The organism is Cribrihabitans marinus (assembly GCF_900109035.1).
Lineage (GTDB): Bacteria > Pseudomonadota > Alphaproteobacteria > Rhodobacterales > Rhodobacteraceae > Cribrihabitans > Cribrihabitans marinus.
Window position 1 is genome coordinate 274,357 of sequence record NZ_FNYD01000003.1, and the last position, 57,671, is coordinate 332,027.

Below are 57,671 nucleotides of genomic sequence, written 5' to 3' on the forward strand. Positions count from 1 at the left end.
GCCCCAGCCCGCCCTCGTCCTCGTGCGCCCGCAGATGGGCGAGAATATCGGCGCGGCGGCGCGGGCGATGTGGAATTTCGGCCTGGACCGGATGCGCATCGTCGCCCCGCGCGACGGCTGGCCCAACCCCGCGGCGGTGGCGATGTCGAGCGGCGCCGGGCGACTGCTGGACGAGGCGCGGCTGAGCGATAAGCTCGCCGATGCGGTCGGCGATTGCAGCTATGTCTATGCCACCACCGCCCGGGGACGCGGGCTGACGAAGCCGGTGCTGAGCCCCGAGCGTGCGATGGCCGATGCCGCCGCGCGGATCGCGGCCGGAGAGAAGGTCGCGGTGCTGTTCGGCCCCGAGCGCGCGGGGCTGGAGAACGAGGATGTCGCGCGGGCCAACGCGATCATCTCGGTGCCGGTGAACCCCGAGTTCGCCTCGCTGAACCTGGCGCAATGCGTGCTGCTGGTCAGCTATGAATGGATGCGCGCGGCGGGTGAGGTGGTGCACGAGGCCGATGTTCCGGCCAAGGGCGACTGGGCCAGCGCGATCGAGATCGAGAAGCTGGCCACCCATTACGAGGACCGCCTGGGCGAGGCCGGGTTCTTCTACCCGCCCGAGAAGGCCGAAGGCATGAAGATCAACCTGCGCAATCTCTGGAGCCGTATGCGGCTGACCCGCGCCGACGTGCAGATGCTTCACGGCGTGATGCGGCAGATGGTGCGCTGGAAGGAACGCGACGGCAGCTGATACTGGACCTTGCCGGCGGCGGGCCCTAGCTTGCCGGCGAAGAATGGATGAGGACGGCATGAGCGGCAAGCGCAGCATCTTCGAGGAGGTCACCGAAGACACCCCCAAGGCCACGGCGCAGCCCGGCCTGATCGACCGTGGGCGCGGCGGTGCGCGGCGGGCGATCCGGGCCTGGCTGATGGTCCTGTTCGCCCTGGTCGTGGTGATGATCGCGGTGGGTGGCCTGACCCGGCTGACCGACAGCGGGCTGAGCATCACCGAATGGCGCCCGGTGACCGGAGCGATCCCGCCGACGAGCGCGGCCGACTGGGAGGCGGAGTTCGACAAGTATCGCCAGATCGACCAGTGGCGGATCCAGAACCAGTGGATGGAGCTGGCGGATTTCAAGGAGATCTACTGGTGGGAATGGGGCCACCGCCAACTGGGCCGGGTGATCGGCCTGGTCTGGGCGCTGGGGTTCCTGGGCTTCCTGGCCGCGCGGCAGATCCCGGCGGGCTGGACCGGGCGGCTGCTGCTGCCGGGACTGCTGGGCGGGTTGCAGGGCGCCGTGGGCTGGTGGATGGTCGCCTCGGGCGTGACCCAGGGCGAGGGCATGACCTCGGTCGCCAGCTACCGTCTGGCGGTGCATCTGGGCCTGGCCTTCGTGATCCTGGGCTTTCTTGGCTGGTATGTCCTCCTGCTGGGCCGAACCGAGCGTGACCTGATGCAGGCGCGCCGCGCGAAGGAGGCCAAGCTCTTCTCGCTCGGCACGGGGCTGATGCATTTCGCCTTCCTGCAGATCCTTCTGGGCGCGCTGGTGGCCGGCATCGACGCCGGGCGCAGCTTTACCGACTGGCCGCTGATGGGCGGTCAGATCCTGCCGCCGGATGCCCTGATCCTGGAACCGGCCTGGCGCAATTTCTTCGAGAATCCCGGGCTGGTTCAGTGGATCCACCGCGTGTCGGGGTATCTGTTGCTGATCTTCGGCATCGTGGCCTGGATGCGCGGCCGGCACAGCGCCCATGCCCGCACGCGCTTTGCCTTCAATGCGGTGTTCGCGGCCCTGTCGCTGCAGATCCTTGTGGGCATCGCCACCGTGATCTATGCCGCGCCGTGGCAGGTGGCCATTGTGCACCAGCTGATCGCGGTGCTGCTGTGGTCGCTGATCCTGCGGGCGCGCTTCCTGTCGGCCTACCCGGTTTCCACTTCTCTCAGGGACGTACCCAAATGACCGCATTCGACGACTTGATGGCGTTCCAGCGCGAGACCTCGGCGCTGGGACAGATCGCCGGCCGGCTGGGCTGGGACCAGGAAACGGTGATGCCGCGCGGTGCCGCGGCCCAGCGCAGCGAGGAGATGGCGGCGATCGAAGGCGTCCTGCACGCCCGTCGCTCCGATCCGCGGGTGGGCGAATGGCTGGCCGCGGCCGAGCCACCGGACGAGGCCGGTGCCGCGCAGCTGCGCGAGATCCGCCGCGCCTTCGAGCGGGCGCAAAAGGTGCCCGGCGCGCTGGCCGCGCAGATCGCCCGGACCACGTCGCGCGCGCAGGGGCTGTGGGCACAGGCCCGCGCCGACGAGGATGTGGCCGCCTTCCTGCCGGTGCTGGAGGAGGTCGTCGCGCTCAAGCGCGAGGAGGGGGCGGCGCTGGCGGCGGGCGGGTCGGTCTATGACGCGCTGGTCGAGGATTACGAGCCGCACACCACCGGCGACGACATCGCCGCGATCTTCGACGCGATGCGTCCCCGGCTGGTCGCGCTGCGGGCGGCGGTTCTGGACCGGCCGCAGCCGGCCGGCCTGACCGGCACCTATGACGAGGGCGCGCAGATGAAGCTGTCGCGCAAGATCGCCAAGGTCTTCGGCTACGACATGACGCGCGGGCGGGTGGACAAGGCGGTGCATCCGTTCAGCTCGGGCAGCGGCGCGGATGTGCGCATCACCACGCGCACCAACCCGTCCGATCCGTTCAACTGCCTCTATTCGACCATCCACGAGGTCGGCCACGCGGCCTATGAGCAGGGCGTCGATGCCGGGTTCGCGCTGAGCGCGCTGGGGCAGGGCGTGTCGATGGGCGTGCATGAAAGCCAGAGCCGGATCTACGAGAACCAGCTGGGCCGCTCGCGCGCCTTCACCGGCTGGCTGCTGGGCGAGATGCGCGCGGCGTTCGGCGATATCGGTATTGCCGATCCGGATGCCTTCTATGCAGCGGTGAACCGGGTGCATAACGGGTATATCCGCACCGAGGCGGACGAGCTGCAATACAACCTGCACATCATGCTGCGCTTTGACCTGGAGCGCGCGCTGATGGCCGGCGATCTGCAGGTCGCCGACCTGGAGACCGCGTGGAACGACCGGTTCGCCACCGATTTCGGGTATCCGGTGGACAAGCCCTCGAACGGGCTGCTGCAGGACGTGCACTGGTCGGTGGGCCTGTTCGGCTATTTCCCCACCTATGCGCTGGGCAATGTCTATGCCGGCTGCCTGCACGAGGCGCTGCGCAAGGCGGTTCCCGATCTCGACGCGCAGCTGGCGCAGGGCGATACCTCGGCCGCAACGCGCTGGCTGCGCGATGTCGTGCAGCGTCACGGCAGCCTCTACCTGCCGCGCGAGGTGATCGAACGGGCCAGCGGGCAGGTGCCGTCCGAGGGGCCGATCCTGAACTACCTCGAAGCGAAGTTCGGGGCGCTCTACGGTCTTTGATCGCTGCAAGGTCTTCTCTCAACGCATTGTCATTGCGATAGAAAAACGGATCCGACGCTTGATGCCGGTTCGCGGCGCGCGGCGGATTCCCGCCTGCCGTCCGAGACTTCCGGGGCCCTTATGGAACCGTCCGCATCGGGCGGCAGTTGTTGTGCCGTCACCCCGCTGGGGATCACAGGAACGGAGAATCGAGATGAAACGCCTGATGTATACGACGGCACTGCTGTGCGGCACTGCCCTGGCCGGTGCGGCCGCGGCCGAGACGATGGTCAAGGAAATCGAGGTCGAGGCAGACCTGTCTACCATCGAGAACTTCGAGGCTTCCAAGGTCTGGAGCACACTGCCCTCGGATCTGGAATCGAACATCGCCGAGCGGCTGTCCGACCGGTTGGGCGATGAAGGCGCCAAGATCGGCATCGACATCGACGAAGTGTCGCTGGCCAACGGCTTCGAGCAGGCGTCCGGCATCGCCAATTCGCAGCTCAAGGGTACGATCATCATCGAAATGCCCGTGGCCGGTCAGGACATGACCTATGACCTGACCGTGAACGCCGAACAGGCAAAGCTGCAATACCCGGACGGGACGGAGGAAACCGACCTGACCGTCGGCAGCGAGGTCTTCTACAACGCGATGATCGACGCCTTCGCCGACAATGTCGCATCGAAATTCAAGGAGGACATGTAACCATGAGGATCATTCTCGCACTCGTCGCCCTGACCGGTCTTGCGGCCTGCGAGACGGCCGAAGGGTTCGGACAGGACGTCTCGACCCTGGGCAATGAAATCACCGAGGAATCGCGCGAGGCGCAATGACCGCCTGAGCGGCCTGACACGCGGGACGCCCGGCCCATCTGGGGGCCGGGCGTTTTCATTCGTGCCGGTCAGGTCGACAAGGTCAGCCCTCGTCAGGCTCCTCGTCGCCCTGGTCGGCAATCCAGGCGACGCTGACGACCTCTTCGCCCTTGCCGGTGTTGAACACCTTGACGCCGCCGGCCGAGCGCGACCGGAACGAGATCCCCTCGACGGGAACCCGGATCGACTGCCCCTTGGAGGTGGCCAGCATGATCTGGTCGTCGGTCTCGACCGGGAAGGAAGCCACCAGCGTTCCGCCGCGCATCGCCTTGTCGATGGCCGCGACGCCCATGCCGCCGCGCCCCCGGACCGGGTAGTCGTGGCTGGAACTGAGCTTGCCCGTGCCCTTGGCGGTGATCGTCAGGATCAGGTTCTCGGCCGCCGACATCTCGGCATAGCGTTCCTGGCTGATCGTCGACATCGCGTCGCCCTCTTCCTCGTCGGGCATCTCGGCATCGTCGGCCAGACCCGCAACCGCGCGGCGCATCTTGAGATAGGCGGCGCGCTCGTCCGGGGTGGCCTCGAAATGCCGGATCACCGACATCGACACCACCCGGTCGCCGTTCTGCAGGCGGATGCCGCGCACGCCGGTCGACTCGCGCGAGTTGAAGACCCGCAGATCGGTGCTGCGGAAGCGGATGGCGCGGCCCGAGTCGGTGACCAGCATCACGTCGTCATCCTCGGAGCAGATCCGCGCATTCACCAGTTCGACATCCTCGGGCAGTTTCATCGCGATCTTGCCGTTGCGCCGGACATTGGTGAAATCCGACAGCCGGTTGCGGCGCACGTCGCCGGCCGAGGTGGCAAAGACCACCTGCAATTCGTCCCAGTGATCCTCGTCGCGGTCGATGGGCATGATGGCCGCGATCGACACGCCGGTCGGGATCGGCAGGATGTTAACGATGGCCTTGCCCTTGGACGTGCGCCCGCCTTGCGGCAGACGCCAGGTCTTGAGCTTGTAGACCATCCCGTCGGTGGTGAAGAACAGAAGCTGCGTATGGGTGTTGGCCACGAAGAGGGTCGTGACCACGTCCTCTTCCTTGGTGGCCATGCCCGACAGGCCCTTGCCGCCGCGTTTCTGCGCGCGGAAATCGACCAGCGGCGTGCGCTTGATGTAGCCGCCCGAGGTCACGGTCACAACCATGTCCTCGCGCTCGATCAGGTCCTCGTCCTCCATGTCGCCGGACCAGTCGACGATCTCGGTGCGGCGCGGCACGGCGAACTGCTCGCGCACCTCGCTCAACTCGTCGGAGATGATGCCCATGATGCGCTCGCGCGAGCCGAGGATCTCCAGGTATTCCTTGATCTTGCCGGCCAGCGATTCCAGCTCGTCGGTGACTTCCTTGACGCCGATCTGGGTCAGGCGCTGAAGCCGCAGGTCGAGGATGGCGCGGGCCTGCGCTTCGGACAGGTTATAGGTGCCGTCCTCGTTCATCGTGTGGGTCGGGTCGTCGATCAGCCGGATATAGTCGGCGATCTCGGACGCGGGCCAGCGCCGCGTCATCAGCTTTTCCCGCGCTTCCGCGGCATCGGCCGAGGCCCGGATGGTGGCAACCACCTCGTCCACGTTCGAGACAGCGACCGCCAGGCCGCACAGGATGTGGCTGCGCTCGCGCGCCTTGCGCAGGTCGAAGGCCGTGCGCCGCGCGACCACATCCTCGCGGAAATCGATGAAGGCGGTGAGAAAGCCGCGCAGGGTCAGCTGCTCGGGCCGGCCGCCATTGAGCGCCAGCATGTTGCAGCCGAACGAGGTCTGCATCGGCGTGAAGCGGAACAGCTGGTTCAGCACCACCTCGGCGGTGGCGTCGCGTTTCAGCTCGACCACCACCCGCACGCCGTTGCGGTCGGATTCGTCCTGCACATGGGCCACGCCTTCGATCCGCTTCTCGCGGACCTGCTCGGCGATCTTCTCGATCATCGAGGCCTTGTTCACCTGATAGGGGATCTCGTCGACGATGATGGCATAGCGGTCCTTGCGCAGCTCCTCGATCCGGGTCCGGGCGCGGATGATGACGCTGCCGCGGCCCTCCAGATAGGCCTTGCGCGCGCCCGACCGGCCCAGCATCACGCCGCCGGTGGGAAAGTCGGGGCCGGGCACATACTGGATCAGCTGTTCGCTGGTCAGGTCCGGATCCTCGATCAGCGCCAGCGTGGCGTCGCAGATTTCGCCCAGATTGTGCGGCGGGATGTTGGTGGCCATGCCGACGGCGATGCCGCCGGCGCCGTTGACCAGCATGTTGGGAAACCGCGCGGGCAGGACCGTGGGTTCGCGGTCCTTGCCGTCATAGTTGTCCTGGAAATCGACCGTTTCCTTTTCGATATCCGCCAGGATCGCGCCCGCCGGCTTGTCCATGCGCACCTCGGTATAGCGCATGGCCGCCGGGTTATCGCCGTCCATCGAGCCGAAATTGCCCTGGCCGTCGAGCAGGGGCAGCGACATCGAGAAATCCTGCGCCATCCGCACCAGCGCGTCATAGATCGCGCTGTCGCCGTGGGGGTGATATTTACCCATCACGTCGCCGACCGGGCGGGCCGATTTGCGATAGGATTTGTCGTGGGTGTTTCCGGTCTCGTGCATCGCGTAGAGGATGCGCCGATGCACCGGTTTCAACCCGTCCCGCAGATCGGGAATCGCACGGCTGACGATGACCGACATCGCATAGTCGAGATAGGACGTGCGCATCTCGGATTCGATGGAGACCGACGGCCCGTCATAAATGGGTCGTTCCGGCCCGGAATTGTTCTCGTTTTCAGGGGTTTCCGGTGTATCGCTCAACTTGGCCGCCCGTTTCTTGTGCAGGGTCTATATATTGTAGCGGTACCTTATCAGACCGCGCATATAAGGTGCAAGCGGAGTGCGCCGTTGCGGAAAATCTGCACTTCACGTCTTGCTAACGCATTGTTTCGAGGGTGATTAACCTTTTCCGTGCTAGCATGATCCGACCAACGCCTGTACCGGAGGTCGAGATGGAGCGATCCGAAACCGAATTGATGCTCAAGGGCTATGGCCTGACGACGGCCGAATTCTATTACCGCATGCCCGACCATATTCATGTTCTCAATACATTCATCTGGCAGGAATACGACCTTGCCCCGGACCACCCGAAACTGTTCGAGTTCGTCGAGTTCTGGCAACGCGAGATCGAGGGCCCTCTGCACTCGGTCCGCTTCACGCACCGCAAGATGATCTCGCCCGGAGAGTGGCGGAACTCGGTGGGTGAGTTCTACCTCAACTAGGCGGGCCTAGCCGGCCCGCCAGGCATAGACCGAACAACCTGTCGAGCCCGTTGCGGTATAGCTCTGGCCATCCGCGGCCATGCGGCCGCGCCATTTCACCGTCACGCCGGGGAAATAGTCGGTGCCGGTGATCTCGCGGCTATTGAGATAGACATCGCTGTTGGCGCGCTGGCCCAACGAATCCGCCAGCCGCCCGTGATAGGCGTTGGCCCCGGATTTCCGGAAGGTCACAGTGCCCGTCACCTTCACCACCAGCACGCAGTTCGCGCGGTATTTCCAGCTGCCGCTCAGGGTCAGGCCACCGGCCGCCGGTGCGGTCGCACTGGCCGATTGCGGGGCCTGCCGCGGGGCCGGCTTGCAGACGTTCCGTCCCGCCGCCTCGATCGCGCGCAGGGCGTCGACGCTGCCTAGGCCGTCCGGGTTCAGGCTCGCGCCGCTTGCGTCGATGAACCGGGCAAAGGCGCTGCGGGTGCGTGGCCCGATCACGCCATCGGCCCCGCCGGCAGAGCATCCGGCGGCGTTCAGCGCGGCCTGGGTCGCCCGGATCGTCGCCTTGGTTCCCTGCTGCCGGCGCTCTTCCTCGATGACTTCGGCATAGGGCACCGAGACCGCTGCCGGCTCGGCCGGAACCTCGTCCACCTGCGTGGCGCGCTTGGCCGGGGCGGCGGCCTCGGTGGACAGCCCCTCGCGCAGCTGCACGGCGACCTGATAGCTGTATTCGTCGGCGCGGTCCTCGTAGCGGTCGAGAAAGCCGTCCAGGGCGTCCACGGTTCCGATGCTGCGGGCCAGTTCCAGATCGGCGCGGATCGGATCGACCTCGGCCGCCTGCGCGGGCGCGGCGGTGGCCGGGGCCTTGGCGGCGGCCGGGATGAAGTAGAATTCGCCCAGCAACTCGTCGTAATAGGCCGGAACCTGGGTGTGGCTCACGGTGCGGGCCAGGTCGCGCACCTCGACCCGCAGGTCGGCGACCAGCGCGCGCAGCTCCAGACCCGGCTCGGATAGGCGCGGCAGCAGCGCGCGGGTGAAGACCGAGTTCTGCGCCGGATCCTCCTCGTGCAGCCCGTCCAGCGCCAGCTGCCCGGCCCCGGCCGAGAAGATCACGAAGGTGCCCTGCGGCGCGCTGATCCGCCCCAGCCCGCGGGTGCGCCCGATGCTGCGCCCGGCGACCGTCTCGAACGGGTTGTTGCGGCAGGCGTCGACGATGGTGATGGCGGTGCGGGCGCCGGTGGAGCGCACCCGGTCCAGCAGCGCCGAGAGGGCGATGGATTCGGATTTCACGAAATCGCTTTCGCCGGAGTCGGGGGCCACGATGTCGGTGGGCAACAGGTAGTTCTCGCCGTCGATCTCGACCCCGTGGCCGGCGAAGAAGACGAAGGCGGTGTCGCCGGGCTCCAGCCGGGCGGTGAATTCCGAGATGCGCCGGTTCATCATGCGGCGGTCAACGTCGATCCCCTCAAGGGTCTCGAACCCCATGCCGCGCAGCTTCGAGGCGATGGCGCGGGCGTCGGCGACGGCCTTGTCCAGCCTGGGCACGTGGTCATAGCTGTCATTGCCGATGACCAGCGCAAGCCGTTCCTGCGCCAGGGCGGGCAGGGCGGTGAGAATGAACAGGGCGGCGGCAAACATGCGCATCGAACTCTCCTTCATCGGTCGCGCCGCGCGAGTCCGACGCGGATCGGGCGGCCTTTGTCCCGATTTCTAGCGCATTCGCGCGGCGCTGTCCGTGAACTTGCTTACAGAGGTGGTGGGATCCGCCGGCTGCGGGCTCAGAGGGCAACTCTTGCCGTGGCGCCGCACGGGTCGTACAATTCCAGGCGGAGGAGGTGCGGAAAATGCCGAAATCCGATATCCCCGACTATCGCTCCGGCAAAAGCAAGGTTCTCAGGGAAATTGCCGACCGCAAGAAACGGTATGCCGACGCTCTGACCGAGATCGAGGATGGCATCGTCCGCTGTGACGAGATCATCGCGCATATCGACCAGAGCTGGGCCGAAATCCAGGGCTATTTCAAGGCGATGGAAGACAGCCACGTGCGGCTGTCGGCCTATGCGAAGAACATGATCGCCATCCGCGACAAGGCGGCAGTGGATTTCCTGCGCAAACCTGACGCCAAGATCCTGCAAAAGGCGTTCAAGTCGATCACCGCCCTGGAGAAGCAGCTGTTCGGCGAGATCGACAACTACAACGCGATCAGCGCCCAGCGGAAACTGATCGACACGCCGTATGACCAACTCACCGACAAGATCGTCAAGCTGCCCTGACAGGAGGACGTCTCATGCCCGATCTCGTGAAGAAGCCAAACGCGCGGTCCCAGCTTCTGGACAACGCGATCGAGGTGCCGGATGTGGCGGCGACGGCCTCCGAGGTGCTCTCCAAGGTGCAGAAGAACCGCAAGGCGGCGGACAGCTGGAAACGCCAGCATCAGAAGTCCCTGGCCAAGCTGAAATCCTACAAGAAGGAATTGGACGCCGCGCACAAGGACGTGGCCGGCACCAAGGCCCGCGACGAACGCCTGGCCAAGAAATGGACCGGGCTGGCCGACAAGATCATTCGCCTTCAGGCCGCCGCGAAATCGGGCAAGGGCGGCAAGGATCCCGAAAAGGAGATACGGGCGCTGCACACCCAGGCCGTGGCGGCCTATGACGAGATGGCGTCCCAGTTCGAAGCGCTGGCAAAGAAATACGAGAAGCTGTCGCGCAAGCTGCAGCGCGGGCTGAACAACCTTCCCTACTGATCCGGCTCCGGGCCGCACAAAAACCGGCACGGTGGTTGCGCTAACATTGGACAATGCTGGCTGGCTTGCAGTATGGACGGGTCATGGTGTTTCGCGTCATTCCCGTCGACCCGTTCGACCTGGTGATCTTCGGCGGGTCGGGCGACCTGGCGCGGCGCAAGATCCTGCCGGCGCTGTTCCGCAGGTTCCGCGCCGGACAGATGCCGCGCGGGGCGCGCATTGTCGGGGCCGGGCGGCGCGACCTGGGCCGGGACGGCTATCGCGCGGTGGTGGTCGAGGCGTTGCGGGACCATGCGGGCGAGGCGGCGCAGGACAAGGCTGCGCTTGGCGAGTTCCTTGACGCGGTGGATTACGCGACGCTCGATGCCGCCGGCACGCGCGGCTGGGACGGGTTGGCGGCACGGCTCGGCCCCGACCGGGTGCGGGCGTTCTATTTCTCGGTCGGCCCCGACCTCTTCGGCCCGCTGGCCGAGCGGATCCGGCGGCATGACCTGGCCGGGCCGGAGACGCGGGTCGTGGTCGAAAAACCCTTCGGCCGCGACCTGGCGACGGCGCGGGCGCTCAACGCGACGCTGGCGGCCTATTTCGAAGAGGGGCAGATCTATCGCATCGACCATTACCTGGGCAAGGAGACGGTGCAGAACCTGATGGCCGTGCGCTTCGGCAACATGCTGTTCGAGCCGCTGTGGAACAGCCAGTATGTCGATCACATCCAGATCACCGTGGCCGAGACCGTGGGCGTCGGCGGGCGCGGCGAATATTACGATCATGCCGGGGCCATGCGCGACATGATGCAGAATCACCTGATGCAGCTGCTCTGCCTGATCGCGATGGAACCGCCGGCCAAGTTCGACCCCGACGCGGTGCGCGACGAGAAGCTCAAGGTGATCCGCGCGCTGGACCCGGTTCTGCCGCACCATATCGTGCGCGGCCAGTATGACGCCGCAACCGGCGCGCCCGGCTATCGCGAGGAGGCCGGCGATCCGCGCTCGACCACCGAGAGCTATGTGGCGCTGCGTGCGCATGTCAGCAACTGGCGGTGGGCGGGCACGCCATTCTACCTGCGCACGGGCAAGCGGCTGGTGGCGCGCTCGTCGGTCATCAACGTGATGTTCAAGGACGCGCCGCATTCGATCTTCGGCGCCGAGGCGGGACGCCATGCCAACGTGCTGTCGATCCGGCTTCAGCCGAACGAGGGCATCACCCTCAAGGTCACGATCAAGGAGCCGGGGCCGGGCGGGATGCGGCTGGTGGACGTGCCGCTGGACATGAGCTTTGCCGAGGCGCTGGGGCCCGACAGCCACGAGGCCACGGATGCCTATGAGCGACTGATCATGGACGTGATCCGGGGCAACCAGACCCTGTTCATGCGCGATGACGAGGTCGAGGCCGCCTGGGCCTGGACCGACCCGGTAATCGCCGGCTGGCAGGGGCGCGGCGATGTCCCCAAGCCCTATGAGAGTTTCAGCACCGGACCGGGCGACGCCGAGCTGCTGATGAAACGCGACGGTCGCCGCTGGCAGGGAATCAAGCCATGAAGATTATCGAGTATGCCGACCGCGAGATGATGGCCATCGACGTGGCCAACGTGCTGGCCGGAGAGATCGAGGCCACGCTGCTGACCCATGACACCGCCTCGCTTGCGGTGCCGGGGGGAACCACGCCGGGGCCGGTCTTCGACGGGCTGTGCGCCGCCGACCTGGAATGGGACCGGGTGCATGTGCTGCCCACCGACGAACGTTGCGTGCCCGAGGATCACGAGCGCTCGAACGCGCGGCTCATCAAGGAGCGGCTGCTGGTCAACCGGGCCTCGAACGCGCGGTTCATGCCGCTCTACTATCCGGTGGACGACCCCGAGGAATGCCGGCCCGAGATCCAGACCATGCTGTCGCCGGAACTGCCCCTGTCGGTGCTGCTGCTGGGAATGGGCGACGACATGCACACCGCCTCGCTCTTTGCCGGTATGCCGGGGCTGGATGCTGCGCTGGGCGACGGTGCGCCGATCCTGGCTGTGGCGCGGCCCGAGACACAGCCCGAGGCGCGCATCACCCTGACCGCCCGGATCCTCGACGGGGCGATGTCGAAACACCTGCTGATCCAGGGCCAGTCTAAGCGCGACGCGCTGGAGCGCGCGCGCGGACTGCCGCCCGAGGAAGCCCCCATTGCCGCCGTGCTCGACGATTTGACCGTGCACTGGGCGGAATAGGAGAGACGCCATGTTCGAGACCCTCACACGGCTGCGGGACGCAGTGCGCGACCGCCGCATCACCGATCTTTTCGCCAAAGATCCCGACCGCGCCGCCCGGTTCACTTTGCAGACCGGCGACATGCGGCTGGACTGTTCCAAGACGCAGCTCGACGACGAGATCCGCGCGGCCCTGGTTGCCCTGTGTGACGCCTCGGACCTGGCCGGGCGGCGCGCGGCGATGTTCTCGGGGCAGGCGATCAACGAGACCGAGGGCCGGGCCGTGCTGCACACGGCGCTGCGCAATCTCGATGGCGGGCCGGTGACGGTCGAGGGGCGTGATGTCATGCCCGGCGTGCTGGACACGCTGGACCGGATGCGCCGCTTCAGCGACGGGCTGCGCGAGGGACGGATCGCCGGTGCCGGCGGGCCGATCACGGATGTCGTCAATATCGGCATCGGCGGCTCGGACCTGGGGCCGGCGATGGCGGTGCTGGCGCTGGCGCCCTGGCATGACGGGCCGCGCTGTCACTTCGTTTCGAACGTTGACGGGGCGCATATCGCCGACACGCTGCGCGGGCTCGACCCGACGCGGACGCTGGTGATCGTGGCCTCCAAGACCTTCACCACCATCGAGACGATGACCAATGCGCGCACCGCGCGGGCCTGGATGTCCGAGGGCGGCGGCGATCCGGCCCGGCAATTCGCCGCCCTCTCGACCGCGCAGGACAAGACAGGCGCCTTCGGCATTCCCGCCGATCACGTGTTCGGCTTCGACGACTGGGTCGGCGGGCGCTACTCGATGTGGGGGCCGATCGGCCTGTCGCTGATGATCGCCGTCGGGCCGCGGGCCTTCGACGCCTTCCTGCGCGGCGGGCAGGCGATGGACACCCATTTCCAAGCGGCGGAGTGGCACGAGAACATGCCGGTCATGCTGGCGCTTGTGGGGATCTGGCACCACCAGGTCTGTGGTTATCCCACCCGCGCGGTGCTGCCCTATGACCAGCGCCTGCTGCGCCTGCCGGCCTATTTCCAGCAGCTCGAGATGGAATCGAACGGCAAGCGCGTGGCGATGGACGGGCACACGCTCGAAATCGTATCGGGTCCGGTGGTCTGGGGCGAGCCCGGCACCAACGGGCAGCACGCCTTCTACCAGCTGATCCACCAGGGCACCACGCCCGTGCCCTGCGAATTCATGCTGGCCGCCGAGGGGCACGAGCCCGACCTGGCCCATCACCACCGCCTTCTGGTCGCCAATTGCCTGGCCCAGTCCGAGGCGCTGATGCGCGGCCGGTCGCTGGACGAGGCGCGCAAGAAGCTGCGCGGTGCGTTCCAGGGCGACGAGCTGGAGCGCCAGGCGCGGCACCGGGTGTTTCCGGGCAACCGCCCCTCGACAACGCTGGTCTATCCCAAGCTCACGCCCTTCGTGCTGGGCCAGATCATCGCGCTCTATGAACACCGGGTGTTCGTCGAGGGGGTGATCCTGGGCATCAATTCCTATGACCAGTGGGGCGTCGAGCTGGGCAAGGAGCTGGCGACATCGCTGGGTCCGGTCGTCGACGGCGAGCGCGATGCCTCGGACAAGGACGGCTCGACCGCGGCGCTGGTGGATTACGTGCTGCGCAACCGTGGCTAGGCGGGCTGCGCCCCGTCGCGCTCGCGGAACTCGGCCACAAGCGCCTCGGGCAGCGGATAGCGCCCGGACCCGTCGGGCAGGAGCGTGACCATCACGCCCGTCATCCTGGCCCGAAGGCTGCCGCCGGACCACAGCTGGTGCTCCATCACGAAGGAGGTGGTGCGATAGCCGGTCACCCGCACGGTGACGACGTAATCCTCGTCCATCACCATCTCCTGGACATAGTGGATATCGGCGTTGCGGATGACCATGCGCGGGGCCGGGCGACCCTCGTAATGATGCGCGCAGAGCTGCTTGAAATACGCCACCCGCACGGTTTCGAACCACTCCAGGTAGGCCTTGTTGTTGACGTGGTTGAGCGCGTCCAGCTCGGCAAAGCGGACGCGGTCGGCCACGGCAAAAGGCTGCGGGTGGTCCAGCCCCAGCTGGCGTTGCTGGGCGTCGGTGAGCGGAGTGTGATAGGGCAGGGTCATGGCCGGTCTGCTACGCCGCGCCGGGGCGGGCCGCAACCGGATTGTTGTCAAGCCACCCCAAGATCGCCAGAGTGGTCTTCGGAGCAGGCGCTAAAGCGCCGTGAGACATCGCAAATGGTGCGCATCGCAGGGCGGCCGCGCCGGACCGGAAGGGAGACGCCCGATGCTGGGTCAGATGATGGCGCAACCGCTGCTGATCTCGTCGTTGATCCGCCATGCGGCGCAATACCACGGCCAGACCGGGCTCTGGTCGGTCGAGACCGATGGCTCGACAACCGAGACGACCTGGGGCGGGGTGGCGGCCAATTCGGCCCGTGTGGCCTCGGCTCTGACCGCGCTGGACCTGCCGCCACAGGCGCGCATCGCCACGATCGCCTGGAACAACCGCCGGCACCTTGAGCTCTATTTCGGCGTCTCGGGGGCCGGGTTCGTCCTGCACACCGTCAACCCGCGGCTCTTCCCCGAGCAGCTGGTCTATATCCTCAACCATGCCGAAGACCGGGTGCTGTTCATCGACGCGACCTTCGTGCCGCTGGTCGCCGCCCTGCGCGACCAGTTCGAGACCGTCGAGCATGTGGTCCTGATGGGCCCCGCCGATACCGAAGCCGCGGCCCAGATCCCTGGGCTGAAATCCTATGACGACCTCATCTCGGGCGGCGATCCGGGATTCGACTGGCCGGAGTTCGACGAGAACACCGCCTCGAGCCTGTGTTACACATCGGGCACGACCGGCAATCCCAAGGGCGTGCTTTATTCGCACCGCACGACGCTTCTGCACAGTTTTGCGTCGAACACCCGCGACGTGATCGGCTATTCGGCGCGCGACGTGGTGCTGCCGGTGGTGCCGATGTTCCACGTCAATGCCTGGGGCTCGCCCTATGCCTGCGCGATGGCGGGCGCGCAGATGGTGCTGCCCGGCCCGGACCTGAGCGGCGCGGCGCTGACCGGGCTGATCGGGCGCTACGAGGTGACCCTGGCGATGGGCGTGCCGACGATCTGGCAGGGCCTTTTGCATCACGCGCGCAGCGCCGAGGTGCGGCTGGACAGCCTGCAGCGCACGGTGATCGGCGGCTCGGCCTGTCCGCCCTCGATGATCGCCGAGTTCCGCGACCGGCATGGCGTCGAGACGATCCATGCCTGGGGGATGACTGAAATGAGCCCGCTGGGCACAACCAACACGCCGCTGGCCAAGCATGCCGCGCTGGACGAGGAGGCGCGCCACCGCCTGCGCGAGAGCCAGGGCAGGCCGCCCTTCGGCGTGGAGATGAAGATCGTCGGGGATGACGGCGCCGAGCTGCCCGCCGACGGTGCCACCCAGGGCGACCTGCTGGTGCGCGGGCTCTGGGTGCTCGACAGCTATTTCCATCGGCAGGACGAGGAGATGCTGCGCGACGGCTGGTTCCCGACCGGCGATGTGGCGACGCTGGATCCCGATGGCTACATGACGATCCGCGACCGGTCCAAGGACATCATCAAGTCGGGCGGCGAATGGATCAGCTCGGTCGAGCTGGAGAATATCGCCGTGGGGCATCCGCAGCTGGCCGATGCGGCGGTGGTCGGCGTGCCGCATCGGAAATGGGATGAGCGCCCGGTCCTGGTGGCCGTGCCCGAGGATGGCGAGACCCCGGCCGAGGCCGAGCTGCTGGCCTTCTTCGAGGACCGGATCGCGCATTGGCAGATCCCCGACCGGGTGGTGTTCATCGACACCCTGCCGCGCAATGCCACCGGCAAGGTGCTCAAGCGGTCGCTGCGCGAGCAGTTCCGCGACCTGCTTCAGCCGGCCGGCTGAGCCGGACGCCGAGAGCGGATGGCAGCGGACAGCGATATCGCCCGGGCGGCCGAGGCCGTTGCAAGCGGGCAGGGCGGCCGCAACCCGGCGGTGCATCTTCTGTCGCTGAGCATGACCAAGGTGGCCGATGGGCTGATCCAGCCCAAGCTGGTGCTGACCTGGCTGCTGACCGCGCTGGGCGCACCCGGCTACCTGATCGGGGCGCTTGTGCCGGTGCGCGAGGCCGGGGCGCTGCTGCCGCAGGTGGCGCTGGCGGGACGGATCCAGGCCAGCGACCGGCGCCGGGTCTACTGGTCGCTTGGCGCGTTCTTCCAGGGCGTTGCGGCCTTTGCCATCGCGGTCGCGGTCCTGACCCTTGAGGGCGCGGCCGCCGGATGGGCGGTGCTGGCGGCGCTCGGCTGCCTGGCGGTCGCGCGCTCGGCCTGTTCGGTCAGCTACAAGGACGTTCTGGCCCGCACCGTCGAGACCGGGCTGCGCGGACGCCTCACCGGGGCGGCGGCCACGATCTCGGCGGCGCTGGTCTTTGCCTATGCCGCGCTTCTTGGCCTGGGCGTGATCCCGCGCGAGCCGGGCGTTCTGGCCGTTGCCATCGCCGGCGCCGGCCTGTTGTGGCTGGTGGCCTCGATGCTGTTTCTCACGCTGGACGAGCCACGGCGCCCGGACGGGGCGCCGGACGAGATGTCCGGGCTGTCCTTGTCGGAAATGGTCGCCCCGCTGCGCGAGGATCGCGAGTTCCGCCACTATATCGCGGTTCGGGCACTGTTCATCTCCACCGCACTGGCGCCGACCTTCCTGGTCATGCTGACCGGACAGGGCGATGGCGACACGCTGGGCAACCTGGGCACGATGATGGTCGCCGCCTCGCTGGCGGCGATCCTGTCGGGCTTTGTCTGGGGGTGGCTGTCGGACCGGTCCAGCCGCAAGGTGCTGATCCTGGCCGGGTCGATCTCGGCCGTGGCGCTGGCTGCGGCGGCGGGCTGGGCCCTGGTCCAGGACGGCCCCATAGGCTCGGTCGCCGCCGCCGGGGTCATCTTCGTCGCGCAGTTGGGCTATGAGGGTGTCCGGGCCGGCCGCAAGCTGCACCTGACCGACATGGACACCGGCGACCGCAAGGTGGCCTATACCGCGGTTTCCAACACGATGATCGGCGTACTTCTGATGGCGGGCGGCCTGTTCGGGCTGGCTGCCGACCTGATCGGCCCCGCGCTCGTGCTTGCCATGCTGGCCGGGCTCAGCGCCCTGGGCGCGGTCGCGGCAGTGACCCTGTCCGAGGTTCAGCGGGACGCGGACGGATAGATCGATCGGGGAGGGACTGGAGCGGGTGAAGGGAATCGAACCCTCGTCTTAAGCTTGGGAAGCTCCTGCTCTACCATTGAGCTACACCCGCAACGACAGACTGGATATCCGACGACACGGGCCTGTTCAACAGCAATTGTCGTGCCGGCCGCGGTCCGGTCAGAAACTCATGCCGATCCCGACGGAATACCCGTCATAGCCGTCGCCGAAGGCATAGGACACCATCAGGCGGGCCCGCGAGAGATAGGCGATGCCGGTATTCCGCGTGCCGATTTCCAGCCCCGCGCCGACGCGGCCCAGCCAATCGAGATCGACCGCGTCCCCCTGGTCTCCGGGAAGCACGGACAGGCTGGCCTGATAGACGGATCTGACCGGCGAATCCCACGTCTGCACGTGGCCCAGCGGCATCCGGAGCCGGCCCCAGGCGGTCACGGCCGAGGCCTGTGCGGTCGGGTTGAAATCCGGTGAGCTGTCCAGGGTCACGAACCGCATGTCGGTGTAGCGCAGCGAGAAGTCGATCTCGCGGGCCTCGGTATAGTCCTTGTGCACCAGCATCAGCGATCCGCCATATCCGCCCGCGATGATCTCGCCGCTGGTCAGGAACTCGGAGGTGCCGCCCGGATCCCCCGCCGGGGCCGCCATGCCAAGCTGGGCGTCGGCCGAGATCCGGCCCAGCGACAGGTTCAGCACGGGCCGGACCAACCACGTATCGTTGATCGGGACATCCCAACCCACACCGAAGGTGGAACTGACGGCCGTCCACCGGGCGTCGATGTCCCTGTCCCGGGCGGCGCTGTCGAGCAGGAACTCGGGCGCGTAGCGCTGATAGCCGGCAAAGCCTTCCAGGTAGAGCGGCAGGCCCTCGGCCGGGTTCAGCCCGCCGCCGATCTGTCCCGACCGCAAGGTGGCGCGCGCATCCTCGACCTGGGAGAAGGTCAGGAAGGTGGTCGAGGGGTTGGGGATGGCCACCAGCCCATAGGTGGCCAGTGCCCTCTGGGCCAGCGCCCGACCGTCCTCCTGCGCGGTGGCAGGGGCGGTTGGGCACAGCGCCGCGCCAAAGAGCAGAACGCGCAACCTGCTGTGCGATCCCAGCGCATGCCCGACTTGAAGAAGCGCCGAGAACCGCCCCCGGGGCGGAGGTCTGAACCCGGCAATCAATCGGAAAAAACCCGTCACGCGCATGATCTCGCCATGCGGGAAGCCTACGTTTCCGAGATGATCATGTCAAAAGTCAGCGTGTTTCCGCTTGGATCGGCGCCTTTGGTCATGACGACCGCGTCTACAGGGCGACGCGCGGCTGGCCCCCCGGACCTGACCGAGACCGTCGCCCGGATGGTGCGGCTCCTGCCGGGTCAGGGCTGGCTGGAGGCCGACCGCGCCGCAGGGTCTGCGCCCGCGTTCTGAGATACGGGCGGGCTCAGTCTTCGTTGGGTCGTTCCGCGCGGATCATCGCGTCGCCCGACGCGGTCAGCGCGATGCGAGTGCCCTCGTCGAACCGGACCCCGTCGATCAGTTGCAGGGCGTTGACGATCTGGCTCTCCAGGTTCATCGCGGCCACCCCGCAGACCTTCTCGGTCAGCTCGGCATCCCCGAACTCGACCGCGCCATTTTCGCCATAGCTGGCCTCGACCCCGAACCGGTTGCACCCGGCGAAACCGCCCAGGCCCTCTGGGTCGAAAACCAGAGTCGGAATCGCGCCATAGGGGATCTCGGCATCCGCAACTTCGGTGATGATCCACTTTCCCGACAGTTGTGCGGCAAGTTCTTCACCCGTCATCTCATCCATCCCGTTCTTGCCCAGGTTGCCGGCCACGGCGAGGGACACCGGCAGAAAAGCCGCCAAAATCAGCAGGATCCGAAGTCTGGCCATGGCTGCTCGCCTCTCGTTCCAACGAAAACGCATCCCGCGCGCCCGAACATAATGCGCCCATGTGGTGCCGAAAGGCAACGCCAAGCTGGACGGATGGGGTGTGATGGAGTCATGATTGAAGGCAATATTAGCCTCTGCGGAGGCACCATTTGCATTTTTGGACATACTGGAGAGTGACATGCCGCTGGACTCCGCTCGCAAGGATGAATTGAAAGCCCATCTGACTCTGGCCAAGAAGAAGGAGCTCGCCTTCGGGTTGTGCCTTGGCAAGAAGCCCGAGGGCACGGTGATCGTCTGCCACAAGAGCAAGAAGCCCGAGGCGATGATCCGCGACGCCCGCAAGATGGGCGAGACGCCCAAGGTGACCTGCGGCATGATGAAGGTCGAGGGCAAGGAACTGCATCTGACCTGCTTTGCCGACCCGCTTCCGAACCTGGCCAAGCGAACCCGCGACATGCTCAAGGCGGCGGGGATGAAATACAAGGTCAAGGTGTTCGACAAGGATGGCGGCGCGCTGGAATCCGACGGCGAGGACGAGGACGAAGACACCGGTGCCGAAACCCAGGGCGCCGGCGGGCCCGAGACGACCGAGGATCCGGTGGTCGCCGAATGGGAAGAGGCCCGTGACGAGATGGCCGCCCGGATGAAGTCGGCCGCCGAGCTGCCCGGCGGCGAAGATCTGGACAAGCTCTGGCAGATGGCACAGGGCCGCGGCGACAAGGATCCCCGCGCCGGGCTGATGGCGCTGGAGGAACTGGACCGCCGCCTGGTCGAGGCCGAGGAGAATGCCAAGCAGGCCCAGAGCGACCAGAAGAAGTGGGAGGCTTCGGTCGCCAAGATCGAACCCCTGGTCAAGGAGGTGGAAGCCATCAAGTCGCCGCCCGCCGCCAAGGCCGCCGTGGTCTGGAAATTCGCCAATGACAAGGTTAATGCCGACGTGCCGGACTATGCCGCCGGGTTCAAGGCGCTGTCGATGCTGGTCAAGCTGATCCAGGAGGCCAAGGCCGGTGCTGCCGAAATGGCGGATGCCGAGGTCGAGGAAGAAGCGACCGAGGGCGTCGAGGCCGGGCCGGGCGGTGGCAGCGGATCGACGGGAAAGACCGCCGCGCCGGATGGCGACGGCGAGAGCGGCGACACCGCGACAAAGGCGCCGGAGCCGTCCGCGCCCGAGCCGGTGGACGAGGCCGAGGCCGTCGAGACGACTGCCGAGGCGCCGGGCGCGCCGACCGATCCGGGGGCGGATGCGGGCGACAAGGAAAAGCTCGATCACGCGGATGCACAGCTGAAATACATCGACGAGTTGATCAAGCATTACATGGCGATCATCTCCGGCTCGGCCGAGACCGAGCCGGCGGCCTGGACAAAGGCCAAGTCCAAGGTTGATGCCATCCTCAAGCCGATGCGCGCCGACGAGACCAAGATCGACGTCAAGAAGATCAACGCGTCCCTGAAGGTGCTGGGCAAGCTCGCCTCCGAGATCATGGCGCTGAGCCAGCAGAAGGAGGAGTGGAAGAAGACGCTCGACATCGCAAACGTGATGCTGGTCCCGATCAAGCGCCACAAGCGCAAGGCGGCGGCCGAGATCGCGCCCAAGATCGCCGCGCTGGACGCGATCGTTGCCAAGGCGGTTGCCAAGGCCGACAAGCAGGACTTCAAGGGTGCCCACAAGGCGATCGACGGGTTCGGCAAGAAATGCGACGCGGTCGAGAAGCTGGCCGACGATTTCGCGCATTACTCTTCCGTCCACGGTCAGCGCCAGGGCGATGTGACCACGCATACCGCGTCGATGAGCGGCGAGAAGCCGGTCGAGAAGATCCAGAAGGCGATGAAGAAGCTGCTGGCCCGCGCCGAGAAGCTGGCCACTAAGGACAAGTTTGCGGACGCGGTCAAGAAGCTGGACGAGATCCCGCCGCTGGTCGACCAGTTCCGGCGGATGGAAAGGACGGTCCGCTCCTACAAATGGTGGGAAAACACCCTGAAGAACACCTTCGCCACGATCGACGCGCGTCCCGCCGACGAGCGCAAGCCGTTCCAGAAGAAGATCGACGCCTGGAAGAAGCAGTATTCCGACGGCAAGGTCTCGAAGACCAAGGATCACCGCAAGTCGCTGGCCAAATTCCAGGAGCTTGGTCGGATCGTCTATTCCAAGCCGCCGAATGTCGCGGCGGGCACGGCTGCGGTGCCGTCCTTTCTTGAAAAGGAGATGGATGCGAACAAGGCCTACATGGCCGCGCTCAAGGATTTCGACGTCCAGCACAAGGCGTTCGAGAAGCACAAGGGCCGAGCCGGAATCGAAGAGGAATTCCAGGCGATGGACGGCGACCTGACCCAGGCCAAGGCCGAGGCTGTGGCGAACAAGTTCAGCACCGCCACGGCGATCCTGGAACGGACGCGTTCGGACTGGCCGGCCTACAAGACTGCCGCCGACGAGTGCGAAGCCTATGTCACCAAGCGCGACGACGTGGCCAAGCTCATCGCCGAGCTCAAGAAGAAGCCGGCCGCGGCGGATCCGCTGGCGCAGGCCGAGGCGATGATGGCCGAGGCCGTGAAGCAGTCGCAGAACAAGGAGTTCAAGACCGCAAAGGCCACCGTCGAGGAGGCCGAGAAGCGCGCCAACGCCGCCAAGGCCGCGGCCGACGCCAAGGACGACCTGGACAAGCTCAAGGATGATGGCGCCCTGGGCAAGATCGCGGTGGATATCGACAAGGCGATCAAGGTCTATGACGACATGCGCGCCAATGTCGCCGGCAAGGACACCACCGGCAGTTTCGCGGGCGAGCTGACCCGCGCCGATGCCGAGGCGCAGAAGGCGCGCGACGAAAAGACCAATACGCCACCCGATTATGCCGAGGCGCGCAAGGCGCTGGATGCGGGGATCGCGATCCTCGAGGCGACGCTGCCCAAGGCGATGGCCGCCGGTCCCTGTGCAACACACCTGGCCGAGGCCAAGGCCCTGACGGCGGGGCTGGTCGCCACCGACAATGCCAATGACAACTGCATCAAGCCGCAGCTGGACAAGGCCAACAAGCTGATCTCGGATGCCGAGACGCTGGCCAAGACGCCCACCTTCGATTTCAAGGGCGCCGAGGACAAGCTGGTGCGCGCCCGGGCCATCGCCGAGAAAGCCACGGTCGACGTGACGCTGTGGAACCAGATCAAGACCGACAAGGCGGCAATCGCAACCGCCAAGACGAACATCTCGGGTGTTGCCGGGGCGACGGCGCTGATGGGGCCGACGATCAAGCGGCTGGATGATGCGGTCACGGCGGTCGACAACAAGGTCGCGGCCGAGGATTTCAAGGCCGCCTCGAAGCTGGCGGCCGACGCCAAGACCGCGGCGGCCAACACCGCCAAGGACCTCAAGTCGGTCAAGACCATCATCAAGGAATACAAGAAACGCTATACCGACGAGATCGCCAAGGTCACGGGGGCCGACAAGGACAAGTGGAAGAGCCAGCTGGACGAGTTGGCCAGCCGCAAGAAGAAGTATGAAGACGCGCTGGCGGCCGGCAATTACGACGCCGCCCGCAAGACCGTCTATACGCTGGGCTGGTCCATCGACACGGCCAAGCGCATCAAGGCCGAACACGCCAAGTACGAGACCGCGCGCGCCGCGGCAGAGATGAAGGTGCGCGCCGTTCCGCTGGTCGACAACGACGACATCAAGGCCGAGGCGGCGGCGCTCAAGAAGCGTTACGACGAGGGCGTGGCGCTGTCGGATGACGAAAAGAACCTGCCGGCCGAGAAGATCATGCTGGCCCTGCCGGCCGACTGTGACGCGCTGATCGACAAGGCGCGCAAATGGTCGGCCTATGACACCTCGCTGAAGGCGGCGCAGACCAAGATCACCGAGATGGAGGGCCACAAGCAGGCCGCGGCCATCCTGCCGATGATCAACGCCCTGCGCGGCAAGCTGACCGGCGCAGTCTCGCTTGCGGGCAAGGGCGACTATGACGGCGCCAAGGCCAGCCTCGACACCATCCCGGGCGAGGCCGACAAGGCGCTTGCCACCGCCAACGAGGCCGGCGCGGTCGCCGACGAGGCGGCCGACCTCGGGGACGAGGCGCCCGACGAGAAGCTGCTGAAGAAGGCCGAGGCGCTCTATGCGAAGCTGGAATCCGACAAGGATGCGGCGGCGGCCAAGGACGACCTCAAGATCGCGCGCGAACAGCTCGATACCGCCGGCTCCAAGGTGGCGACGCCCAAGGGTGCGCAGGAGGCGCTGAAACAGGCGATGGAGGCCTGCACGCGGGCCGAGGTCTCGATCAGTCGCCAGCAGATGGTGAACACGGCCATCGCCGAGACGCGGACCGAGCTTGCCACGCTCACCAGCCATGCGGAAAAGGACTATATCAAGCCCGAGACCGACGCCATCGACGCCGAGCTGAAGTCGATCGAGAAGGACATGGCGTCCAGCGGCCCAGATGTGGTGGGCAACCGGATCCGCACCCAGAACGAGCGGTGCGCGGCGGCCAAGGTGCTGGCCGACAAGCATGCCGAATATGTCGCGCTGCGGGACAAGCCCGAGGTCAAGCCGCGGCTCAAGGTGCTGGAGGAGCACGATCACCGCTACGCGATCAAGCCCTCGATCGACACGTTCCGCAAGAAGCTCGACGAGGCCAAGCAGAAGGTCGATGGCAAGGATCCCGAAGGCGCGATCCTGCGCCTGCAGGAGGGCCAGACCATCGCCCAGGCGGCCTGGGTGCTGGCCGAGATGCGGGCCAACAACCCGCCGACGCCGGCCGAAGTGGCCAAGCTGCTCGAGGGGCCGGGCGGGGACGACCAGCTGGACGCGATGATCGACCAGCTGGAGCCGGATGCGCAGCGCAAGGTGATCGAGGTCGCCTTCGAGGCACGGTTCGGCGTCAAGCTGGAGACCTATACCGCCTCGGACGCCAAGGACAAGCCGACCACGCAGATCGTGCCCGGTTCGGGCGGGGTGCAGGATGCCAAGGAGCTCAAGCGCTTCTACGACATCATGGTCAAGCTGCCCAAGGAGCATGTCGTCGACAATGACAGCATGCGGACCTTCACCCACAGGACCGACGGCAGCGGCAGCTATTACAGCGGCACCGAGAAGAACGTGGTGATGCGCGAAGGCGACGAGGCGCTCAGCGGATCCTACGGGTTCGGCCGCGACTTCGAGGTCGGCGGTGCGGATCCCGAATGCGAGCCGGCCAATGACGAGGAGGTGACATACTTCTCGTGGAACACGCTGCACGAGGTCGGCCATGCGGTCGACGACAAGAACGGGTTCATGGACAAGAACGGCAGCGGTGCCGCCTATGGCGGCTGGACCATGCACATGCGCGACACCCATACGATCGCCAAGGCCGTCGCGCCGCATTTCAAGTATGACGAGACCTATATCGGTCAGATCCTGTCGCGCAACGCCAGCCCGCCGGTCCCGCCCAAGCCCGAGACCGAGAAATGCTCGGACGAGGAATGGGACAGCCGGCGCGTGGCCTTCGAGGCCTGGGCCAAGCTGACCGAGACCGGCAACAAGCCCTGGACGGCCAATGCCACGGCCGAGAAGCTGGCCATCGGCGGCATGGTCTACCAGGAAAGCTATGGCAACAAGTGGACCAGCTATCAGCTGGCCGCGCGCAAGAAGGGCATGACCGGATACCAGTTCCGCGCGCCCGCCGAATGGTTCGCCGAGCTCTACGCGGCCTACCACTCGGGCAAGCTGAAGCCGGCGCATCCGGCGGTGTCCTGGTTGGAAAAGCTCTGATCGGCAGACCGGAAAGGAAACGACATGTCGCTATTTCATCCCGTCAACCTGGTCTGCCCGGCCTGCAACGCGGTATTCACAATGCCGGCCGTCGGCAGCGTGAATGCCGACCGCCGCCCGGACCTGCGCGACGATATCCTGAACGACAGTTTCCAGGATACGGTGTGCGAGGCCTGCGAGGCCGAATTCCGCCTGCAGCCCGAATTCAACTATCTCGACGTGGGCCGCGGCCAGTGGATCGCCGCCATGCCGGCCGGCCGGATGCCCGACTACCTGGAGGTCGAGGACCAGGTGTCGGAGGTGTTCGAGACCTCCTATGGCAGCAAGGCGCCGAAAGCCGCGCAGGAGATCGGCGACGGGCTGACCGTGCGCCTGACCTTCGGCTGGCCGGCGGTGCGCGAGAAGATCCTGACCAGGGAGGCCGGCATCGACGACGTGGCGCTGGAGATCCTCAAGCTGGACATGCTGCGCAACATGGAGAACGCGCGGATCGGCCCCGGCAACGAGTTGCGGCTGGTGGGCGACATGGGCGCGGACCTGGCCTTTGCCTGGATCGCGTCGGACAGCGAGGAATCCACGGGCGACGAGTTTCTGGTCGCACGCTACGCCTATGATACCATCGCTTCCGATCCCGAACCCTATGCCGCGCTGCGCGAGGACCTGACGGACGGGCCTTTCGTGGACATGCAGAAGCTCTATGTCGGGCGCGGGCGCGGCGCGCCGCCGCTGCCCGAGACCGATGTGGATGCGATTCTGGAAGAGGCCGACGAGGAATAGGGCACCGGCTTCCGGCCGGGTCAGGTCACGGTTGGCGCCGTGCCGGTCCAGCGCTTGTAGGCGCGGGTGAAGTTCGACGGGTCGGAATAGCCCAGTGCCAGCGCGACGCTGCCGACCCGCATGTCCGGTGAGGCCAGCAACTCCGCCGCCTTGACGCGCCGGATCCGGTCCAGGATGTCGCTGAAGCTCGTGCCTTCCTGCGACAGGGTGCGCTGCAGCGACCGGGTCGACAGGCCGAGCCGCTGCGCCACCGTTTCCACCCCGCAGCGGCCGGCCAGGAGTTCCAGTTGAATGCAGTCCTCGACCGCCGTGACCGCATGGAACGGCCGCACCCCGGCATGGGCAACCACATCCGACCGCGTGAGAGGCCGCGCGTCATGCGCAGCGGGGCCAACCGGCCGCGCGCGGTCCAGCACGGCCGAGGACACCGGGATCATGAGATACGGGCAGGCGAACCGAACCTCCGCACCGATCGCCTGCGCCAGGGCGCCGGCGCCCGGGTCGCCGGCATAGGGCAGGCCGACCCAGCCCGGGCGCCACGCCGCGCCGGCGAAGCGACGGACGATCTTGAGCATCGACGGCACAACGTGGTCAATATGCGCCCGCGGATCCACATTGGCAAAGCGCTGCACGCGGTAGCCGAAGATCCAGCGCCCCCGGAGGCGGGTCAGCAGCACCTCCGAGCCGGATTGGTGCAGGCCGACGCCCCATGAGAGCCTGCGGATCGCGCTCCGCAAGGTGCCGGCCTCCATCGCATGTTCGATCCAGAGCCCGTATGCGCTCGGGTTCATGGCCTGGCCGACCCGCAGCCCCAGCAGCCGGTCGCCCGCGATCTCGGCGCCCTGCGCGAACAGCCCGACCATCGCCTCGAGAGGCAGACGCATGCGGCGGTCATGGATCAGCGCCTCGGGCAGACCCGCGCGCCGGAAGGTCCGGCCCACGGCCGGTGCGCCGGAGGCGTCGGCGAGGATCTCGGGCAGGGGGCCGAAACCCGTCGCCGTGGTCATGGGAAGGACGGTCTGAGTCATGACTAGACTATAGTTGGCGCGAAATGACCGACAATACCATTTTGAGATTAAAGCGTTTCTTGGGATACTTCGCCGGCACGGACCGGTGCGCGACATTTCCGCGAACCGGCCGAAACAGCAGGGAGCCAATTCATGCGACTGAACATCTTGATGTCCGTCGCGTCCTGTGCCTCGCTCGCGATTGCGGGCGCGAGCTATGCACAGGACGCCTCGGGCGGGGAGAAACCCAACATCCTGGTGATCTGGGGTGACGACGTCGGTCAATCCAACATCTCGGCCTACACGATGGGCCTGATGGGATACCGCACCCCCAATATCGACCGCATCGCCGACGAGGGCATGATCTTTACCGATTACTACGGCGAGCAATCCTGCACCGCCGGCCGTTCGTCCTTCATCATGGGACAGTCGGTGTTCCGCACCGGGCTCAGCAAGGTGGGCCTGCCGGGCGCCGAGGAGGGGATGCAGGTCGAGGATCCGACCATCGCCGGGCTGCTCAAGGCCGAAGGCTATGCCACCGGCCAGTTCGGCAAGAACCACCTGGGCGACCGGGACGAGCATCTGCCGACCAATCACGGGTTCGACGAGTTCTTCGGCAATCTCTATCACCTGAACGCCGAGGAAGAGCCCGAGAACGAGGACTACCCCGGCGATCTGCTGCTGCCGGACGGCAGCACGTTCCGCGAGAGCTTCGGCCCGCGAGGTGTGATCAAGTCGTCGGCCGATGGCCAGATCGAGGATACCGGCCCGCTGACCAAGAAGCGCATGGAAACCGTGGATGACGAGACGGTTGCCGCGGCGCTGGACTTCATCGACCGCAAGGAAGCCGAGGGCACGCCCTGGTTCGTCTGGTGGTCGGGCACCCGGATGCACTTCCGCACCCATGTCAAGGACGAGTTGCGGGGCATCTCGGGCCAGGACGAATACGCCGACGGCATGGTCGAGCACGACATGCATATCGGCCAGTTCCTCGAAAAGCTCGATGAGATGGGTATCGCCGACAACACGATTGTATTCTATTCCACCGACAACGGTCCGCACATGAACACCTGGCCGGATGCCGGCATGACGCCGTTCTGGGGCGAGAAGAACACCCAGTGGGAAGGCGCATGGCGGGTGCCCGCCATGGTGCGCTGGCCCGGCAATATCCCTGAGGGCGCGGTGACCAACGAGATCGTGCACCACATGGACTGGCTGCCCACATTCCTGGCCGCGGCCGGAAATGAAACCGTCAAGGAGGATCTGCTGGACGGGATCACCGTGGCCGAAGTCGGCGGCGGCCGCGACTATCGCGTGCATCTGGACGGCTACAACATCCTTCCGCTGCTGACCGGCGAGACCGAGGAAAGCCCGCGCAGGGAGATCTTCTATTTCACCGATGACGGAGACCTGGCCGCGTTGCGCTATGGCGACTGGAAGATCACCTTCCTTGAGCAGAAGGCCTGGGCCACGTTCCGTGCCTGGATCGAGCCGCTGACACCCCTGCGGACGCCGCTGATCTTCAACCTGCGCCGCGATCCCTATGAACGCGCCTACAGGACCTCCAACACCTATTATGACTGGATGCTGGACCGGGCCTATATGCTGGTGCCCGCGCAGGCCTATGTCGGGCAGTTCCTGGAGACGTTCAAGGAATACCCGCCGCGGCAGGAAGCGGCATCCTTCAGCCTCGACAAGGTGATGGAGAAGCTGTCGTCGCCGCCGGGCACACCGTAGGCGCCGGCACTCTTGCAAGACATGGCCGGATCCGCCCGAGGGCGGGCCCGGCACACGGCCCTTCCTGTTTGAAGACCGCCCTGGGCCCGGTCGCAAGCCCCGGACCCGTGCACGGCACAGCCGGTTCCTGGATGAAAGGTTTCACATGCGTCTTCTTTTGTCATCTGCGGCCATCGCCTGCCTGTCCCTGCCGCTCCTGGCCGACCCGCTGCCGTCGTGGAACGCCACCGACACCAAGGCGCGCATCATCTCTTTCGTCGACGCGGTCACGGACCCCGACTCGCCCGACTACGTAAGGCCGGCCGACCGGATCGCCACGTTCGACAATGACGGCACGCTCTGGGGTGAGCAGCCGGTCTATTTCCAGGTGATCTATGCCGTGGACCAGGTCGCCAGGATGGCCGAGGCCGACCTGTCGATCCTGGACTCGGACGCGATGAAGGCCGCCGCCGCGGGCGACATGGCCGCACTCGTGGCCACCGGCAAGGAGGGTCTTGTGGAGGTCGTGACCGCGGCCCATTCCGGCATGAGCGTGTCGGAGTTCAAGGCCGATGTCGCCGCCTGGCTCGACACAGCGCGGCATCCCGACACCGGGCGGCCCTATGACGAGATGCTCTATCAGCCGATGCTGGAATTGCTGCGCTATCTGCGCGACGAGGGGTTTTCCACCTATATCGTCTCGGGCGGCGGCATCGACTTCATCCGCGTCTTCTCGGAAGCCGCCTATAACATCCCGCCCAACCAGGTCGTCGGCAGCTCGCTGGCCGGGGAATACAAGACCGATGGCGACGGGCCGCGGATCATGAAGATGCCCTCGCTGTTCTTCATCGACGACAAGGAGGGCAAGCCGGTGGCGATCAACCATCACATCGGCAAGCGCCCGATCCTGGCGGGCGGCAATTCGGACGGCGATTTCCAGATGCTGGAATGGACCACTTCCGGCGACGGCGCGCGGCTGGCGCTGATCGTTCATCACACCGATGCCGAGCGCGAATACGCCTATGACCGCGACAGCCATATCGGCGGGCTGGAGCGTGGCCTGGACGAGGCCGAGGCCCGTGGCTGGCTGCTGATCGACATGGCCGCGGACTGGGCGCGTGTCTGGCCGGAGTGACCCGGCGACACACGCCCCGAAGCAAGCAAGCAAAGGACTGAACCGCATGGACGCATCCGCCCAGGACACCCGCGCGGCCATCGACACGCTGCGCGACCGCATGGGCCAGGCCATCATCGGGCAGCGCGACGTGATCGAGCGGCTGCTGATCGGTCTTCTGGCCAATGGCAACCTGCTGGTCGAGGGCCTGCCGGGGCTGGCCAAGACCCGCGCGATCAAGGCGCTGGCCCGGAACCTGGAATGCGATTTCTCGCGCATCCAGTTCACCCCCGACCTGTTGCCCTCGGACGTCACCGGAACCGAGGTCTACTACCAGTCCGGCGAGGGGTCGGAGTTCCGTTTCGAGCCCGGGCCGATCTTTGCCAACATCGTCCTGGCCGACGAGATCAACCGCGCGCCGGCCAAGGTGCAGGCGGCGCTCCTGGAGGCGATGGAGGAGCGGCAGGTCACGGTTTCTGGCACCACGCACAGGATGGACCCGCTGTTCATGGTGATGGCGACCCAGAACCCGATCGAGCAGGAAGGCACCTATCCGCTGCCCGAGGCGCAGATGGACCGGTTCCTGATGCATGTGAACATCACCTATCCCCCGGTCGAGGACGAGGTCGAGGTGATCCGCCTGGTGCGCGCGGAAGAGACCGCCGCGCAGGCCTGGCCGGGCACGGCGCCGGCCGACACCCCGGCGCCGGTTTCGCAAGCGGCGGTGTTCGCCGCCCGGCGCGAGATCGCCGGCCTGCATGTCTCGCCCGAGATCGAACGCTACATGGCCGACCTCGTCAGCGCCACACGGATGCCGGAGGGGTTCGGCGACGACCTCAAGCGCTGGATCGAGGTCGGCGCCTCGCCGCGCGCCTCGCTGGCGCTGGATCGCTGCGGGCGGACCCATGCCTGGCTGAACGGCCGCGACTATGTCGATCCCGAGGATGTGCGCGCCATCGCGCCGGATGTGCTGCGTCACCGGCTGGGCCTGAGCTACGAGGCGCAGGGCGAGGCGGTCACACCGGATGCCGTGGTGGCCGAGATCCTGCGCCAGGTCGCCTTGCCCTGAGGAGCCGCCCATGCGCGACCGCGCTGCCAGAACCCGGACCGGCACCCTGCCAGGCCTGCCAGAGGCGGGTCCGGATCCGCGCGTGCGGGTCGATCTGGCGCATCTGCGGGGTCTGGAGGGGCGGGCGCGCGCGCTCAGCTTCCTGCCGCGGCAACCGGCGCGCTCGGTCCTGAACGGGCGGCACGCCTCGCGGCTGCGGGGGCGGGGGCTGAATTTCGAGGAGTTGCGCGACTATCTGCCCGGCGACGACATTCGCGCCATCGACTGGAAGGTCACGGCGCGCACCGGCACGCCGCATGTGCGGGTGATGACCGAAGAGCGGGACCGGCCCGCCCTGATCGTCGTGGACCAGCGCATGAGCATGTTCTTCGGCTCGGTCCTGAACATGAAATCGGTCACCGCCGCCGAGGCCGCGGCACTGGCCGCATTCCGCATCCTCGACCAGGGCGACCGGGTCGGCGGGCTGGTGATCGGTGAGGAGGTGCTGGCCGAGATCCGCCCGCAGCGCAGCCGTGCCGCGCTGCACCGGTTCCTCGCCACGCTGGTCCGGGCCAACGGGTTGCTGCGCGCCGATGCGCCCGATGTCGCGCCCATTGGCCTCGACCGCGTCCTGCGCGCGGTCGCCCGAATCGCGCCGCGCGACCACCTGGTGATCGTGCTGAGCGATTTCGACGGGATCGGGCCGGGCACCGACCGGATCGTGTCGGGCCTGGCGCGGCGCAACGACCTGGTGCTGGTGCCGGTGACCGACCCGATGGCCGGCGCGGTGCCCGCGGATCTGCGCATGGTGGTGTCCGACGGCAGCTTGCAGGCCGAGATCGACACGGGCGATGCGGCTGTCCGGCGCGACCTTTCGGCCTTTGCCCAGGGACGGCTGGCAGAGGTGCTGGACTGGCAGCGCCGCTTCGGCGTGCCGGTGCTGCCGCTGTCGGCGGGCGAGGAGACGCTGCCGCAACTGCGCCGCCTGATGGGGCTGGGCCCGCGATGAGCGGCGCGGCGGCCCAGACGACGGCGGACGAGGGCGCCGCCATGCCCGAGAACCTGGTCGACCTGATCGGGGCGCTGATCGATCCGCCGGAGCCCGCGCCGGTGCCGCTGACGCCGCAGACCGGGGGCTGGCTCGTGCTGGCGCTGCTGGTCGTCGTGCTGGCCGGTTGGCTGGTCCACCGTTGGATCGCCCGCCGCCGGGCCAATGCCTATCGGCGGGATGCGTTGGCACGTGTCGAGACGGCGCAGACCGCGGCCGAGATCGCCACGATCCTGCGCCGCGCCGCCCTTGCCGCCTATCCGCGCGGCGAGGTGGCGGGGCTGACCGGATCCGCATGGCTAACCTTTCTCGAGCGCACCGGGCGCGAGGGATTTCCCGCCGCTGCGGGGGCCGAACTGCGGTCCGCACCCTATCGGGCCGAGACCGCCGCGCCCTCGACGGCGCTCCGGGACGCGGCCGCCGCCTGGCTGCGCGGCCATTCCCGAACCGCCGGGGAGGGCGCGCGATGATCTCGCTGGCATCCCCCTGGCTTCTCCTGCTGCTGCCGCTTCCGCTTCTGGTCTGGCGCTTCGTGCCGCCGCATCGCGAGCGGCAGGCGGCGCTGCGCTTTCCCTTCTTCCGGCGCGTGACCGAGGTGGCGGGTGTCACGCCACGGCCCGGCGCGGTGGTGCGCATCCGACCGCGCGTGGCCACCATCGCGGCCATGCTGTGCTGGGGGCTCGTGGTCCTGTCCCTGGCGCGTCCCGAACGGCTGGGCCGCCCGGTCACCGTCGAACGGGCCGCTCGCGACGTCGTTCTGGCCATCGACATCTCGGGATCCATGGACACGAAGGATTTCGAGGCGCCGGACGGGACGCGCAAGCAGCGCCTGGCCGGGGTCCGCGAAGTCGTTTCCACTTTTGTCGCGGGGCGCGACGGCGACCGGATGGCCCTGATCGTCTTCGGCTCGGCGGCTTACCTGCAGGCCCCGCTGACCGATGACCTGGACACCATCGTGGATCTGCTGGCGCGCACCGAGGTCGGCATGGCCGGGCCGCACACCGCCCTGGGCGATGCCATCGGCCTGGCGATCCGGACCTTCGAGACCAGCGAGATCGAGCAGCGGCTGCTGATCCTGCTGTCGGATGGCAGCGACACCGCAAGCCGCATGAGCCCGGTGAACGCGGCCGAGATCGCGGCGGATCGCGGTGTCGAGATCCATGCCATCGCGGTCGGCGACCCCGAGGCCGTGGGCGAGGACCGGGTGGACACGGCCACACTTCAGGCGCTGGCCGGCCGCACCGGCGGGGCGTTCTTCTTCGCCGAGGACGAGGGCGCCTTGCAGGAAGTCTACAACCGGATCGACGCGCTGGCCCCGCGCGAGGTCGAAACCGTCTCGTACCGGCCCCGGCGCAGCCTGTCCTGGGTTGCGCTGGCCCTGGCGCTGGTCATCGGCACCGGTACGCTGGCCGGGATGCATCTGGCCGCGCGGCGGCGCGGGCGGGCGCATCCGGGCGCTTTGCGGGATGCGGAGGCGCCGACATGAGCGGGGCCTGGCTCTATCTCGAGGCTTTCCATTTCCTGCGGCCGGTCTGGTTGACGGTATTTCCGGTCATCGCGCTCTTGTGGTGGTCGGTGCGCCGTGGCGCGCGGCGGCAGGACATGGCCCCGTCCCGCATCGCGCCGCATCTGCGCGCGGCGCTTACCGTGGGGCAGACGGGGGCCGGGCGGATCCTGCCGATCGACGGTGTGGCGCTGACCCTGATGCTGGCCGCGCTGGGGGCGGCCGGACCGACCTGGTCGCGGCAACCCGATCCCTTCGCCGCGCAATCCGCGCCGGCGGTTCTGATCCTGGCGGTGACCCCGTCGATGCAGGAGAGCGACATCGCGCCCTCGCGGCTGGAGCGCGGCAAGCAGAAGATCCGCGACTTCCTGGAGCTGCGCGCCGGTGCGCGCACGGCCCTGGTGGCCTATTCCGGCAGCGCCCATGTGGTGCTGCCGATGACCGAGGATCCCTTGGTCATGGTGCCCTACCTGCAAGGGCTTTCGCCCGAGGTGATGCCGCGCGAGGGATCCGCCGCCGGTCCCGCTCTGGCCCTGGCCCAGCAGCTGCTGGCCGACGAGGACGCGCCCGGCGGCATCCTGTTCGTCACCGACGGCCTGGAGCCTGCGGATGCCCCCGCGCTCGACGCGTCTGCGGCGCCGGTTGCGGTCCTGGCCATGCGTCCCGGCGACAGCCGCGACCGAGGGCTGGACACGCTGAGCGTGCCGGTGGTGGCGGTCACGCCGGACGGCGCCGACATCCGCCGGATCGACGGATTGCTGAACGCGGCCTACCGGCGCGCGCAGCTTGACGATGCCGACCAGCCCTGGGAGGACCGCGCGCATTGGCTGGCCTGGCCCGCAGCGCTCCTGCTTCTGCTGTGGTTCCGGCGTGGCTGGACGATGCGGTGGGTGGTTTTCGCCGGATTGGTCACCGGTCTCGGCGCGGCCCCGGGACCGGCGCGGGCCGAGGGCATGGCCGACTGGTTCCTGACACCGGACCAGCAGGGGCGGCTGGCCTATGAGCGGCGCGACTTCGACCGGGCGGCCGAGCTCTTCGCCGATCCGCTCTGGCGCGGCTACGCGCTCTATCGCGACGGCCAGTATGAGGAGGCGGTCACGGTGCTGGACCGGGTCGAGACCGCGCAGACCGCGTTCATCCAGGGCATGGCCAACATCAAGTCGCGCGCCTATCGCGACGGCGTGCGCAGTTTCGAGACGGCGCTGGAGCGCGACCCGAACTATCCGGGCGCGGCCGAGAACCTGGCGCAGGCGCAACGCATCGTCGACTATATCGAGGATGTGCGCGAGCAATCCGACACCGGCGAGGAGCGGGGCGCCGGGGCCGACGAGGTGGTGTTCGACAACGAGGCGGAGCGTGGGGTCGAGACCGAGATCGACGCCGAACCCGAGGGCGACGGGGCCGGCCTGCTGACCGCCGATCAGTGGATGAGCACGGTCGAGACGCAGACCGCCGACTTCCTGCGCCTGCGTTTCGCGCTGGAGGACTCGGCGGCCTCGGACGCCGAGGACGGTGCGGAAACCGCCCCGGAGGCCGGCGAATGATCCGGATCCGCGCCCTTGTCGCCGCGTTCCTGATCTGCCTTGCGGGGATGGTCTCGGCCCAGGATGCGCCGGCGCAGGCCCCGCTGCTGCGCATGGACTTCCCCGAGACCGAAACGATCCCCGGCCAGCCGCTCAGCCTGCGCCTGACGGTCCTTGTGCCGACCTTCCTGCCGTCGCCGCCGGTCTGGCCCAACTTCGATGCGCCGAACCTGATGGTGCGCCTGCCGGAACGGTCGACCGGGCCGGTCTCGGAGCGGATCGGGAGCGAGACCTGGTCGGGGGTCAGCCGTCACTATCGGATCTCGCCGCTGGTGGCGGGCCAATTCACCCTGCCGCCGCAGGAGGTGATCGTGACCTGGAGCGACCCGGCGACCGACACGCCGGTCAAGGTCACGCTGACAACCGATCCGTTCGAATTCACCGGCACCGTGCCCGAGGGGGCCGAGGGTCTGGACCCGTTCATCGCCGCGACCGAGCTCAGCCTGACGCAGGCGATCGACGGCGATCCGGCGGCGATGGCGGCGGGCGACAGTTTCACCCGCATGGTGACGGCCCAGCTGCACGGCGCGCCGCCGATGGTCCTGCCGCAGCTGCTGGCGCCGGCGGACCTGCCGGGGCTGGCCGCCTATCCCGAGGATCCGGTGCTGAGCGATACCGATGATCGTGGCGTTCCCGGCGGCACCCGGATCGAGACGGTGACTTATGTAGCCGAGGGCGGCGGCGGTGGGATCCTGCCGGCGCTTTCGGTCGACTGGTTCAACACCGAGACGGGCCAGGTCGAGACCGCCGTGGCCGAGGCGGTTGAGGTTCAGGTCGCAGGACCGCCGCCGGTCTCGGCCGAGCCGCGCGACTGGCGGCTGTGGGCGGCTGTGGGACTTGGGGCGCTTGTCGTGGCACTGGCCGGGGCCTGGGGGTTGCGTCGGGTGTTGCCGCCGCTGCGGCGGGTGATTGCCGCAAGGCGAGCCCGCGCGCTGGCATCGGAACGCCATGCCTGGGGTCTGCTGCACCATGCGGTATCCAAACGTGACCGGGTTGCGCTGCACCCCGCTCTGGATCTGTGGGCCGGGCGCGTTCCGGACCGTGACCCGCGCCGGGATGCTTCGGTGCAGGCGGCGCTGCTTGCACTTGGGGCCGCTCGCTATGGCCCGGCGGGCGGGTCGCGTGAGGACAGCGCGGCCTGGGCCGATCTGGACAAGGCGCTGCGCGCGGCGCGAAGGGACCGGAGCCAACGAGATCCCGGCCAGGCGCTGCCGCCGCTCAACCCGACCGGCTGACACCCGTCGCCGTCTCGGGCGACGGCTGGGTCAGCACCTCGGCGAGCAACGGGTTGGGAAAGCGTCGGGCGAAGGTGACGGCATAGAACACCTCGGTCATGTCCGGCAGCGGGCGCATCTCGATCAGCAGGCCCGAGCGCAGCTCGTCGCGCACGACGATGGGCGGCACCACGGCCAGACCCGCATCCTCGCGCGCCAGCAGCCGGATCATCGCCATGTCGTCGGCCTCGGCCGCGATCATCGGCGTCACGCCCAGGCGCTGGACGAGCGCGTCGAACTCGGCGCGCATCGCGGTCTCCGGCGTCGGCAGGATCAGCGGCTGGGTCGCCAGCAGCTCGACCAGCGGGGCGCTGGCCTTGCCGCGCCCCGGGCGCCCGATCAGGCTGACCGGTTGTTCGGCGATCCGGTGCAGCAGAAAGCGCGAGGCGGCATCGCTGGGCGGCGTCAGGTTGGTCAGAACAACGTCATGCGCCATCGTTTCGAGCCCCAGCAGAAGCTGCGCCTGGCTGCCCGAACGCAAGACCACCTCGACATCATCGCGCCCCAGCAACGGCCGGAGGAACTGAAGCTGGAAGTTGCGCGAAAGCGTGGCCAGCGCCCCGACCCGCAACGCCCGTGCCGCGTGGCGGTTCTCACGCAAGAGCGAGGACAGGTCCTCGGCCGTGCGAAAGATCGAATCGGCATGATCGAGCGCGATGCGCCCGGCCTCGGTCAGCGCCAGCCCGCGCCCGATGCGCTCGAACAGGGGATGGCCGATATCGGCCTCCAGCGCCTTGATCTGCGCCGAGAGGGCCGAGGCCGAGAGATTCAGCCGCCGCGCCGCGCCGGTCAGCGTGCCGTCATGGGCGACCGCGTGAAAAAGACGGAGGTGATGCAGGTTGAGCGGCATGAATGTTTCATGAAACAGAATGGATATCCGCAAAATATGACATTTTTTACCGTTTTGCCAAGTGCTAACCACGGCCCGACGCAGGTCTTTTGGAGTCCCGAACATGCTCACGGTTTTTGCCCCGCTGCCCCTGTTGCTGATCGCCGCACTGTCCATCCGGATGCCGGGCCGCCGCCCGGATCCGCTGCCGCGCCTGTCGGAAGCGGCCGGCCTTTTGACCCTGCTGCTGGCCGCGGGCGGTGTGGTTCAGCTCCTGCTGGGTGGCGGTACTGCGCTGACATTCGGGCCGGCCTCGCTGGGCCTGTTGCTGCGGCTGGACGCGGTGTCGGCGGTCATGACGCTGCTGGTGGGTTTCGTCGGCTGGATCGTGCTGCGCTTCTCGCGCAGCTATCTGGATGGCGAGGATCGCGAAGGGTTGTTCCACGGGCTGATGCTGGCCACCATTGCCGCCGTTCTGGTGCTGGTGCAAAGCGGCGGGCTGGCGACAATGATCCTGGCCTTCGTGGCCGTCGGTGCGGGTCTGCGGCGGTTGCTGCTGTTCTATGCCGACCGGGCCGAGGCGCGCCGGGCCGCCGCCAAGTTCCGCCTGGTCTGGGCGGCGGGCGATCTGGCGCTGCTGGGCGCGGCGGTGCTGGTCTGGGCAGCGTTCGGAACGCTGGATTTCGGCGGTCTTTCAGTCGCTTCGGGCGCGCCCTTGAGGCGGACAGCAGGCGGAGCAATTGCGCTCATCGTTCTGGCCGCGCTGCTCAAGACCGCGGCCTTTCCCCTGCATGGCTGGCTGACCGAGGTCATGGAGGCGCCGACGCCGGTCTCCGCGCTGCTGCACGCGGGCATCATCAACGCGGGCGGTTTCGTGCTGATCCGCATGGCCGACCTGGTGCAGACTGCTCCGGGGGCAATGGCGGTGCTGGTGTTGGCGGGCGGGTTCACCGCGCTGTTCGGGGCGCTGGTGATGCTGACGCAGAGCGCGGTCAAGACCGGGCTGGCCTGGTCCACGGTGGCGCAGATGGGCTTCATGCTGCTGCAATGCGGGCTGGGGCTCTGGGCGCTGGCGCTGCTGCATATCGTGGCCCATTCGCTCTACAAGGCGCACAGCTTCCTGTCGTCGGGATCGGCCGTGCGCGCGGTGCTGGAGACCCGCCGGCCGGGCCCGGTCGCGGTGCCGGGGCTGCAGGCGGTGGCGCGGGCCTTCGTTCTGGCCATCGTGCTCTATGCCGGGGTGGCGACTGGTTTCTGGGCCGCGTTCGGACCCAAGACCCCGCAGGCGCTGGCGCTGGGTGCGATCCTGATCTTCGGGGTGGCCTATCTGGTGGCGCAGGGGCTGGCGGATGCGGCGCCGGCGGCCCTGACGCGGCGCACGGCGGTGGCTTCGACCGCGGCGGCGCTGGCCTATTTCGGGTTTCACGGGCTGGCCGGCTGGGCCTTCGGCGCAACGCTGCCCACAGCACCCGCGCCGGGCCCGCTGGAAACCGCGCTGGTCGTGCTGACGCTGGGCTCGTTCGGCGCCGTTGCCGTGGCGCAGAGCCTGTTTCCCCATTGGGCGCATCATCCGGCCTCGGCCGGACTGCGGGTCCATCTGGCAAATGGCCTTTATGCCAACGCCGTACTCGACCGGCTGATCGGCGGCTTCCGCGGGCCGAAATCCCTTTGACCCTGTTTGACCGACCCCGGGAGGGCCTCACCATGACCGACACAACCATCCAGATCGCGCCGCCGCAACGCTCGGCCATCCTGACCGCCGCCGAGGCGGCGCTGCGCCGGGTGCCGCCGGCCTTTCCGCTCGAGGCCACCGTGGCGGTCAACCCCTTCCTGGGGCAGACCGACGAGGACCTGGCCAGTGCCGCAGCCCGCCTGGGCCGTGTCGGCGGGGTGCGCATCCTGCGCGACCGCGCGGATTATGCCGCCCGGATCGCCGCGGGCGAGATCACCGATTCCGACTTGGCCGACGCGCTCGAGGCCTGCGCGGCAGCTGACCGGCCGGAGAGGCTGGCTGCGTTGAAGGCCGCGCTGGATGCGCCGAGTGTCACGCCCGAGGCGCTTCCCTGCGTGGCCGATCTGGCGGCCGAGGTCACCGGTACCGACTGGCCGGCGATCCTGGCGCGCAGCGTGGGACTGTGGGCGGCGGGCCATTTCGACCGCGGGCAGGCCCTGTGGACCCCGGCGCCGGGGCGGGACGCCTTTGCCGCCTGGCGGGAATGGGCCACGCATGACCTTACCCCGGAACTGGCCGGGCTGGACGGGTTCGCGGCGCATGTCGCCGCCTGTCCCGACACGTCGGAGCGCGCAATCCTGCGCGCCGCCGGGACGCTCGGCTTGTCCGGGGAGGCGGCGGAGGCGCTGTTTCACCGGCTGTTGCTGGATCTGGGCGGCTGGGCGCAGCATGCCCGCTGGCTGCTGTGGCAGGCCGAGCTTGCAGGCGACACCGATGCCAGCCTCATGGATCTGCTGGCGATCCGGCTGGTCTGGGAAGAGGCGCTGTTCGAACACTGCGGCGACCGGATCTCAGGCCGCTGGAACGAGGTGCTGGCCGCCTGCGCGGAACCGATGGCGCCCGGCCGCGAGCTTGTGATCGACGCGATCCTGCAGGAGGCCGCCGAGCGGGCGTATCAGCGCTGGTTGGCCGACGCACTGCCGGGGGTCGACGCCCAGGCGGACGCGCCACGCCCGGCGCTTCAGGGTGCGTTCTGCATCGACGTGCGCTCCGAGGTGTTCCGCCGGGCGCTGGAAAGCGTCGATGGCGGGATCGAGACCGTGGGCTTTGCCGGCTTCTTCGGCCTGCCGGTGTCGCACGCGCCGCAGGCCTCGGATGTCGAGGAGGCTCATCTGCCGGTCCTGCTAACGCCCGGGCTGCACACGACCTCGCAGGGCGACCCGGCCAGCGAGACCGCGCTCAGGATCGGCGCGCGGGCCCGCCGGGCCTGGGGTCGGTTCCGGCAGGCGGCGGTGTCGTCCTTTGCCTTTGTCGAGGCGGCGGGGCCGCTCTATGCCGGCAAGCTGGTGCGCGACGCTCTGGGGCTGGCCGCGCCGGCGCGGCGCGAGAGCCCGCCGTCACGGTTCCGCGAGGCCCTGACGCCCGCGCAGAAGGCCGAGACCGCCGCGGCGGTTCTGGGCGCGATGTCGATGCGGCAGGGGCATGCCCGGCTGGTGCTGCTGCTGGGGCATGGCGCCAATGTGACCAACAACCCGCATGAGAGCGCCTATCACTGCGGCGCCTGCGGTGGGCATACCGGCGAGGTGTCGGCGCGCCTTCTGGCACGGTTGCTCAACGATCCCGAGACGCGGCAGGGGCTGCCGGCGCATGGCATCGATCTGCCCGCGGACACGGTGTTTTTGGCCGGGTTACATGACACGACGACGGATGCCGTCACGCTCTATCCCGACGATCCTGCCCTGACGCACCGGGCCGATCTGGCGCAGGCGCGGTCCTGGCTGGACCAGGCCGCCGCGCTGGCCCGGGCCGAGCGTCGGGCGCGGTTGCCGCGCGGCGCGTCGCGGACGGTCGAGGCGCGGGCCAGCGACTGGGCCGAGCTGCGGCCGGAATGGGGGCTGGCCGGTTGCGCCGCCTTCATCTGTGCCCCGCGCGCGGCGACGGCGGGGGAGGATCTGGGCGGGCGGACCTTCCTGCATTCCTATGACTGGCGAGCGGACCGGGATTTCTCGGTGCTGGAGCTGATCCTGACCGCGCCGGTGGTGGTCGCCAGCTGGATCAGCCTGCAATATTACGGCTCGGCCACGGCGCCGGCGCTGTTCGGGTCGGGCAACAAGCTGATCCACAACGTGGTGGGCGGCATCGGGGTGGTGCAGGGCAACGGCGGAAAGCTGCGCGCCGGGTTGCCGTGGCAGTCGGTGCATGACGGCGAACGCCTGATGCACGACCCGCTGCGTCTGACCGTGATGGTCGAGGCGCCGACCGAGGCGATCACCGGGATCCTGTCGCGCCACGACGGGGTGCGGGCGCTGTTCGACAATGGATGGCTGCACCTGCTCGCGCTCGAAAGCGGCCGGGTGAGCGCGCGCTATCGTCCGGGCCTGCGCTGGGAACCCGTGGCCGGGCCGCAGCGCCGCGCGGCGTGATGCGAGCCAAAGGCACGGGCGGTGGCATGCTGCAGCTGCAAAGCAAGGCTTGACACCGGGGCAGGGATGGCCCACATCGGGCTGGACGCTGCGCAGCCGCGTGAGCATGCCGCGCCCCGGTCCGGGGCGCACCAGCGCAAAACCATACCTCCAGTTCCCACTCACGCAGGGTTCTTGACGCAAAGGCCGGACAGCGCGGGAGACGCCCGCGAGGTCCCGAGGCCGCGCCACACCCTGGTCCCGCGCAATCCTGCGCGGCGCTGGACATGAGTCCGGTCCGGTCTTTTGCCGGATGCGGTTACAAAGGATAAGACTTGTTCGATTTTGAAATGCTCGGCCTTGCGCCGGCCCTGAACGATGCGCTGTCGCGCATCGGATTCTCCCAACCCACGCCGATCCAGAACCAGGCGGTTCCGCTGGCGCTCGAAGGGCATGACGTGCTCGGCCTGGCCCAGACCGGCACCGGCAAGACGCTGGCCTTCGGCCTGCCGCTGGTCGATCACCTGCTGGCCGAGCCGGGCCGCCCGGCGCCCAAGACATCGAAGGCGCTGATCCTGGCGCCGACGCGCGAACTGGTGAACCAGATCGCCGACAGCCTGCGCACGCTGACCGAGGATACCAAGCTGCGCGTGACCACCGTGGTCGGCGGGCAGTCGATCAACCGGCAGATCAACGCGCTGGCCCGCGGCACCGACATCCTGGTCGCCACGCCGGGCCGCCTGATCGACCTGATGGACCGCCGCGACGTCGACCTGGGCCAGGTGCGCCACCTGGTGCTGGACGAGGCCGACCAGATGCTCGACCTGGGCTTCATCCACGCGCTGCGCAAGATCGCGGCGCGCCTGGGCACGCCGCGCCAGACCATGCTGTTCTCGGCCACCATGCCCAAGCAGATGGAGGAGCTGAGCCGCGCCTATCTGACCAATCCGCGCCGGGTGCAGGTGGCCCCGCCGGGCAAGGCGGCCGACAAGATCACCCAGTCGGTCCTGTTCATGGACAAGCCGGCCAAGCCGGGCCGGCTGCGCGAAATCCTGTCGCGGGACCTGGACGCGCTGACACTTGTCTTCGCGCGCACCAAGCATGGCGCCGAGAAGCTGATGAAGGGGCTGGTGGCCGATGGCTACAACGCCGCCTCGATCCACGGCAACAAGAGCCAGGGCCAGCGCGACCGTGCCATCAAGGCGTTCCGGGACGGCACCGTGAAGGTTCTGGTCGCCACCGACGTCGCGGCCCGCGGCATCGACATTCCGGACGTGGCCTATGTCATCAACTACGACCTGCCGGCCGTGCCCGACAATTATGTGCACCGCATCGGCCGCACCGCCCGCGCCGGGCGCGAGGGCGAGGCCATCGCTTTCTGCGCGCCGGACGAGGCGGATCTGCTGCGCCAGATCCAGAAGCTGATGAAGGTCGAGATTCCGGTCGCCGGGGGCACCAGCCCGCTGGCCGGCGATGCCGACGGCGCCGACCGGCGCCAGGGGCGTCCGGGCGGACGCAACCGCAAGCCCGGCGGCGGTGCTGCCGGCAAGCCCGCGGCACCCGGCCGGTCGCGCCGCCGCAGGTCGCGCGGACGCAAGGCGGCCTGAGCCGCCGTTGTCCGTCCCGCGCCGTCAGGGCGCGGCGTCGGGCGGCAGGTTGGTCAGAATCTCCCAGGCGTCGCGTGCCGCGGCGCGCTGGGGGGTTGCCAGCCGCAGCAGCCGGATCTCCAGCGGCACCTCCGGCCCGGCCCGGTGTGGTGAGACGAGGCGGCCCGAGACCAGGTCTTCGGCCACCATGGATTGCGGCAGCCAGGCCACGCCGATCCCGTCTTGCGCATAGCGGCAGGCCGCCAGGGTCAGCGCGGTTTCCGCCTTGCGCTGCAGGATCGTGCCAGGGGGCAGGGCGGGCCACACCTCCTGTTCGACGACCCGGCCCAGATAGACCTCGCGCGGATAGACGATGGCGGGCAGGCGACCCGCGTCCAGCGCGGGCAGGATCGCCGGCGCGCAGACCGGCAGCAGCCGTTCGGTGCCAAGCGTGACCGCCTCGAACGCGTCACCCGCCATGTCGGCGGACCGGAACGGGCGGTCGTAGCGCACCACCAGGTCGGCCTCTCCCGAGATCAGCTGCACCTGGCATTCGTCCCTGTTGCCCGAGCGGACCCGCACCGATCCCCAGCCCGCCACCGACAAGGCCCGCACAAGCCGCGGCGATACCGTCGTCGTGATCGCGTGCTGGCAGGCCAGCGAGACGCTGCGGCCGGACCCGTCGGCCGCCTCGCGCAGGGTCTCGGACAGGCTGCGCAGGTCGGCGGCCAGGCGGCGCATCTCGACCTCCTGTGCGCGCAGGGCAGGCAGCAGCGTCACCGGCTTGCGCGCGCGATCGAACAGCGGTGCGCCCAGCCCGGCCTCGATCGTGCGGATGCGGCGGGTAAAGGCCGACTGGCTGATGTTGCGGCGTTCGGCGGCGCGGACAAACGAGCCGGCATCGAGCACCGCGAGGATATCGTCCAGCCATTCCTGACGCATGGTGCCAGTTGATGTCCGCCGCTCTCAAAATGCAAGTCCTGCATGTCACCTTGCGCATTTCGCATTAGAACGGCGGCTTCAGCCGGTGTATGTGATAACACGCGCAACTTGGAAGGATCCCACCGATGCATCTGGCCCGTTTCCCCCGTCGATTTCTCGCCCATCTGCCCACGCCGCTGGAGCGGCTCGACCGGCTGAGCGCCGAGCTGGGCGGGCCCGAGATCTGGATCAAGCGCGACGACTGCACCGGCCTGTCCACCGGCGGCAACAAGACCCGCAAGCTGGAATTCCTGATGGCCGAGGCCGAGATGCAGGGCGCGGATATGGTGATGACCCAGGGCGCGACGCAGTCGAACCACGCCCGTCAGACCGCCGCCTTCGCCGCCAAGATGGGCCTCGCCTGCCACATCCTGCTCGAGGATCGCACCGGGTCGAACGATGCCAACTACAACAACAACGGCAACGTGTTGCTGGATCACCTGCACGGCGCCACCACCGAGAAACGGCCCGGCGGCGGCGACATGAATGCCGAGATGGAGGCCGTGGCCGACCGGTTCCGCGCCGAGGGGCGCAAGGTCTACACCATTCCCGGCGGCGGATCGAACCCGACCGGGGCGCTGGGATATGTGAATTGCGCCTTCGAGATGCTGGGCCAGTTCAACGAGCGCGGTCTCAGGGTGGATCACATCATTCACGCCACCGGCAGCGCGGGCACCCAGGCCGGGCTGATCACCGGGCTCAAGGCAATGAATGCCGGGATCCCGCTGCTGGGGATCGGGGTGCGTGCGCCCAGGGCGAAGCAGGAGGAAAACGTGTTCAACCTGGCCGTTGCCACCGCCGAAAAGCTGGGTTGCGCGGGCGTGGTCGACCGCGCGGATGTGGTGGCCAACACCGAGTACGTGGGCGAGGGTTATGGCATCCCGACCGAGGGCGGGATGCAGGCCATCGCCATGTTCGCCGAGCTCGAGGCGATCCTGCTCGATCCGGTCTATTCCGCCAAGGGTGCGGCGGGGTTCATCGACCTGATCCGCAAGGGCCACTTCAAGAAGGGCGAGCGGGTGGTGTTCCTGCATACCGGCGGGGCGGCGGCGCTGTTCGGATATGACCAGGCGTTCGATTTCGCGGGTCGCTGGCAGGCGGCCGGCTAGGCACCGGCCCAGCCCTTGCGCGAGAACGGGTCCGGCGGGGTGTTCAGGCGGAGATGGCGCATGAACACCCGCGCGGTGCGGGTCATGGGGCGGGTGTCGGACAGGATGAAGTAGCTGCGATAGCGCATGTCCGAGGCGAAAGGCACGAAGGCGAGGTCGTCCGACCGGTAGTGGAAGAGCGGAAAGGGATTTACCACGGCGATCCCGAGCCCCTCCTTTGCCAGGTCGACCGCGGCAAAGGATGTGGACACCTCGGCCACGATCCGCGGGATCGCGCGGGACTGGTGCAGCAGGCGCTCCAGCTGGCCGCGTCGGGCGTGGCGCCGGGTCAGCGCGATCAACGGCTGGTCATGCAGCTCCCGCGGGGTGATCCGGGGCTGTTCGGCCATCGGATGATCGCGCGGCATCGCGCAGACCGCCTCGGATTCCCGGTAGGGCAGCATCTTGACCCCGGCGCGGCTCTGCTCGACGCCGGTGATGCCCAGGTCGAACCGGTCATCGAGGATGCCGCGTGTCACCTCGTCCGATGTATTGACCTCGAGGCTCACGAAGAAGGCCGGGTTCATGCGCAGGAAGCTGCTGATCTGCGACACCAGGAACCGGTGCGCGTAAGAGGGCGGGGCGATGATCCTGAGCGTCTCCTGGACCGGCTCGGTGGGTCCGTCGATCCGGCCCAGCGCCTCGAAGAGCGGGTCGAGGCGCCGGTTCAGCCGCACCGCCTCCTGCGTCGGGCGCAACCGTCCTGCCTCGCGCTCGAAGAGCGGTGTGCCCAGGCGGTTCTCCAGACTGGCGACGGATCGGCTGACCGCCGATTGCGACAGGCCCAGCTGATGCGCGGCCCCGGTCGTGGTGCCGGCCTGCATCAGCGCGCGCAGGGCGAAATATTCCGGCAAGGAGTGCCATGTCGTGGTCTTGGCCATTGCCGCGCCTTCCCGAAAACCTGTTAGGTCTATGAGTTTCAGTCATATAGTTTTCCCTAACCCATGCAAATTTCTTTTCCTAAGGTTGCGGCAACCGAGGAAGGAGAGACGATGGCGGCCACGCAACCGGCGATCATCGACGGTCACAACGACGTTCTGCTCAAGCTCTACCGGGCCGGGGGGCCGGCGCGGGCGCAAGGGTTCCTCGACGGGCTCGACGGGGCGCTGGATCTGCCCAAGGCGCGCACCGGCGGCTTCGGCGGCGGGTTCTTCGCGGTCTACGTGCCGTCGCCCACCGACCGCGAGTTCAAGATGGAGGAGATGTCCAAGCCCAAATACGATCTGCCGCTGCCCGAGCCGATCGACTGGGAGGACGCGGTGCCCGTGGTGCTGAGCCAGGCCGCGACGCTGCTGGAGCTGGAACGCGCCGGCGCGCTGGTCGTCTGCCGCAGCGCCGCCGACATGCGCGCGGCGCTGCAGGCGGGGCGGTTGGCCGCCATCTTCCATATCGAAGGGGCCGAGGCGATCGACCCGGACCTGCACATGCTGGACGTGCTGCATGCCGCGGGGCTGCGCTCGCTGGGGCCGGTCTGGAGCCGGAGCACGATCTTCGGGCATGGCGTACCGTTCCGCTATCCGTCCAGCCCCGACATCGGCGCCGGGCTGACCGATCACGGCATCCGGCTGGTGCGGCGCTGCAACGCGCTGGGGATCATGCTGGATCTGTCGCATCTCAACGAAGCCGGGTTCTGGGACGTGGCGCGCCATTCCGACAAGCCGCTGGTGGCCACCCATTCCAACGCGCATGCGATCTGCCCGCATTCGCGCAACCTGACCGATGAACAGTTGCGCGCCATCGCGGAAAGCGATGGTATGGTGGGGGTGAACTTTGCTGCTGCCTTCCTGCGCCCGGACGGGCAGATGAACGCGAATGTCCCGATCTCGGTCATGCTGGACCATCTGGATCACCTGATGGGCATTCTGGGCGAGGACCGGGTGGGGCTGGGATCGGATTACGATGGTGCGGTGGTGCCCCAGATGCTGACCACCGTCGCGGATCTGCCGAAACTGCGGCAGGCCATGACAGAGCGCGGCTATGGCGACACGCTGATCGCCAAACTCTGTCACGAGAACTGGCTGCGCGTGCTGGAAAAGACCTGGGGGTCCTGACCGGGGCGCAAGGCCGAAACCAAGGAAAGAAACAGGAGAGGATGACAAAAATGAATGCCATGAACCGATTGCTGTCCGGCGCCGTGCTGGGCCTGGCGGTCGCGCTGACCGCGCCGATGAGCGCGGCCTGGGCCGAAACCCCGCCCAACATGCTGGTGATCGCCAACCGCATCGACGACATCACCACGCTGGACCCGGCCGAAAGTTTCGAGTTCGCCGGATCCGATGTCAGCCGCAACGTCTACATGAAGCTGGTGAATTTCGACCCCGCGAACCTGGATGCCGGATATCAGCCCGAAATCGCCGAAAGCTGGACCGTCAGCGATGACGGCAAGACGATCACCTTCACCATCCGCGAGGGGCTGACATTCCATTCCGGCAACCCGGTGACAGCGGCGGATGTCGAGTTCTCGCTGCGCCGCGCGGTGATCCTGAACAAGACGCCGGCCTTCATCCTGACCCAGTTCGGCTTTACCGCCGAGAATGTCGAAGAGACCATCGTGGCCGACGGCAACACGGTGACGATCACCACCGACAAGCCCTATGCGACTTCCTTCGTCCTGAACTGCCTGACCTCGACCATCGGCGGCATCGTCGACATGAAGACGGTGATGGAGAACGAGGTCGACGGCGACATGGGCAATACCTGGCTCAAGACCAACTCGGCCGGGTCCGGCGCCTACAAGCTGGTCAGCTGGAAGCCCAATGAAAGCGTGACGCTGGAGGCCAACCCCGACTTCTATCTCGGCGCGCCCAACATGGAGCGGGTGATCGTGCGTCACGTGCAGGAAAGCGCCAGCCAGCGGCTGCTGCTGGAGCGTGGAGATATCGACGTGGCCCGCAACCTCAACCCCGAGGACATTGCAGGCGCCGCCGAGGCCGAAGGCGTCAAGATCTATGACGAGCTGCGCGGGCGGCTGATGTATCTGGCCTTCAGCCAGAAACATCCCGAGCTGTCCAAGCCCGAGGTGCGCCAGGCGATGAAATACCTGGTCGACTACCAGGGCATGCAGGACAGTTTCCTGAGCGGTCAGTACACGATCCACCAGAACTTCCTGCCGCGCACCTTCCTGGGTGCGGTGGACGAAAACCCGTTCACCTATGATGTCGAAAAGGCCAAGGAACTGCTGGCCGCGGCCGGTGTGCCCGAAGGGCTGGAGATCGAGGCGGGCGTGCGCGAGGCGCAAGAGCGTATCGAGATCGCGCAGACCTATCAGAATGCGCTGGCGCAGGTGGGCATCAAGCTCAACATCACCGTGGGCACCGCCAAGCAGATCCTGGCCCGCTACCGTGCGCGGGAACTGGACGTCTATATCGGCGCCTGGGGGCCGGATTATCCCGACCCGCACACCAATGCCGGCACCTTTGCCTATAACCCCGACAACTCGGACGAGGCGCAGGCCACCGGCCTTCTGGCCTGGCGCAACAGCTGGGACACTGGCGGGCTGACCGAGAAGACCGCCGCCGCCGTGGTCGAGAACGACCGCGACAAGCGGGTCGAGATGTATGCGGAGATCCAGTCGCAGTTCCGCGAAACCTCGCCCTTTGCCATCATGTTCCAGAAGATTGAACAGGCGGCGATGCGCGAGAATGTCGAGAACCTGAACCTGGGCGGCGCGACCACCGCCGTATCCTACTGGCCCGTGACCAAGTAAATGGCACTGACCGAAGACAAAGGCGAGAGGCACCCCCGGGCGCCTCTCGCCCCTTGGTTGAGGGGCACGCTCGTCACGCTGGGCTCGATCAGCGTGACCATGCTGGGCCTGTTGCTGGTGACCTTCGTCATCGGCCGGGTGATGCCCATCGACCCCGTGCTGGCGATCGTGGGAGAGCGCGCCAGCCAGTCGACCTATGATGCGGTTTATGAGCAGCTTGGCCTCGACAAGCCGATCATCGTTCAATTCCTCTACTACCTCGGGGACGTGGTGCGCGGCGATTTCGGCATGTCGCTGCTGAACGCGCGGCCGGTGTCCGAGGATATCGCGCGGGTGTTTCCCGCCACGCTGGAACTGGCGACGCTGGGCACGCTGATCGGCGTGTTCCTGGGCGTGCCGCTGGGCGTGATCGCCGCCGTGCGCCGGGGCAGCTGGATCGACCAGATCGCCCGCGTCGTGGCGCTTGTGGGCTATTCCATGCCGATCTTCTGGCTGGGCCTGATGGGCTTGCTGATCTTCTACGGCATCCTGGGCTGGGTCGGCGGGCCGGGGCGGCTGGACATCTTCTACCAGGACATCGTGCCCTCGCGCACGGGCATGATCCTTCTGGACAGCGCCATCGCCGGTGAATGGGGCGTGTTCCGCAACGCGTTCAGCCATATCGTGCTGCCCGCCTCGCTGCTGGGCTATTACAGCCTGGCCTATATCAGCCGCATGACGCGCAGCTTCATGCTGGAACAGATGAGCGCCGAATATGTCACCACCGCCCGCGTCAAGGGCATGTCGGAACGCGCGGTGATCTGGGGGCATGCGTTCAAGAACATCCGGGTCCAGCTGATCACGGTGATCGCGCTGAGCTATGCCAACCTGCTGGAAGGCTCGGTCCTGACCGAGATCATCTTCAGCTGGCCGGGCATCGGAAGCTACATCACCACAGCACTTCTCAGCGCCGACATGAACGCGGTTCTGGGCGGCACCGTGGTGATCGGGCTGATCTTCATCTGTCTCAACATCTTTTCGGACCTTCTCTACAAGGTCTTCGACCCGAGGTCGAAATGAGCGACATGACCTTGCGCCAATGGCTGCTGACCGACGCGCCGACATCGCGCCGTCACGCGCGGCTGGCCAGCCTCTACAAGGGCTGGCTGTCCTTGCGGTCGAACACGATGGCGATGTTCGGACTGGGCATTCTGGTGGCGCTGCTGCTGATGGCCTTCCTGGCGCCGATTCTGGCCCCGCATGACCCCTATGCGCAGGACCTTGCCAACCGGCTGCTGCCGCTGGGGACCGAGGGGCATGTGCTGGGCACCGACAGCCTGGGCCGCGACATCCTCAGCCGGCTGATCCATGGCAGCCGCATCACCCTCTACATCGTGACGCTGGTGGCGCTGATCGCGCCGCTGGCGGGGCTGCTGGTGGGTACCATCGCTGGCTATACCGGCGGCTGGGCCGACGTGGTGCTGATGCGGATCACCGATATCTTCCTGGCCTTTCCGCGCCTCGTGCTGGCGCTGGCCTTCGTTGCGGCGCTGGGGGCGGGGATCGAGAACGCGGTGCTGGCGATCTCGCTGACCGCCTGGCCGCCCTATGCCCGGATCGCGCGGGCCGAGACGCTGACCATACGCTCGTCGGACTATATCAGCGCGGTGCGGCTGCAGGGCGCCAACCCGATCCGGATCATCACCAAGCATATCTGGCCCTTGTGCATCTCGTCGCTGATCGTGCGCGTGACGCTGGACATGGCGGGCATCATCCTGGCTGCTGCCGGCCTTGGGTTCCTGGGCCTCGGCGCGCAGCCGCCCAGCCCGGAATGGGGGGCGATGATCTCCGAGGGGCGCCGCTTCATCCTCGATCACTGGTGGGTGGCGACCATGCCGGGGCTGGCGATCTTCACCGTCAGCCTGGCCTTCAACCTGCTGGGCGACGGGCTGCGCGACGTGCTGGACCCGAAGGATGGTGGGCAATGACGCTGCTTGACGTGCAGGACCTGTGGGTCAAGTTCCCGACGCGCCAGGGGATCTTCGAGGCGGTGCGCGGGGTGTCCTTTACCCTGGGCAAGGAACGGCTTGGGATCGTGGGGGAAAGCGGCTCGGGCAAGTCGATGACGGGCCGGGCCATCCTGCGGCTCATCCGGCCGCCGGGCATCGTCGAGGCCGATCACGTGGCGCTTGAGGGCACCGACCTGCTGGGGCTGAGCGAAAAGCAGATGCGCAAGGTCCGTGGCGAGCGGATCTCGATGGTGATGCAGGATCCCAAGTTCTCGTTGAACCCGGTGATGCGCGTGGGCGACCAGATCATGGAGGCCTATCTGCTGCACAACCAGGTGGGCAAGGCCGAGGCCCGCGCCAAGTCGCTGGAGATGCTGCAGGCGGTGTCGATCCGCGACCCCGAACGGGTCATGCGCGCCTATCCGCACGAGATGTCGGGTGGCATGGGCCAGCGGATCATGATCGCCATGATGCTGATCCCCAACCCGCAGATCCTGATCGCCGACGAGCCGACCTCGGCGCTGGACGTGAGCGTGCAGCGGCAGGTTCTCAACATCATGGACGACCTGGTGAAGCAGCGTGGCATGGGACTGATCTTCATCAGCCACGACCTGAACCTGGTGTCGGAATTCTGCGACCGTGTGCTGATCATGTATGCCGGCCGCATCGTCGAGACCTGCGCCGCCGACCGCCTGCACGAGGCGCAGCATCCCTATACGCGCGGGCTGCTGAACTCGCTGCCGCGCCTGGATCAGCCGCGCCGCAAGCTGGACGTGCTGACCCGCGATCCCGCCTGGGCCGAGGTTCCGAGCGTGGGGGGCAAGGCATGAGCATGATCGAGATCGACGGGCTGAACGTGTGGTTCGGCCACGGCCCCGACCGGGTGGACGCAGTGAAGGGCGCGGCATTCACCGTCGAGCCGGGCGAAAGTTTCGGCCTGGTCGGTGAAAGCGGGTCCGGCAAATCCACCATCCTGCGCGCCATCACCGGGCTGGCGCCCGACTGGTCGGGGCGAATCTCGATCGGAGGGCGCGCGCTGACCGGGCACAAGCGCGACCGCGCGTTCTATCGCCAGGTGCAGATGGTGTTCCAGGATCCCTATGCCTCGTTGCATCCGCGTCATTCGGTCGACCAGGTGCTGTCGGAGACATTGCAACTGCACGGGTTCCGCGACATCGACGCGCGCGTCGTGCGGCTTTTGGACGATGTGGGGCTGGGCCAGAAATTCCGCTTCCGCTACCCGCACCAGCTTTCGGGCGGGCAGAGGCAGCGTGTGGCGATCGCCCGTGCGCTGGCCGGTGAGCCCGAGATCGTGCTGCTGGACGAGCCGACCTCGGCGCTGGATGTCAGCGTGCAGGCCGAGATCCTGAACTTGCTCACCGACCTGCGCGAGGAGCACAAGCTGACCTATCTGATGGTCAGCCACGACCTGCCGGTGATCGGGCATATGTGCGACCGGCTGGCGGTGATGAAGGATGGCGAGATCGTCGAGGTTATGGCGGTGGGCGCGCTGCGCGCGATGCAGGCGCAGCACCCCTATTCGCAATCCCTGCTGGAAGCGTCGATCGCGCCGGGCAGCCGGTCGGCCTGACCCCCGGCGCGGCCCGGGCGCCTATTGGGTCTCGTGCACCTTCTTCCAGCCGCCATTCTCGACCACGCTGACATAGACCGCGTCGGCGCCCTGGTGATCATCGGGGCCATAGTCGATGTCGTTGCCCACCAGGTCATCCGTGTAGTCCAGCGATTCCATCGCCGCGATGAAACTGTCATGAGTCAGGTCGGGACCCGCGGCCTCGAGCGCCATGACCATCATCTTGGCGGCGGAATAGCCCAGCATGGCAAAGCCCGCCGGATCCTCGCCATGCGCGGCGCGGTATTCCTCGATGAAGGCCTTGGGCGCGGGCTCGTCTGCGCGCGCCCACAGGTCCTGCCAGCTGGCAGCGGCATAGAAGCCGTCGGTCACGCCGCCGGGCACCTGCGCCACCACGGTCAGGAAGCTGGCCGAGGTGCCCAGGAACTTCATGTCGGTGAGGCCCATCTTCTTGGCGGTTCCAACGACCGTGATCGCCTGCCGCACACCCAGCGCGATGGTGACGATATCGCATCCCGCCTCGTTCAGCTTGCCCAGCGACCCAACGAAATCGGTTTCGTCGGGCTTGTGGGTGGTCTCGGCGGCGAATGTCAGCCCGGCCTCCTCGACGCCGGCCTTGGTACCCTCGAGGATCTCGGTGCCGAAATCGGTGGGCAGGTACATGGTGCAGACTTCGGTGCCGCCGAACTCGCCGGCCAGGTAGGTCACGCCCACGCGCGCCTGGTCGAAATAGGTCGAGAACGAGGTGAACTTGTTGCGCATCGGCTCCTGCAGCATCTGCCGCGCGGCGGTGAGCGGCGCGACATTGGGAATGCCCTTGGGATCGAGCAGCTTGAACCCGGCCAGGTTCATCGGCGTGCCGAGGCTTTGCAGCATGGCGAATACCTTGTCGCGGTTCAGCAGCTTGTTGTAGCCCTGCATGGCGCGCGGCATCTGATAGCCGTTGTCCTCGACGACATACCGGATCTGGCGGCCATGCACGCCGCCACCCGCGTTGATCTTGTCGAAAAAGAGGTTCGCGCCCTTGGTGGCGGGCACGCCCACGGCGGCGAAGATGCCGCTGAGGTCATTGACGGAGCCGATGACGACCTCGGTATCGCTGACCCCCTGGGTCTGGGCCAGCCCGGGCGCGGCCAGGCCGAGCAGCCCGACGGCGGCTGCGTTTCGGATGAAATGTTTCATGAAGTTCTCCCTTGAAGGTTATGATTATTCGTACATTTCCTCGATCAATGCGCTGTGACGGCGTTCGACATAGGCGCGCTTGAGCTTCATCGTCGCGGTGAGTTCCTCGTCCTCGGCGGTCAGCAGCACGTCGATCAGGCGGAAATCCTTGATCTGTTCGACCCGCGCGAATTCCCGGTTCACCTCGTCCAGTTCGGCCCCGATCAGCGCGCGCACCTCGGGGGCGGCGCATAGCGAGGCAAAGCTGGAGAACGGCACCTTGTTGTCCTGAGCGTATTTCTCGACATTCTCCTGATCAATCATGATCAGCGCGGTGAGGTATTTTCGTCGGTCGCCGATGATCACCGCGTCCGAGATGTAATGCGAGAATTTCAGCCGGCTCTCGATTTCGGCGGGTGTGATGTTCTTGCCGCCCGCGGTGATGATGATGTCCTTGAGCCGCCCGGTGATCGTGACATAGCCATCTTCGTCGATGCGGCCGATATCGCCGGTGCGCAGCCAGCCATCCTCGGTGAACGTCTCGGCTGTCTTGTCGTTGTTGCGCCAGTAGCCCTGGAAGTTGTTGAGGCCGAAGGTCTGGATCTCGCCATCCTCGGCGATGCGCATCCGGTATCCCGGCACCGCGCGCCCGATCGTGCCGATCCGGTTGTCCTGCGGCGTGTTGATCGAGGCGATGCCGGCGGTTTCGGTCATGCCGTAGCCCTCGACCAGCGGCACGCCGATGGCCCAGTACCAGCGCAGCAATTCGGGTGAGATCGGTGCCGCCCCGGTGCCGCCGCGCCGCATCCGGTCAAAGCCCAGCATCCGCCGCACGTTGCGCAGCACCAGCCAGTCCCACAGCCTGTAGTTCAGGGCGGTGATGGCGGGAAGCGGTTTGCCATCAGCCAGATAACCGGCACGCCTCATCCCCGCCTTCAGGGCCGCGCCGAAGGCCAGCCGGCCCAGCGGCGTGGCCTCCTGCGACAGGATGCGCACCTGTGAATAGATCTTCTCCCACACGCGCGGCACGGCGGTGAAGGTCGAGGGCGACACTTCCTGTAGGTTGGCAAAGACCGTCTCGGGGCTTTCGGCGAAATTCACCGTGGCCTTGGTGGCCAGCGGGAAATAGATCGACACGTCGCGTTCCAGGATATGGCAGAGCGGCAAGAAGCAGAGCTGTTCGTCCTCGGCCTGCGAGGGCAGCCCGTGCAGGCCGGCGGTGATCGCGGCCAGGATGTTCTCATGGCTCAGCATCGCGCCCTTGGGATTGCCGGTGGTCCCGGATGTATAGATCAGCAGCGCGGTGTCCTGCGGCTGTGCCTTGTCGATTTCGGCCTCGAAGGCACCGGGCGCCTCGGCTTCGGCCCGCTTGCCGATGTCATAGAGGGCCTCGACGGTCAGGCATTTGGGGTGATCCAGCTCGTGCAGCCCCTCGTCATCGAGGATGACCACATGCGACAGCCCCGGCATCCGCGTCTCGGCCTGCAGGAACTTGTCCAGCTGCTCCTCGTTCTCGACGACCAGCACCCGGCTGTCGCTGTCATTGACCAGATAGGCCAGTTGCTGCGCCGAATCCGTGGTGTAGACGCCCGAGGCGATGCCGCCGACGCATTGGATGCCCAGGTCGAACCACGGCCATTCCTTGCGGTCCTCGCTGAGGATCGAGACCACCTCGCCGCGCGTCAGGCCCAGGCGGCGCAGGGCCAGCCCGATCCACTTGGCGCGCTGCCAGTAATCCGCCCAGCTGTAGGCCTGCCAGATCCCCAGCTCCTTCTCGCGATGCGCCGTGCGCGGGCCCAGCGCCGCGCAGCGTTGCCGGAACAGGGTCACGATCGTGTCGGCGCCGTCCACCATCACCGGCTGTTGCACAGGGTCGGCATTGACGCTCACGCCGTTGATCACGGTCTGGTCGGGCAGGGGGCGTGCGGGCATCGTCACCTCCAGGTCTTCCGGCGCTTCCAGCGGCGGGCCTCGCGCGTCCCGTCCTCCTGCACGCCCAGATAGAAGTTCCGGATGTCCTGCGACTGCATCAGCGTGTCGGCGGGGCCGTCCATGACGATGCGGCCCAACTCCATCACATAGCCGTCATGGGCCAGCTCCAGCGCGGCGGCGGCGTTCTGCTCGACCAGCATCATGGTCATGCCCTGTTCGGCGTTCAGCCGCCGCAGGATCTCGAAGATTTCCTGAACCAGCAGCGGCGACAGGCCCAGGCTCGGTTCGTCCAGCAGCATGATGCGCGGCCCGGCCATCAGCCCGCGCCCGATGGCCAGCATCTGCTGCTGGCCGCCGGACAGGGTGCCGGCCTCCTGGTCGCGGCGCTCGGCCAGGATCGGGAAATAGGAGAACACCAGGTCGCGGTCGCGCATCACCTGCGCCTTGTCCCGCACCGAATAGCCGCCCAGCGTCAGGTTCTCGTTCACCGACAGGAGCGGAAACACCTCGCGGCCTTCGGGAACATGCACGATGCCGCGCTGCACGATCCGGTGCGGCTCCTGCCCCTGGATCTCGTCGCCGTCGAAGCTGATGGTGCCCTTTTCGGGATCCATGACGCCCGAGACGGTCTTCATCAACGTCGTCTTGCCAGCGCCATTGGCCCCCAGAATCGACACGATGCGCCCCTCGGCCACGTCCAGCGACACGCCGCGCAGCGCCATGATCGGGCCATAGAAGCTTTCGACATTGCGGATCTTCAGCACCGGGTCGCTCATGCCGGATGCCCCAGATAGGCCTCGATCACCGCCGGATGCGCCTGCACCTCGGCTGGCGTGCCCAAGGCCAGCTGCGCGCCGTCGGCCATCGCCAGAACCCGGTCGCAGACCTGGCCCACCAGCCCCATGTCGTGTTCCACCATCAGGACGGTGATGCCCATCTGCCGCCGGATGTCCTCGATCCACCAGCGCAGGTCGCTGGTCTCTTCCACCGAGAGCCCCGAGGCCGGCTCGTCCAGCAGCAGCAGCCGGGGATCGGTGGCCAGCGCGCGGGCCATCTCGACCACCTTGCGCACACCATAGGGCAGCCCCGCGATCATCTTGTCGCGATAGGGCTGAAGGTCGAGGAAGTCGATGATCTCCTCGACCCGCTCGCGGTTCTCGACCTCCTGGCGGCGCACGGCCGGGGTGAACAGAATCTCGGACAGGATATTGCTGCGGCGGTGGCGGTGGCGGCCGACCAGCAGGTTCTGCAACACCGTGGCATGGTCGAACAGCTCGATATTCTGGAAGGTGCGCGCGACGCCCAGGGCGGCCACATCGCTGGACCGCACCGCCAGCAGGTCATGCCCGTCGAAACGCAGCGCGCCGGATTGCGGCGTGTAGAAGCGCGAGATCAGGTTGAACACCGTGGACTTTCCCGCCCCGTTGGGCCCGACAATGGCAAAGATCTCGCCGGCGTCGACCGCGAAGGACAGGCGGTTCACGGCGGTCAGACCGCCGAATTTCAGGGTGACATCCTCGACCGCCAGCAGACTCATTTCAGCCGCTCCGTCCGCAGATAGGTCTTTTGCCGCTTGAACATGTCCTTGCGGTAGAAGGGAAACAGCTCGAACCAGGTGCGGATCTTGAGCCATCGGCCATAGAGCCCCATCGGCTCGAACAGCAGGAAGGCGATCAGGATCATGCCGAAGACGCCGAACTCGAGCCCCGGGATGGCGACGCTGCCGCCGCCGGTGAGCGGGGCCAGCCATTCCTTGGCGATGGACAGGAACTGCGGCAGGAAGCCGATGACGATGGCGCCCAGAAAGGCCCCGTGGATCGAGCCCAGCCCGCCGATCACGATCATCATCAGAAGCTGGATCGAGATCACCACGCTGAAGGTCTCGTTGTTGAAGGCGCCCGCGAACAGCCCCATCAGCGCACCGGCCCAGCCGGTGACCATGCAGCTGAGGCCGAAGGACACTGCCTTGGTGCGGGCGATGTCCACGCCCATCGCCTGTGCCGAGACCTCGCTGTCGCGCACCGCGATGAAGCTGCGGCCCAGCGGCGCGCGCAGCAGGTTGATGTAGCCCAGCGTGACCAGAACCACGACGGCAAGGGTCAGCCAGTAGAACGGCGCGGGGGTGCCCCAGCGGTCGACCATCACGCCGAAAAGGTTGATGGGTGGGGCGTATTTGCCCGAGACGCCGCCGGTCCAGGGCTCGCTGAGGACGATGATGTCGTCGGTCAGGATCGACAGGGCCAGGGTGAAGATCGCCAGATAGATGCCGTGCAGGCGCAGGGCCGGAATGGCAATGAGCGCGCCCACCACCCCGGTGACCAGCCCGGCCAGCGGAAAGGCCAGCAGGAACGGCAGCCCGGCCTCGAGCAGGATGATGTTGGCATAG

At 67.4% G+C, this 57,671-nt stretch carries 48 protein-coding genes and 1 tRNA gene (2 of these 49 only partly in view); 34 read left to right on the forward strand and 15 right to left on the reverse strand.

Annotation, left to right across the window (positions count from 1 at the left end):
* The 5 genes from BMX57_RS06325 to BMX57_RS06345 form a co-directional block, all read left to right on the forward strand.
* On the forward strand, nt 1-736 hold the 3' portion of the coding sequence (locus BMX57_RS06325; protein WP_092363799.1) for an RNA methyltransferase. 14 nt of this gene lie to the left of the window's left edge; only the last 736 of its 750 coding nucleotides appear in the window; its start codon lies off the left edge, out of view; the stop codon is at nt 734-736.
* A gap of 58 nt (nt 737-794) precedes the next feature.
* Nucleotides 795-1,946, forward strand: a complete 1,152-nt coding sequence (gene ctaA, locus BMX57_RS06330; RefSeq protein ID WP_092364354.1) for a heme A synthase — start codon at nt 795-797, stop codon at nt 1,944-1,946.
* Nucleotides 1,943-3,412: a carboxypeptidase M32 gene (locus tag BMX57_RS06335; protein WP_092363802.1), complete on the forward strand. Its 1,470-nt coding sequence runs from the start codon at nt 1,943-1,945 to the stop codon at nt 3,410-3,412. Before ctaA ends, BMX57_RS06335 begins: the two co-directional genes overlap by 4 nt.
* A 193-nt stretch (nt 3,413-3,605) precedes the next feature.
* Nucleotides 3,606-4,097 (forward strand): hypothetical protein, encoded by a 492-nt coding sequence (locus BMX57_RS06340; RefSeq protein ID WP_092363805.1) that lies wholly within the window; start codon nt 3,606-3,608, stop codon nt 4,095-4,097.
* Between the two features lie 2 nt (nt 4,098-4,099).
* Nucleotides 4,100-4,225 (forward strand): entericidin A/B family lipoprotein, encoded by a 126-nt coding sequence (locus BMX57_RS06345; protein ID WP_092363807.1) that lies wholly within the window; start codon nt 4,100-4,102, stop codon nt 4,223-4,225.
* An 82-nt stretch (nt 4,226-4,307) separates the two neighbouring features.
* Here BMX57_RS06345 and gyrA read toward each other — a convergent pair whose 3' ends face one another.
* Entirely contained in the window at nt 4,308-7,040 is a 2,733-nt protein-coding gene (gene gyrA / locus BMX57_RS06350) for a DNA gyrase subunit A (protein ID WP_092363810.1), read from the reverse strand.
* Between the two features lie 191 nt (nt 7,041-7,231).
* Between gyrA and BMX57_RS06355 the strand changes: the two genes are divergently transcribed.
* The gene (locus BMX57_RS06355; protein WP_092363813.1) at nt 7,232-7,501 is read left to right on the forward strand and encodes an usg protein; all 270 of its coding nucleotides are present in this window, start codon (nt 7,232-7,234) and stop codon (nt 7,499-7,501) included.
* Nucleotides 7,502-7,507: 6 nt separating this feature from the next.
* Here the strand turns inward: BMX57_RS06355 and BMX57_RS06360 are convergent, their stop codons facing one another.
* Nucleotides 7,508-9,133: a caspase family protein gene (locus BMX57_RS06360; protein WP_177175400.1), complete on the reverse strand. Its 1,626-nt coding sequence runs from the start codon at nt 9,131-9,133 to the stop codon at nt 7,508-7,510.
* A gap of 200 nt (nt 9,134-9,333) precedes the next feature.
* On the opposite strand from BMX57_RS06360, the gene BMX57_RS06365 reads away from it, so the two are divergent.
* From BMX57_RS06365 to pgi, 5 genes are all read left to right on the forward strand, one after another.
* A complete protein-coding gene (locus BMX57_RS06365; protein WP_092363819.1) occupies nt 9,334-9,762 on the forward strand; it encodes a hypothetical protein in 429 nt (142 codons plus the stop codon).
* A gap of 14 nt (nt 9,763-9,776) precedes the next feature.
* Complete coding sequence (locus tag BMX57_RS06370) at nt 9,777-10,235, forward strand: hypothetical protein (protein WP_092363822.1); 459 nt, start codon at nt 9,777-9,779, stop codon at nt 10,233-10,235.
* A gap of 83 nt (nt 10,236-10,318) precedes the next feature.
* Nucleotides 10,319-11,773: a glucose-6-phosphate dehydrogenase gene (gene zwf / locus BMX57_RS06375; RefSeq protein WP_092363825.1), complete on the forward strand. Its 1,455-nt coding sequence runs from the start codon at nt 10,319-10,321 to the stop codon at nt 11,771-11,773.
* On the forward strand, nt 11,770-12,441 hold the full coding sequence (pgl, locus tag BMX57_RS06380) for a 6-phosphogluconolactonase (protein ID WP_092363828.1): 672 nt from the start codon (nt 11,770-11,772) through the stop codon (nt 12,439-12,441). Before zwf ends, pgl begins: the two co-directional genes overlap by 4 nt.
* A 10-nt stretch (nt 12,442-12,451) precedes the next feature.
* Complete coding sequence (gene pgi, locus BMX57_RS06385; RefSeq protein ID WP_092363831.1) at nt 12,452-14,056, forward strand: glucose-6-phosphate isomerase; 1,605 nt, start codon at nt 12,452-12,454, stop codon at nt 14,054-14,056.
* On the opposite strand, the gene BMX57_RS06390 is transcribed toward pgi, so the two are convergent.
* Nucleotides 14,053-14,529 carry an acyl-CoA thioesterase gene (locus BMX57_RS06390; protein WP_092363834.1) on the reverse strand — a complete coding sequence of 159 codons (477 nt, stop codon included), beginning with the start codon at nt 14,527-14,529 and terminating at the stop codon, nt 14,053-14,055. The two genes, pgi and BMX57_RS06390, sit on opposite strands and share 4 nt — an antisense overlap.
* 163 nt (nt 14,530-14,692) lie before the next feature.
* Here BMX57_RS06390 and BMX57_RS06395 point away from each other — a divergent pair, with 163 nt between their 5' ends.
* Nucleotides 14,693-16,318, forward strand: coding sequence for a long-chain-fatty-acid--CoA ligase (locus BMX57_RS06395; protein ID WP_092363837.1), 1,626 nt, complete (start codon nt 14,693-14,695; stop codon nt 16,316-16,318).
* 18 nt (nt 16,319-16,336) lie between these two features.
* Nucleotides 16,337-17,614: an MFS transporter gene (locus BMX57_RS06400; RefSeq protein ID WP_143057886.1), complete on the forward strand. Its 1,278-nt coding sequence runs from the start codon at nt 16,337-16,339 to the stop codon at nt 17,612-17,614.
* Nucleotides 17,615-17,631: 17 nt separating this feature from the next.
* On the opposite strand, the gene BMX57_RS06405 is transcribed toward BMX57_RS06400, so the two are convergent.
* Together BMX57_RS06405 and BMX57_RS06410 are read right to left on the reverse strand one after the other, a co-directional pair.
* A tRNA-Gly gene (locus BMX57_RS06405) sits at nt 17,632-17,705 on the reverse strand.
* 68 nt (nt 17,706-17,773) lie between these two features.
* Nucleotides 17,774-18,688 (reverse strand): hypothetical protein, encoded by a 915-nt coding sequence (locus BMX57_RS06410; protein ID WP_143057887.1) that lies wholly within the window; start codon nt 18,686-18,688, stop codon nt 17,774-17,776.
* Nucleotides 18,689-18,709: 21 nt separating this feature from the next.
* Here BMX57_RS06410 and BMX57_RS06415 point away from each other — a divergent pair, with 21 nt between their 5' ends.
* On the forward strand, nt 18,710-19,018 hold the full coding sequence (locus BMX57_RS06415) for a hypothetical protein (RefSeq protein WP_143057888.1): 309 nt from the start codon (nt 18,710-18,712) through the stop codon (nt 19,016-19,018).
* Nucleotides 19,019-19,031: 13 nt separating this feature from the next.
* On the opposite strand, the gene BMX57_RS20625 is transcribed toward BMX57_RS06415, so the two are convergent.
* Nucleotides 19,032-19,484, reverse strand: a complete 453-nt coding sequence (locus BMX57_RS20625) for an META domain-containing protein (protein ID WP_177175401.1) — start codon at nt 19,482-19,484, stop codon at nt 19,032-19,034.
* A 178-nt stretch (nt 19,485-19,662) separates the two neighbouring features.
* Between BMX57_RS20625 and BMX57_RS20630 the strand changes: the two genes are divergently transcribed.
* Both BMX57_RS20630 and BMX57_RS06425 read left to right on the forward strand, forming a co-directional pair.
* Nucleotides 19,663-25,218 (forward strand): hypothetical protein, encoded by a 5,556-nt coding sequence (locus BMX57_RS20630; protein WP_177175402.1) that lies wholly within the window; start codon nt 19,663-19,665, stop codon nt 25,216-25,218.
* Nucleotides 25,219-25,242: 24 nt separating this feature from the next.
* Entirely contained in the window at nt 25,243-25,995 is a 753-nt protein-coding gene (locus tag BMX57_RS06425) for a CpXC domain-containing protein (protein WP_092363849.1), read from the forward strand.
* 20 nt (nt 25,996-26,015) lie between these two features.
* Here the strand turns inward: BMX57_RS06425 and BMX57_RS06430 are convergent, their stop codons facing one another.
* Nucleotides 26,016-27,002, reverse strand: a complete 987-nt coding sequence (locus BMX57_RS06430; protein ID WP_177175403.1) for an AraC family transcriptional regulator — start codon at nt 27,000-27,002, stop codon at nt 26,016-26,018.
* Nucleotides 27,003-27,155: 153 nt separating this feature from the next.
* Here BMX57_RS06430 and BMX57_RS06435 point away from each other — a divergent pair, with 153 nt between their 5' ends.
* The 8 genes from BMX57_RS06435 to BMX57_RS06470 all read left to right on the forward strand — a co-directional run bounded on the left by BMX57_RS06435 (nt 27,156) and on the right by BMX57_RS06470 (nt 36,250).
* Nucleotides 27,156-28,739: an arylsulfatase gene (locus tag BMX57_RS06435; protein WP_092363855.1), complete on the forward strand. Its 1,584-nt coding sequence runs from the start codon at nt 27,156-27,158 to the stop codon at nt 28,737-28,739.
* A 145-nt stretch (nt 28,740-28,884) separates the two neighbouring features.
* Nucleotides 28,885-29,853 (forward strand): HAD family hydrolase, encoded by a 969-nt coding sequence (locus BMX57_RS06440; protein ID WP_092363858.1) that lies wholly within the window; start codon nt 28,885-28,887, stop codon nt 29,851-29,853.
* 46 nt (nt 29,854-29,899) lie between these two features.
* Complete coding sequence (locus BMX57_RS06445; RefSeq protein WP_092363861.1) at nt 29,900-30,901, forward strand: AAA family ATPase; 1,002 nt, start codon at nt 29,900-29,902, stop codon at nt 30,899-30,901.
* 10 nt (nt 30,902-30,911) lie between these two features.
* Complete coding sequence (locus BMX57_RS06450) at nt 30,912-31,889, forward strand: DUF58 domain-containing protein (RefSeq protein WP_092363864.1); 978 nt, start codon at nt 30,912-30,914, stop codon at nt 31,887-31,889.
* Nucleotides 31,886-32,398, forward strand: coding sequence for a DUF4381 domain-containing protein (locus BMX57_RS06455; protein WP_177175404.1), 513 nt, complete (start codon nt 31,886-31,888; stop codon nt 32,396-32,398). The genes BMX57_RS06450 and BMX57_RS06455 overlap by 4 nt, the downstream gene beginning before the upstream one ends.
* Nucleotides 32,395-33,414, forward strand: coding sequence for a VWA domain-containing protein (locus BMX57_RS06460; RefSeq protein WP_092363867.1), 1,020 nt, complete (start codon nt 32,395-32,397; stop codon nt 33,412-33,414). Before BMX57_RS06455 ends, BMX57_RS06460 begins: the two co-directional genes overlap by 4 nt.
* Nucleotides 33,411-34,976 (forward strand): VWA domain-containing protein, encoded by a 1,566-nt coding sequence (locus BMX57_RS06465; protein WP_092363870.1) that lies wholly within the window; start codon nt 33,411-33,413, stop codon nt 34,974-34,976. Before BMX57_RS06460 ends, BMX57_RS06465 begins: the two co-directional genes overlap by 4 nt.
* Complete coding sequence (locus BMX57_RS06470; RefSeq protein ID WP_092363873.1) at nt 34,973-36,250, forward strand: BatD family protein; 1,278 nt, start codon at nt 34,973-34,975, stop codon at nt 36,248-36,250. The genes BMX57_RS06465 and BMX57_RS06470 overlap by 4 nt, the downstream gene beginning before the upstream one ends.
* Here BMX57_RS06470 and BMX57_RS06475 read toward each other — a convergent pair.
* Nucleotides 36,234-37,139 carry a LysR family transcriptional regulator gene (locus tag BMX57_RS06475; RefSeq protein WP_092363876.1) on the reverse strand — a complete coding sequence of 302 codons (906 nt, stop codon included), beginning with the start codon at nt 37,137-37,139 and terminating at the stop codon, nt 36,234-36,236. The genes BMX57_RS06470 and BMX57_RS06475 overlap by 17 nt on opposite strands.
* Nucleotides 37,140-37,242: 103 nt before the next feature.
* Here BMX57_RS06475 and BMX57_RS06480 point away from each other — a divergent pair, with 103 nt between their 5' ends.
* The 3 genes from BMX57_RS06480 to BMX57_RS06490 all read left to right on the forward strand — a co-directional run bounded on the left by BMX57_RS06480 (nt 37,243) and on the right by BMX57_RS06490 (nt 42,799).
* Nucleotides 37,243-38,790, forward strand: a complete 1,548-nt coding sequence (locus BMX57_RS06480) for a proton-conducting transporter transmembrane domain-containing protein (RefSeq protein WP_092363878.1) — start codon at nt 37,243-37,245, stop codon at nt 38,788-38,790.
* Nucleotides 38,791-38,822: 32 nt separating this feature from the next.
* The gene (locus BMX57_RS06485) at nt 38,823-41,213 is read left to right on the forward strand and encodes a YbcC family protein (RefSeq protein ID WP_092363881.1); all 2,391 of its coding nucleotides are present in this window, start codon (nt 38,823-38,825) and stop codon (nt 41,211-41,213) included.
* Between the two features lie 314 nt (nt 41,214-41,527).
* Nucleotides 41,528-42,799 (forward strand): DEAD/DEAH box helicase, encoded by a 1,272-nt coding sequence (locus BMX57_RS06490; RefSeq protein ID WP_092363884.1) that lies wholly within the window; start codon nt 41,528-41,530, stop codon nt 42,797-42,799.
* A 24-nt stretch (nt 42,800-42,823) separates the two neighbouring features.
* Here BMX57_RS06490 and BMX57_RS06495 read toward each other — a convergent pair whose 3' ends face one another.
* Nucleotides 42,824-43,720, reverse strand: a complete 897-nt coding sequence (locus tag BMX57_RS06495; protein WP_092363887.1) for a LysR family transcriptional regulator — start codon at nt 43,718-43,720, stop codon at nt 42,824-42,826.
* Nucleotides 43,721-43,845: 125 nt separating this feature from the next.
* On the opposite strand from BMX57_RS06495, the gene cuyA reads away from it, so the two are divergent.
* Nucleotides 43,846-44,868, forward strand: a complete 1,023-nt coding sequence (cuyA, locus tag BMX57_RS06500; RefSeq protein WP_092363890.1) for a D-cysteate sulfo-lyase — start codon at nt 43,846-43,848, stop codon at nt 44,866-44,868.
* Here cuyA and BMX57_RS06505 read toward each other — a convergent pair.
* A complete protein-coding gene (locus BMX57_RS06505; RefSeq protein ID WP_092363893.1) occupies nt 44,865-45,788 on the reverse strand; it encodes a LysR family transcriptional regulator in 924 nt (307 codons plus the stop codon). The genes cuyA and BMX57_RS06505 overlap by 4 nt on opposite strands.
* A gap of 111 nt (nt 45,789-45,899) precedes the next feature.
* Here BMX57_RS06505 and BMX57_RS06510 point away from each other — a divergent pair, with 111 nt between their 5' ends.
* Genes BMX57_RS06510 through BMX57_RS06535 form a run of 6 tightly spaced genes read left to right on the forward strand, consistent with a single transcriptional unit; the run spans nt 45,900 to nt 52,192 of the window.
* A complete protein-coding gene (locus BMX57_RS06510) occupies nt 45,900-46,958 on the forward strand; it encodes a dipeptidase (RefSeq protein WP_092363896.1) in 1,059 nt (352 codons plus the stop codon).
* A 50-nt stretch (nt 46,959-47,008) separates the two neighbouring features.
* The gene (locus BMX57_RS06515; protein WP_092363899.1) at nt 47,009-48,613 is read left to right on the forward strand and encodes an ABC transporter substrate-binding protein; all 1,605 of its coding nucleotides are present in this window, start codon (nt 47,009-47,011) and stop codon (nt 48,611-48,613) included.
* The gene (locus BMX57_RS06520) at nt 48,614-49,672 is read left to right on the forward strand and encodes an ABC transporter permease (protein WP_092363902.1); all 1,059 of its coding nucleotides are present in this window, start codon (nt 48,614-48,616) and stop codon (nt 49,670-49,672) included.
* Nucleotides 49,669-50,580: an ABC transporter permease gene (locus BMX57_RS06525; protein ID WP_092363904.1), complete on the forward strand. Its 912-nt coding sequence runs from the start codon at nt 49,669-49,671 to the stop codon at nt 50,578-50,580. The genes BMX57_RS06520 and BMX57_RS06525 overlap by 4 nt, the downstream gene beginning before the upstream one ends.
* Complete coding sequence (locus BMX57_RS06530) at nt 50,577-51,431, forward strand: ABC transporter ATP-binding protein (RefSeq protein WP_092363907.1); 855 nt, start codon at nt 50,577-50,579, stop codon at nt 51,429-51,431. The genes BMX57_RS06525 and BMX57_RS06530 overlap by 4 nt, the downstream gene beginning before the upstream one ends.
* Complete coding sequence (locus BMX57_RS06535; RefSeq protein ID WP_092363910.1) at nt 51,428-52,192, forward strand: ABC transporter ATP-binding protein; 765 nt, start codon at nt 51,428-51,430, stop codon at nt 52,190-52,192. The genes BMX57_RS06530 and BMX57_RS06535 overlap by 4 nt, the downstream gene beginning before the upstream one ends.
* A gap of 21 nt (nt 52,193-52,213) precedes the next feature.
* Here BMX57_RS06535 and BMX57_RS06540 read toward each other — a convergent pair whose 3' ends face one another.
* The 5 genes in view from BMX57_RS06540 to BMX57_RS06560 are tightly spaced (at most 24 nt apart) and all read right to left on the reverse strand, a layout consistent with a single transcriptional unit that may run on beyond the window.
* Nucleotides 52,214-53,374: an ABC transporter substrate-binding protein gene (locus BMX57_RS06540; protein WP_092363913.1), complete on the reverse strand. Its 1,161-nt coding sequence runs from the start codon at nt 53,372-53,374 to the stop codon at nt 52,214-52,216.
* Between the two features lie 24 nt (nt 53,375-53,398).
* On the reverse strand, nt 53,399-55,285 hold the full coding sequence (locus tag BMX57_RS06545) for an AMP-dependent synthetase/ligase (RefSeq protein ID WP_092363917.1): 1,887 nt from the start codon (nt 55,283-55,285) through the stop codon (nt 53,399-53,401).
* Nucleotides 55,286-55,287: 2 nt separating this feature from the next.
* On the reverse strand, nt 55,288-56,061 hold the full coding sequence (locus BMX57_RS06550; protein ID WP_092363920.1) for an ABC transporter ATP-binding protein: 774 nt from the start codon (nt 56,059-56,061) through the stop codon (nt 55,288-55,290).
* Nucleotides 56,058-56,822 carry an ABC transporter ATP-binding protein gene (locus BMX57_RS06555; RefSeq protein ID WP_092363923.1) on the reverse strand — a complete coding sequence of 255 codons (765 nt, stop codon included), beginning with the start codon at nt 56,820-56,822 and terminating at the stop codon, nt 56,058-56,060. The genes BMX57_RS06550 and BMX57_RS06555 overlap by 4 nt, the downstream gene beginning before the upstream one ends.
* Nucleotides 56,819-57,671: the 3' portion of a branched-chain amino acid ABC transporter permease gene (locus BMX57_RS06560; RefSeq protein ID WP_092363926.1), read on the reverse strand. Its footprint extends 245 nt past the window's final position; only the last 853 of its 1,098 coding nucleotides appear in the window; the start codon falls outside the window, past its right edge; its stop codon occupies nt 56,819-56,821. Before BMX57_RS06560 ends, BMX57_RS06555 begins: the two co-directional genes overlap by 4 nt.

Coding starts and splice junctions, on each gene's coding strand:
- ctaA (WP_092364354.1), top strand. CDS start 795: ATGAGCGGCAAGCGCAGCATCTTCGAGGAGGTCACCGAAGACACCCCC.
- BMX57_RS06335 (WP_092363802.1), top strand. CDS start 1,943: ATGACCGCATTCGACGACTTGATGGCGTTCCAGCGCGAGACCTCGGCG.
- BMX57_RS06340 (WP_092363805.1), top strand. CDS start 3,606: ATGAAACGCCTGATGTATACGACGGCACTGCTGTGCGGCACTGCCCTG.
- BMX57_RS06345 (WP_092363807.1), top strand. CDS start 4,100: ATGAGGATCATTCTCGCACTCGTCGCCCTGACCGGTCTTGCGGCCTGC.
- BMX57_RS06355 (WP_092363813.1), top strand. CDS start 7,232: ATGGAGCGATCCGAAACCGAATTGATGCTCAAGGGCTATGGCCTGACG.
- BMX57_RS06360 (WP_177175400.1), bottom strand. CDS start 9,133: ATGCGCATGTTTGCCGCCGCCCTGTTCATTCTCACCGCCCTGCCCGCC.
- BMX57_RS06365 (WP_092363819.1), top strand. CDS start 9,334: ATGCCGAAATCCGATATCCCCGACTATCGCTCCGGCAAAAGCAAGGTT.
- BMX57_RS06370 (WP_092363822.1), top strand. CDS start 9,777: ATGCCCGATCTCGTGAAGAAGCCAAACGCGCGGTCCCAGCTTCTGGAC.
- zwf (WP_092363825.1), top strand. CDS start 10,319: ATGGTGTTTCGCGTCATTCCCGTCGACCCGTTCGACCTGGTGATCTTC.
- pgl (WP_092363828.1), top strand. CDS start 11,770: ATGAAGATTATCGAGTATGCCGACCGCGAGATGATGGCCATCGACGTG.
- pgi (WP_092363831.1), top strand. CDS start 12,452: ATGTTCGAGACCCTCACACGGCTGCGGGACGCAGTGCGCGACCGCCGC.
- BMX57_RS06390 (WP_092363834.1), bottom strand. CDS start 14,529: ATGACCCTGCCCTATCACACTCCGCTCACCGACGCCCAGCAACGCCAG.
- BMX57_RS06395 (WP_092363837.1), top strand. CDS start 14,693: ATGCTGGGTCAGATGATGGCGCAACCGCTGCTGATCTCGTCGTTGATC.
- BMX57_RS06400 (WP_143057886.1), top strand. CDS start 16,337: ATGGCAGCGGACAGCGATATCGCCCGGGCGGCCGAGGCCGTTGCAAGC.
- BMX57_RS06415 (WP_143057888.1), top strand. CDS start 18,710: ATGCCCGACTTGAAGAAGCGCCGAGAACCGCCCCCGGGGCGGAGGTCT.
- BMX57_RS20625 (WP_177175401.1), bottom strand. CDS start 19,484: ATGGCCAGACTTCGGATCCTGCTGATTTTGGCGGCTTTTCTGCCGGTG.
- BMX57_RS20630 (WP_177175402.1), top strand. CDS start 19,663: ATGCCGCTGGACTCCGCTCGCAAGGATGAATTGAAAGCCCATCTGACT.
- BMX57_RS06425 (WP_092363849.1), top strand. CDS start 25,243: ATGTCGCTATTTCATCCCGTCAACCTGGTCTGCCCGGCCTGCAACGCG.
- BMX57_RS06430 (WP_177175403.1), bottom strand. CDS start 27,002: ATGACCACGGCGACGGGTTTCGGCCCCCTGCCCGAGATCCTCGCCGAC.
- BMX57_RS06435 (WP_092363855.1), top strand. CDS start 27,156: ATGCGACTGAACATCTTGATGTCCGTCGCGTCCTGTGCCTCGCTCGCG.
- BMX57_RS06440 (WP_092363858.1), top strand. CDS start 28,885: ATGCGTCTTCTTTTGTCATCTGCGGCCATCGCCTGCCTGTCCCTGCCG.
- BMX57_RS06445 (WP_092363861.1), top strand. CDS start 29,900: ATGGACGCATCCGCCCAGGACACCCGCGCGGCCATCGACACGCTGCGC.
- BMX57_RS06450 (WP_092363864.1), top strand. CDS start 30,912: ATGCGCGACCGCGCTGCCAGAACCCGGACCGGCACCCTGCCAGGCCTG.
- BMX57_RS06455 (WP_177175404.1), top strand. CDS start 31,886: ATGAGCGGCGCGGCGGCCCAGACGACGGCGGACGAGGGCGCCGCCATG.
- BMX57_RS06460 (WP_092363867.1), top strand. CDS start 32,395: ATGATCTCGCTGGCATCCCCCTGGCTTCTCCTGCTGCTGCCGCTTCCG.
- BMX57_RS06465 (WP_092363870.1), top strand. CDS start 33,411: ATGAGCGGGGCCTGGCTCTATCTCGAGGCTTTCCATTTCCTGCGGCCG.
- BMX57_RS06470 (WP_092363873.1), top strand. CDS start 34,973: ATGATCCGGATCCGCGCCCTTGTCGCCGCGTTCCTGATCTGCCTTGCG.
- BMX57_RS06475 (WP_092363876.1), bottom strand. CDS start 37,139: ATGCCGCTCAACCTGCATCACCTCCGTCTTTTTCACGCGGTCGCCCAT.
- BMX57_RS06480 (WP_092363878.1), top strand. CDS start 37,243: ATGCTCACGGTTTTTGCCCCGCTGCCCCTGTTGCTGATCGCCGCACTG.
- BMX57_RS06485 (WP_092363881.1), top strand. CDS start 38,823: ATGACCGACACAACCATCCAGATCGCGCCGCCGCAACGCTCGGCCATC.
- BMX57_RS06495 (WP_092363887.1), bottom strand. CDS start 43,720: ATGCGTCAGGAATGGCTGGACGATATCCTCGCGGTGCTCGATGCCGGC.
- cuyA (WP_092363890.1), top strand. CDS start 43,846: ATGCATCTGGCCCGTTTCCCCCGTCGATTTCTCGCCCATCTGCCCACG.
- BMX57_RS06505 (WP_092363893.1), bottom strand. CDS start 45,788: ATGGCCAAGACCACGACATGGCACTCCTTGCCGGAATATTTCGCCCTG.
- BMX57_RS06510 (WP_092363896.1), top strand. CDS start 45,900: ATGGCGGCCACGCAACCGGCGATCATCGACGGTCACAACGACGTTCTG.
- BMX57_RS06515 (WP_092363899.1), top strand. CDS start 47,009: ATGAATGCCATGAACCGATTGCTGTCCGGCGCCGTGCTGGGCCTGGCG.
- BMX57_RS06520 (WP_092363902.1), top strand. CDS start 48,614: ATGGCACTGACCGAAGACAAAGGCGAGAGGCACCCCCGGGCGCCTCTC.
- BMX57_RS06525 (WP_092363904.1), top strand. CDS start 49,669: ATGAGCGACATGACCTTGCGCCAATGGCTGCTGACCGACGCGCCGACA.
- BMX57_RS06530 (WP_092363907.1), top strand. CDS start 50,577: ATGACGCTGCTTGACGTGCAGGACCTGTGGGTCAAGTTCCCGACGCGC.
- BMX57_RS06535 (WP_092363910.1), top strand. CDS start 51,428: ATGAGCATGATCGAGATCGACGGGCTGAACGTGTGGTTCGGCCACGGC.
- BMX57_RS06540 (WP_092363913.1), bottom strand. CDS start 53,374: ATGAAACATTTCATCCGAAACGCAGCCGCCGTCGGGCTGCTCGGCCTG.
- BMX57_RS06545 (WP_092363917.1), bottom strand. CDS start 55,285: ATGCCCGCACGCCCCCTGCCCGACCAGACCGTGATCAACGGCGTGAGC.
- BMX57_RS06550 (WP_092363920.1), bottom strand. CDS start 56,061: ATGAGCGACCCGGTGCTGAAGATCCGCAATGTCGAAAGCTTCTATGGC.
- BMX57_RS06555 (WP_092363923.1), bottom strand. CDS start 56,822: ATGAGTCTGCTGGCGGTCGAGGATGTCACCCTGAAATTCGGCGGTCTG.